This is a genomic window from Planctomonas sp. JC2975 (genome assembly GCF_012985205.1).
Classification (GTDB): domain Bacteria; phylum Actinomycetota; class Actinomycetes; order Actinomycetales; family Microbacteriaceae; genus Humibacter.
In genome coordinates, this window is record NZ_JABEKS010000001.1 from 2,802,590 (window position 1) to 2,860,260 (window position 57,671).

General features: G+C 67.4%; 46 protein-coding genes (2 of these 46 running past the window's edge). 25 read left to right on the plus strand and 21 right to left on the minus strand.

All coding sequences use genetic code 11. From position 1 onward, the window contains the following. Positions 1-887, plus strand: the 3' portion of a protein-coding gene (locus HII28_RS12795; protein ID WP_170025731.1) for an acetylxylan esterase. It extends 76 nt beyond the left edge of the window; 887 of the gene's 963 nt are visible here — the last part of the coding sequence; its start codon lies beyond the left edge, outside the window; the stop codon is at positions 885-887. 4 nt (positions 888-891) lie between these two features. Here HII28_RS12795 and HII28_RS12800 read toward each other — a convergent pair whose 3' ends face one another. Together HII28_RS12800 and HII28_RS12805 are read right to left on the minus strand one after the other, a co-directional pair. Then, a complete protein-coding gene (locus HII28_RS12800; RefSeq protein WP_170025732.1) occupies positions 892-1,647 on the minus strand; it encodes a zf-HC2 domain-containing protein in 756 nt (251 codons plus the stop codon). Then, positions 1,644-2,150, minus strand: coding sequence for a sigma-70 family RNA polymerase sigma factor (locus tag HII28_RS12805; RefSeq protein ID WP_170025733.1), 507 nt, complete (start codon positions 2,148-2,150; stop codon positions 1,644-1,646). Before HII28_RS12805 ends, HII28_RS12800 begins: the two co-directional genes overlap by 4 nt. A 275-nt stretch (positions 2,151-2,425) precedes the next feature. Between HII28_RS12805 and HII28_RS12810 the strand changes: the two genes are divergently transcribed. Beyond that, positions 2,426-3,430 (plus strand): transglutaminase-like domain-containing protein, encoded by a 1,005-nt coding sequence (locus HII28_RS12810; protein WP_170025734.1) that lies wholly within the window; start codon positions 2,426-2,428, stop codon positions 3,428-3,430. Positions 3,431-3,568: 138 nt separating this feature from the next. Here HII28_RS12810 and HII28_RS12815 read toward each other — a convergent pair whose 3' ends face one another. Continuing rightward, positions 3,569-4,939, minus strand: coding sequence for an alpha-hydroxy acid oxidase (locus HII28_RS12815; protein WP_170025735.1), 1,371 nt, complete (start codon positions 4,937-4,939; stop codon positions 3,569-3,571). 90 nt (positions 4,940-5,029) lie between these two features. Continuing rightward, positions 5,030-5,875 carry an FCD domain-containing protein gene (locus HII28_RS12820; protein WP_346769298.1) on the minus strand — a complete coding sequence of 282 codons (846 nt, stop codon included), beginning with the start codon at positions 5,873-5,875 and terminating at the stop codon, positions 5,030-5,032. 238 nt (positions 5,876-6,113) lie between these two features. On the opposite strand from HII28_RS12820, the gene HII28_RS12825 reads away from it, so the two are divergent. Further along, entirely contained in the window at positions 6,114-7,091 is a 978-nt protein-coding gene (locus HII28_RS12825) for an aldo/keto reductase (RefSeq protein WP_170025737.1), read from the plus strand. Positions 7,092-7,356: 265 nt separating this feature from the next. Here HII28_RS12825 and HII28_RS12830 read toward each other — a convergent pair whose 3' ends face one another. Then, a complete protein-coding gene (locus HII28_RS12830) occupies positions 7,357-9,777 on the minus strand; it encodes a glycosyl hydrolase family 28 protein (RefSeq protein WP_170025738.1) in 2,421 nt (806 codons plus the stop codon). 342 nt (positions 9,778-10,119) lie between these two features. After that, the gene (locus tag HII28_RS12835) at positions 10,120-11,049 is read right to left on the minus strand and encodes a 2-hydroxyacid dehydrogenase (RefSeq protein ID WP_346769299.1); all 930 of its coding nucleotides are present in this window, start codon (positions 11,047-11,049) and stop codon (positions 10,120-10,122) included. Positions 11,050-11,272: 223 nt separating this feature from the next. Between HII28_RS12835 and HII28_RS12840 the strand changes: the two genes are divergently transcribed. From HII28_RS12840 to HII28_RS12870, 7 genes are all read left to right on the plus strand, one after another. Further along, positions 11,273-12,004, plus strand: coding sequence for a DUF624 domain-containing protein (locus HII28_RS12840; RefSeq protein ID WP_170025739.1), 732 nt, complete (start codon positions 11,273-11,275; stop codon positions 12,002-12,004). Between the two features lie 55 nt (positions 12,005-12,059). After that, entirely contained in the window at positions 12,060-13,622 is a 1,563-nt protein-coding gene (locus tag HII28_RS12845; protein WP_346769300.1) for an extracellular solute-binding protein, read from the plus strand. A 62-nt stretch (positions 13,623-13,684) separates the two neighbouring features. Beyond that, positions 13,685-14,680 (plus strand): ABC transporter permease subunit, encoded by a 996-nt coding sequence (locus HII28_RS12850; protein ID WP_170025740.1) that lies wholly within the window; start codon positions 13,685-13,687, stop codon positions 14,678-14,680. After that, a complete protein-coding gene (locus tag HII28_RS12855; protein WP_170025741.1) occupies positions 14,680-15,660 on the plus strand; it encodes a carbohydrate ABC transporter permease in 981 nt (326 codons plus the stop codon). The genes HII28_RS12850 and HII28_RS12855 overlap by 1 nt, the downstream gene beginning before the upstream one ends. After that, the gene (locus HII28_RS12860; protein ID WP_170025742.1) at positions 15,657-16,334 is read left to right on the plus strand and encodes a rhamnogalacturonan acetylesterase; all 678 of its coding nucleotides are present in this window, start codon (positions 15,657-15,659) and stop codon (positions 16,332-16,334) included. Before HII28_RS12855 ends, HII28_RS12860 begins: the two co-directional genes overlap by 4 nt. After that, positions 16,331-17,029 carry a DUF1961 family protein gene (locus tag HII28_RS12865; protein ID WP_346769301.1) on the plus strand — a complete coding sequence of 233 codons (699 nt, stop codon included), beginning with the start codon at positions 16,331-16,333 and terminating at the stop codon, positions 17,027-17,029. Before HII28_RS12860 ends, HII28_RS12865 begins: the two co-directional genes overlap by 4 nt. Before the next feature lie 115 nt (positions 17,030-17,144). Beyond that, the gene (locus HII28_RS12870) at positions 17,145-19,940 is read left to right on the plus strand and encodes a Tat pathway signal sequence domain protein (protein ID WP_205864650.1); all 2,796 of its coding nucleotides are present in this window, start codon (positions 17,145-17,147) and stop codon (positions 19,938-19,940) included. A gap of 69 nt (positions 19,941-20,009) precedes the next feature. On the opposite strand, the gene HII28_RS12875 is transcribed toward HII28_RS12870, so the two are convergent. Beyond that, positions 20,010-21,014 carry a LacI family DNA-binding transcriptional regulator gene (locus HII28_RS12875; protein WP_170025743.1) on the minus strand — a complete coding sequence of 335 codons (1,005 nt, stop codon included), beginning with the start codon at positions 21,012-21,014 and terminating at the stop codon, positions 20,010-20,012. Between the two features lie 275 nt (positions 21,015-21,289). Here HII28_RS12875 and HII28_RS12880 point away from each other — a divergent pair, with 275 nt between their 5' ends. The 4 genes from HII28_RS12880 to HII28_RS12895 all read left to right on the plus strand — a co-directional run bounded on the left by HII28_RS12880 (position 21,290) and on the right by HII28_RS12895 (position 26,582). After that, on the plus strand, positions 21,290-22,231 hold the full coding sequence (locus tag HII28_RS12880) for a sugar ABC transporter permease (RefSeq protein ID WP_170025744.1): 942 nt from the start codon (positions 21,290-21,292) through the stop codon (positions 22,229-22,231). 31 nt (positions 22,232-22,262) lie between these two features. After that, positions 22,263-23,144, plus strand: coding sequence for a carbohydrate ABC transporter permease (locus HII28_RS12885; RefSeq protein WP_240977912.1), 882 nt, complete (start codon positions 22,263-22,265; stop codon positions 23,142-23,144). 101 nt (positions 23,145-23,245) lie between these two features. Then, positions 23,246-24,586, plus strand: coding sequence for a sugar ABC transporter substrate-binding protein (locus HII28_RS12890; RefSeq protein WP_170025746.1), 1,341 nt, complete (start codon positions 23,246-23,248; stop codon positions 24,584-24,586). A 142-nt stretch (positions 24,587-24,728) separates the two neighbouring features. Then, entirely contained in the window at positions 24,729-26,582 is a 1,854-nt protein-coding gene (locus HII28_RS12895) for a sugar-binding domain-containing protein (RefSeq protein ID WP_170025747.1), read from the plus strand. A gap of 237 nt (positions 26,583-26,819) precedes the next feature. Here the strand turns inward: HII28_RS12895 and HII28_RS12900 are convergent, their stop codons facing one another. The 5 genes from HII28_RS12900 to HII28_RS12920 form a co-directional block, all read right to left on the minus strand. Beyond that, positions 26,820-28,547: an FGGY-family carbohydrate kinase gene (locus HII28_RS12900; protein WP_240977353.1), complete on the minus strand. Its 1,728-nt coding sequence runs from the start codon at positions 28,545-28,547 to the stop codon at positions 26,820-26,822. Then, positions 28,544-30,580: a bifunctional aldolase/short-chain dehydrogenase gene (locus HII28_RS12905; protein WP_170025748.1), complete on the minus strand. Its 2,037-nt coding sequence runs from the start codon at positions 30,578-30,580 to the stop codon at positions 28,544-28,546. The genes HII28_RS12900 and HII28_RS12905 overlap by 4 nt, the downstream gene beginning before the upstream one ends. A 50-nt stretch (positions 30,581-30,630) precedes the next feature. Continuing rightward, entirely contained in the window at positions 30,631-31,554 is a 924-nt protein-coding gene (locus HII28_RS12910; protein WP_170025749.1) for an alpha/beta hydrolase fold domain-containing protein, read from the minus strand. After that, positions 31,551-32,714 carry an L-rhamnose isomerase gene (gene rhaI, locus HII28_RS12915; RefSeq protein WP_170025750.1) on the minus strand — a complete coding sequence of 388 codons (1,164 nt, stop codon included), beginning with the start codon at positions 32,712-32,714 and terminating at the stop codon, positions 31,551-31,553. Before rhaI ends, HII28_RS12910 begins: the two co-directional genes overlap by 4 nt. A 61-nt stretch (positions 32,715-32,775) precedes the next feature. Then, the gene (locus HII28_RS12920) at positions 32,776-33,150 is read right to left on the minus strand and encodes an L-rhamnose mutarotase (RefSeq protein WP_170025751.1); all 375 of its coding nucleotides are present in this window, start codon (positions 33,148-33,150) and stop codon (positions 32,776-32,778) included. 335 nt (positions 33,151-33,485) lie between these two features. Between HII28_RS12920 and HII28_RS12925 the strand changes: the two genes are divergently transcribed. Together HII28_RS12925 and HII28_RS12930 are read left to right on the plus strand one after the other, a co-directional pair. Beyond that, positions 33,486-34,490, plus strand: a complete 1,005-nt coding sequence (locus HII28_RS12925; protein ID WP_170025752.1) for a LacI family DNA-binding transcriptional regulator — start codon at positions 33,486-33,488, stop codon at positions 34,488-34,490. A 115-nt stretch (positions 34,491-34,605) separates the two neighbouring features. Beyond that, positions 34,606-35,211 (plus strand): nucleotidyltransferase domain-containing protein, encoded by a 606-nt coding sequence (locus tag HII28_RS12930; protein WP_170025753.1) that lies wholly within the window; start codon positions 34,606-34,608, stop codon positions 35,209-35,211. Positions 35,212-35,455: 244 nt separating this feature from the next. On the opposite strand, the gene HII28_RS12935 is transcribed toward HII28_RS12930, so the two are convergent. The 4 genes from HII28_RS12935 to HII28_RS12950 form a co-directional block, all read right to left on the minus strand. Next, complete coding sequence (locus HII28_RS12935) at positions 35,456-36,292, minus strand: carbohydrate ABC transporter permease (protein ID WP_170026143.1); 837 nt, start codon at positions 36,290-36,292, stop codon at positions 35,456-35,458. Positions 36,293-36,360: 68 nt separating this feature from the next. Next, on the minus strand, positions 36,361-37,296 hold the full coding sequence (locus tag HII28_RS12940) for a sugar ABC transporter permease (RefSeq protein ID WP_170025754.1): 936 nt from the start codon (positions 37,294-37,296) through the stop codon (positions 36,361-36,363). 74 nt (positions 37,297-37,370) lie between these two features. Next, a complete protein-coding gene (locus HII28_RS12945) occupies positions 37,371-38,702 on the minus strand; it encodes an ABC transporter substrate-binding protein (RefSeq protein WP_170025755.1) in 1,332 nt (443 codons plus the stop codon). 378 nt (positions 38,703-39,080) lie between these two features. Next, positions 39,081-41,327: an alpha-L-rhamnosidase gene (locus HII28_RS12950; protein WP_170025756.1), complete on the minus strand. Its 2,247-nt coding sequence runs from the start codon at positions 41,325-41,327 to the stop codon at positions 39,081-39,083. A 215-nt stretch (positions 41,328-41,542) separates the two neighbouring features. Between HII28_RS12950 and pyrE the strand changes: the two genes are divergently transcribed. Then, positions 41,543-42,076, plus strand: coding sequence for an orotate phosphoribosyltransferase (gene pyrE, locus HII28_RS12955; RefSeq protein WP_346769302.1), 534 nt, complete (start codon positions 41,543-41,545; stop codon positions 42,074-42,076). A gap of 99 nt (positions 42,077-42,175) precedes the next feature. Here pyrE and HII28_RS12960 read toward each other — a convergent pair whose 3' ends face one another. Next, on the minus strand, positions 42,176-43,219 hold the full coding sequence (locus tag HII28_RS12960) for a LacI family DNA-binding transcriptional regulator (RefSeq protein WP_170025757.1): 1,044 nt from the start codon (positions 43,217-43,219) through the stop codon (positions 42,176-42,178). Between the two features lie 171 nt (positions 43,220-43,390). Here HII28_RS12960 and HII28_RS12965 point away from each other — a divergent pair, with 171 nt between their 5' ends. The 4 genes from HII28_RS12965 (at position 43,391) to HII28_RS12980 (ending at position 47,820) form a co-directional block, all read left to right on the plus strand. Continuing rightward, positions 43,391-44,761 (plus strand): Gfo/Idh/MocA family oxidoreductase, encoded by a 1,371-nt coding sequence (locus tag HII28_RS12965; protein ID WP_346769303.1) that lies wholly within the window; start codon positions 43,391-43,393, stop codon positions 44,759-44,761. Further along, entirely contained in the window at positions 44,758-45,702 is a 945-nt protein-coding gene (locus tag HII28_RS12970) for an NAD(P)-dependent oxidoreductase (protein WP_170025759.1), read from the plus strand. Before HII28_RS12965 ends, HII28_RS12970 begins: the two co-directional genes overlap by 4 nt. Before the next feature lie 127 nt (positions 45,703-45,829). Then, complete coding sequence (locus tag HII28_RS12975) at positions 45,830-46,741, plus strand: 5-dehydro-4-deoxyglucarate dehydratase (RefSeq protein ID WP_170025760.1); 912 nt, start codon at positions 45,830-45,832, stop codon at positions 46,739-46,741. Then, positions 46,738-47,820, plus strand: a complete 1,083-nt coding sequence (locus HII28_RS12980; protein WP_170025761.1) for a mandelate racemase/muconate lactonizing enzyme family protein — start codon at positions 46,738-46,740, stop codon at positions 47,818-47,820. Before HII28_RS12975 ends, HII28_RS12980 begins: the two co-directional genes overlap by 4 nt. Positions 47,821-47,931: 111 nt before the next feature. On the opposite strand, the gene HII28_RS12985 is transcribed toward HII28_RS12980, so the two are convergent. Further along, entirely contained in the window at positions 47,932-49,011 is a 1,080-nt protein-coding gene (locus HII28_RS12985) for a M24 family metallopeptidase (protein ID WP_170025762.1), read from the minus strand. Beyond that, complete coding sequence (locus tag HII28_RS12990) at positions 49,008-51,026, minus strand: DUF6807 family protein (protein ID WP_170025763.1); 2,019 nt, start codon at positions 51,024-51,026, stop codon at positions 49,008-49,010. Before HII28_RS12990 ends, HII28_RS12985 begins: the two co-directional genes overlap by 4 nt. Before the next feature lie 238 nt (positions 51,027-51,264). Here HII28_RS12990 and HII28_RS12995 point away from each other — a divergent pair, with 238 nt between their 5' ends. Then, entirely contained in the window at positions 51,265-52,611 is a 1,347-nt protein-coding gene (locus tag HII28_RS12995) for an MFS transporter (RefSeq protein WP_170025764.1), read from the plus strand. A 507-nt stretch (positions 52,612-53,118) separates the two neighbouring features. Here HII28_RS12995 and HII28_RS13000 read toward each other — a convergent pair. Further along, positions 53,119-54,426, minus strand: coding sequence for an MFS transporter (locus HII28_RS13000; protein WP_205864651.1), 1,308 nt, complete (start codon positions 54,424-54,426; stop codon positions 53,119-53,121). 5 nt (positions 54,427-54,431) lie between these two features. Next, on the minus strand, positions 54,432-55,007 hold the full coding sequence (locus HII28_RS13005) for a MarR family transcriptional regulator (RefSeq protein WP_170025766.1): 576 nt from the start codon (positions 55,005-55,007) through the stop codon (positions 54,432-54,434). Positions 55,008-55,259: 252 nt separating this feature from the next. Between HII28_RS13005 and HII28_RS13010 the strand changes: the two genes are divergently transcribed. The 3 genes from HII28_RS13010 to HII28_RS13020 all read left to right on the plus strand — a co-directional run. Next, a complete protein-coding gene (locus HII28_RS13010; protein WP_170025767.1) occupies positions 55,260-55,883 on the plus strand; it encodes a dihydrofolate reductase family protein in 624 nt (207 codons plus the stop codon). 61 nt (positions 55,884-55,944) lie between these two features. Next, positions 55,945-56,790 carry an alpha/beta fold hydrolase gene (locus HII28_RS13015; protein ID WP_170025768.1) on the plus strand — a complete coding sequence of 282 codons (846 nt, stop codon included), beginning with the start codon at positions 55,945-55,947 and terminating at the stop codon, positions 56,788-56,790. 265 nt (positions 56,791-57,055) lie between these two features. Next, on the plus strand, positions 57,056-57,671 hold the 5' portion of the coding sequence (locus tag HII28_RS13020) for a biotin/lipoate A/B protein ligase family protein (protein WP_170025769.1). It continues 434 nt past the right edge of the window; the window shows 616 of its 1,050 coding nt (coding positions 1-616); its start codon is at positions 57,056-57,058; its stop codon lies beyond the right edge, outside the window.

The window sequence follows — 57,671 nt, forward strand, 5'->3', positions numbered from 1 at the left end:
TCTGGGCGCGGACGCTGGGCGAGGCCCGTTCCTTCCCGCTCGATGTCGAGCTCACCCCCATCGACACCGGCCTGACGAGCATCGACACGTTCGACGTCACGTTCAACGGGTTCGCGGGTCAGCCGATCAAGGCATGGCTGCGTGTGCCGGCCGAGGCGTCCGGCCCGTTGCCGACGATCGTGCAGTACCAGGGATACGGCGGCGGCCGCGGGCACGCTCTCGAGAACCTGCTGTGGGCATCCGCGGGCTTCGCGCACTTCTACATGGATACCCGTGGCCAGGGCTCGGGCTGGAGCGTCGGCGCCACGGCCGACCCCGACGGCAGCGGGCCGGCGTATCCCGGCGTCATGACCCGCGGCATCGAGAGTGCGGACACCTACTACTACCGACGTCTGTTCACGGATGCCGTACGCGCCGTCGAAGCTGCCCGCTCGATCGAGGTGGTCGACGCATCCAGGACGATCGTGGCCGGGGCAAGTCAGGGTGGCGGCATCACGCTCGCCGTCGCCGGCCTCGTTCCGGATCTCTTCGCCGCCTTCCCGCGCGTGCCGTTCCTCTGCGACTTCCGTCGCGCATCCGTAATTACGGACTCGCACCCCTACAAGGAGATCGGCCGCTACCTGGCCGTTCACCGCGACCGCATCGAGCAGGTGCACGGTGTGCTGGCCTATTTCGACGGCGTCAACTTCGCCAAGCGCGCCACGGCGCCCGCCTGGTTCACGACAGCCCTGATGGATGACGTGTGCCCGCCGTCGACGGTCTTCGGGGCGTTCAACGCGTACGCCGGTGCGTCGAAGGACATCGACATCTGGCCGTACAACGGACACGAGGGTGGACAGATCGAGGACGAGCAGCGGATGCTGCAGGTGCTTCGAGCGCTGATCTGACCGCTCAGCTCGACGCGTGCACCGGCGCGGCGAGCAGCACGGCGCCGGTGTCGAGCGCGCGAAGCTCGATGCGGGTGATGTGCCCGACAGGGATCGAGGTGGATCCCGTCGTGCGCACCACGTCGCCGGGTCCCGCCGTCCAGGTCGAGACGCGGTCAGCCGTGCCGTCGCTGGAGATCGCCCACAGCCCGTAGTCCCACCGCGTGGTGCCCTTCGAATCCGGCGACCAACTCGAGTCGGCCTTCCAGTCGCAGACCATCCCGACTGACGTGCCCCACGACTTCGACGTGAGCGTCACGCGCGCGGTGATGGGCGGGGCGCTGTATCCGGATGACGACGGCACGTCGGTCAGATTCGTCGCCACGGTGGCCGCCGGGGGTGCGGCCACCACGGCGGGGACGACCAGCGCGATACCCGCGGCGACCACAGCGGCGGCCGCGAGTGCGCCGGCGAAAGTCCACCGGCGTGCGCGGCGGCGGCGGCGCACCCGATGAAGGAGTGAAGGCATGAAGTCCGGGACCGGCGGACGCTCGTCGTCGAGGAGCACTGTCGCCTCGTCGCGCGGCAGAACGCTCAGCAGGCCCGGCATGCCCGCGAAGTCCCGCACGGCTGCCGAGCAGGTCGGGCAGGTGGGGAGGTGCTCCTCGAACGCGCGGCGGTCGGAGGGCGAGAGCGCCCCGAGCACGTAGGCGGCATCCCATTCGGCGAAGCGCTCGTGATCGGCGGTCGTGCCGTCGGCGCGCGTGTCGTGATCGTTCATCGGGTCACCCCCTTCTCCTGGAGCGCCAACCGCAGGGCACGCAGCCCGTAGTGCATGCGCGACTTGACCGTCCCCTCTGGAATGCCGAGTTCGCGGGCGATCTCCGCCGTCGACCGACCTCCGTAATACGCGTGCACGATCACGGACCGGTGTTCGATCGACAGCGTCGCGAGGGCGTCGGCGACCAGCCACGCGTCGAGTCGGGCGTCCGTGTCGTCGCCGATCGGTGCGTCCGGAAGCGTGTCCGTCGTCACCTCGTGGTGATGCCTTGCGCTGCGCGTGCCGTCGATCACGAGATTGCGCGCCACCGTGAACAGCCATGCACGAGCGGATGACTCGCTCTGGTCGAGCACGCTCGGCTTGCGCCAGGCGCGCAGCAGCGTCTCCTGCACGATGTCGTCCGCCTGTGCCGCGTCGCCGGTGAGTGAGACCACGTACCGCCAGAGCGCTGGAGCGTGCTCGTCGTGCAGCGCGCGCAGCAGTGCCGCGTCGTCCGCCGTCATGCCGCCTCCCGCTGTCGTCTCTCATCCAGTCTGCGCGTCGGTCCCGCCGGTGCGCCCGGCGATCCGTTCCACTGTCGTGTCGAGTCGCGTGTCGGGCTTCGTGGTCGGGACGTGCACTGGTGACACGAGCAGGAACGCTGAAACGTTCATCGGTGAGGGATGCGCCCGATGCCTTGACCCTCACACGGTGTGAGGTGCCACAACGGTAGGGGACGGACGCCACGGAGGCGATCCGTCGATCCGTGGCTCTCCGTCACCAACAGCGAAAGGCCGTCATGAACGAGAACAGCTCACTGTCCGTTGCCGCCGGCACTGTCATCCGTCCCGCCGTCGACTACGCGCGGCACACGGTGTTCAGCGATCCGGGGGACCAGCGCGACTGGCTCGCGGATGCTCCGCGCACCGTCGCGGGCATCCGTCGCCTCGCAGGCACGCTGATCTTCCACTACCGGGCGTCGGGGGATCCGACCGCGCTCGGGTTCGGGCCAGAGCGCCTCGACGAGATCGACCTCCGGTACGCGGATGCCATCCTCGGCCGGGCTCGCCGGCTGCAGCCCGGATCCATCACGGCCCCGCGCGGCGACCTCCAGTCCGTCCTCGGATGCTGCCGCGACTTCACCCTCGTCTTCGTCGCAATGGCGCGGGAGCTGGGCGTCCCGACGCGCATGCGCATCGGATTCGGCGGCTACCTCATTGCCGGCTGGTGGCTCGACCACGTGATCGCCGAAGTGTGGGATGCCGCCGCCGAGCGCTGGACGCTCGTCGAGCCGCAGATGCCCGACGGCTTCCCCGACCAGCAGATCGGTGCGCCGCTCGATCTGCTCGACGTTCCGCGCGACCGCTTCCTCGTGGGAGCGGATGCCTGGCGCGCCGCCCGCACCGGCGTCATCGACGCGGAGCGATTCGTCGTCGATCCATCGAATCTGATCGTGTTCCTGCGATCCTGGCCGTACCTCGCCCACAACCTGGTGATGGATCTCGCGGCCGTGAACGGCCGCGAACCGCTGCTCTGGGATGCCTGGGGCGAGCTCGAGCGCTTCACCGATTCGAGCGTCGAGACGGCCGAGCTGTCGGCGGCCGACTTCGCCGCTCTGGACGACATCGCCGCGGCGCTCGCCGAGGCGATGGAACCGCACGTCGATCCCCAGGCATCCGCGGTGCGGGCAGCCGACGTCTCGAACGCGAGCGGCCTCGGCATGCCCGACACCGTGCTCACGCTCTCGCCGTACGGGCGCCCGCCGCGCCGCACCGCGCTCCGCACGGCGTCGACCCCTGGTTGAGCTCGTCGACACGAGTGACCGAGCCACCGCCGATCGGGCCCGGCTCCCGTCGGCCGGCGCCGGCGGGTCCCAGCCAGCTGTGTCGATGCGCACCGGCTTCGGCGAGCTGCGCTCGCGCGGCCCGAGTGGGAGCCCGCCCTACTTCTTCGCGCCGGCAGCTGCCTTCGACCCAGCAGCCTTTGCACCCTCGGCAGCCTTGGCCGCGGATGTCGAGCGCGACCGTGACGCCGCGGCACGCGGTCGCGCGGGCGCGGCCTCCGCCGTCTCGACGGCCGCCCGGTGCACCGGCTGGAGCCTGGCGAGCTGGGTGACGTGCGACGGATTCAACTCATCGAGTGAGGAGACGCCGAGCAGGCGCATGGTTCGCACGAGCTGCGTCGAGAGGATCTCGATCGTCTTGTCCACTCCCTGACGTCCGCCGGCCATCAGGCCGTACAGGTAGGCGCGTCCGATGAGGGTGAACTTCGCGCCGAGGGCGACGGATGCCACGATGTCCGCACCGTTCATGATGCCGGTGTCGATCATGACCGTGGCGTCCTTGCCGACCTCGCGCACGACATCCGGAAGCAGCCAGAACGGCACGGGTGCCCGGTCGAGCTGACGGCCGCCGTGGTTGGACAGCACGATGCCGTCGACCCCGAGGTCGATGAGGCGCTTGGAGTCCTTGACGTTCTGCACGCCCTTGACCACGATCTTGCCCGGCCAGATCTCGCGGATGACGGCCAGGTCCTCGTAGCTGATCGTCGGGTCCATCGCCGCGTCGAGCAGGTCTCCGACCGTGCCGCCGGTCGAGGACAGCGAGGCGAACTCGAGCGGGGGAGTCGTCAGGAAGTCGATCCACCACCACGGCCGCGGAATCGCGTTGATGACCGTGCCGAGCGTGAGCTGAGGCGGGATCGAGAATCCGTTGCGCTTGTCACGCAGCCGCGCACCGGCGATGGGCGTGTCCACCGTGAACATGAGCGTGTCGAATCCCGCCTCGGCGGCGCGCTTGGCCAGGCCGTATGAGACCTCCCGTTCACGCATCACGTACAGCTGGAACCAGTTGCGTCCGTTCGGGTTCGCGGCCTTGACCCCCTCGATCGACGTGGTGCCCAGCGTGGAGAGCGTGAAGGGGATTCCGGCAGCACCGGCTGCACCGGCTCCGGCGACCTCGCCTTCCGTCTGCATCAAGCGGGTGAAGCCGGTCGGCGCGATGCCGAACGGGAGGGCTGAGGGTCCGCCCAGGATCTGTGTCGACGTGTCGACGGTGACTGCCGGTCGCAGGATGTCCGGATGGAACTCCACGTCCTGGAACGCCTGCCGCGCACGCGTGAGGCTGATCTCACCCTCCGCGGATCCGTCCGTGTAGTCGAAAGCCGCCTTCGGGGTGCGGCGCTTCGCGATCGTACGCAGGTCGTCGATCGTGTACGCGGCGTCCAGGCGGCGCTTCTTCGCGTCGAGCTGCGGCTTCTTGAACTGCATCAGCGCGGCGAGCTCCCGCGCGTTCGGGAACTGTCTCTGCACCATCTCGGGTCTCCTTCTTCGTGTGTCGTTGAGCTTCGTTGTGCGCCGCCGCCGGTGTGCGTGGCCTCACCGCACCCCGCCAACGTCGAAACGTCAAATATCGCGCTCCGTGCCGTCTGCCGAGCGCGGTTTTCGACGTTTCGGTGCCGGTTCCGAGTCGGTCATGCGCGACTCCGCGTAGTAGCCGGCGACGTGCGCGTGCACCAGCTGCGCGGCACCGTTCGCATCTCCGCGGTCGACAGCCAGCACGATCGCGCGATGCTCGGCGCGCAGCCGAGCGGATGTCGCCCACCACGACGGCAGGTTCGGAACGGCCTGGAGCACGTAGCTCTCGATCGAGTCGCGGAGCCCCGCCATGGTGGCGCTGAGCACCGTGTTGCCGGATGCCTCCGCCAGCGCCACGTGGAACCGCGCGTCGAGCGCGAGGAACTCGGCGGGCTCGAGTCCTGGCACGTCCATCGCGTCCAACAGAGCGGATGCCTGTGCCAGCTCAGCCCCCCGCTCCTCGTCCGGACGACCGGAGACGGTGTGAGCGAGGTGCGCCGCGATCGCCGGCTCCACCACGAGTCGCGCCTGCACGACATCGGCGACGGGGAATCCGTGAGCAGCCACCTGCAGCCGCATGACGGCGCTCATCCCGCCTTCCGGTGACGCCATGATGATCGCGCCGGCGTTCGGACCGCTGCCGGTCGCTGTGCGCACGAGTCCGAGCACCTCGAGCACTCGGATCGCCTCACGCACCGACGAGCGTCCCACGCCAAGGTCCGCGGCCAGCTGGCGCTCTGGCGGAAGATGGTCGCCCGGCTGGAGCTCGCCGCTGAGCAGCCGGGATTCGACGTGCTCGAGGGCGACGCGCCAGGCTCGGGAGGTGGGCAACGGCGCAGCATCCGGGGCGTCCGCCTGCGTCTCATCCTGTGGTCCGACCACAACATTACTCACGGTGTGCGAGCGTACCACCGATGCGCTACTGTGGTCCGACCACATCCGGATGGGGGCGCGGGCCGCTCGAGGGCGTGGTCCATCGTGACGAAGTGCGACGACCGCGGAATGCATGACGGCCGCGAATGTTGCACCGTAAAGATGCGTCACCGGCGACGATGCAGCGGCCGCCGGTTCTCACAACGGCCGCCGGCGCGGCGACCGTACAGCGGACGCCGCTCGAAACTAAGGAGCAAGCATGTCCGCAGTCCGCAGCCGCCTCGGTTCTCCCGAGCAGGACTCACCGATCCTCGATGTCTTCCCGTTGTCGCTCGGCGGCAACGTGTTCGGCTGGACCGCCGACGAAGACGCATCCTTCGCGGTCTTGGATGCCTATGCCCATGGCGGAGGCAACTTCATCGACACCGCCGACGGCTATTCGCACTGGGTGCCCGGCAACCACGGCGGGGAGTCCGAGCGGTTGATCGGTCGCTGGCTCTCGCACCGCACCGACCGCGACTCCTTCGTCGTCGCGACCAAGGTGAGTACGCATCCGCAGTTCAAAGGCCTCGGTCCCGCGAACATCAAGGCAGCAGCCGATGCGTCGCTCGGCCGCCTGCAGGTCGACCACATCGACCTCTACTACGCGCACTTCGACGACCCGACCATCCCGCTCGCGGACACCGTGGGCGCGCTCTCCGAACTCGTGGATGCCGGCAAGGTGCGCGCGATCGGCATCTCGAACTACACGCCGGAGCGCATCGACGAGTGGTTCGAAGCGACCGAGAAGAACGGGCTGCACCGCGCCATCGCATTGCAGCCGCACTACAACCTGGTCGAACGCGACTTCGAGGCAGGCTTGGCCGAGCGTGCGGAGCGCTACGGGCTCGGCGTGGTTCCGTACTTTTCGCTGGCCGCCGGATTCCTCACCGGCAAGTACCGCGACGGCGCCGTCGTCGAGAGCGCGCGAGCACAGGGTGCGTCGAAGTACCTCGACGAGCGTGGCCGCCGGGTGCTCGACACGCTGGATGAGATCGCGGAGTCGCACACGGCATCCGTCGCGTCCGTCGCACTCGCCTGGCTGCGCGAGCAGCCGACGGTGGTGGCACCGCTGGCGAGCGCCCGCACCGTGGACCAGCTGCCGGCTCTGCTCGAGTCGGTCTCGCTGCAGCTGACGAGCGACGAGGTCGCTGCGCTCGCGGATGCCTCCGCCCCGCAGGAGGACGTCGCCGCGTAGCGGTGTCATGCGAGCCGCCCCGGCCGGCGTGCCAACCGCTCCGTTCGCCGAGCCGCCCCGATCTTCACGCGAATCGAGGGGTGGCTCGGCCATGACGGGGTGGCCCGCCGGATGGAACTCGCTCCGGCGGGCGGAGCGGGGAGCGGGGTTCGGAACGGGATCCGCCGCGGCCCGCCGAACGTCGAGATGTGCTCGACGCGAATGGCGGTGCCACGACGGACCCGTTCATCGAGGGCGGACCCTCGAACAGCACTGAGGACGCGACTCAGTGTCGCGTAGTGGCCGCCACCTCGAAGCTGGAACTCGCCGTGCCGTTCGAGAACACGAAGTCGACGGTGTGCTTGCCGGGATTCAGTGTCGACAGGAAGCTCTGCCGCAACGTGAACACGGTGTGCACGTTCGTCTCGAACTCGGGGGCGATGCTCACCGTCCCGTCCGTGCCGGCCAACAGGCCGCCGTCGTCCACCTTCGGCTGGAACTGCGGGTAGTCGGCGGGGTCGAGCTCGACGCCGTCGACGCGGATGCTGCCCACCCGGGTGCGCACGTCGTCCGGCAGAACATCCTGGTAGAACCTGTCGAACGATCCTGTCGTCACGAAGGTCAGACCGCTCCGCTGCCCGTGGTACGAGCCAGAGGTCGAGGATGCCGTGAGCCGCGGCGCATCAGGTAGCTGCGCTCCGTTCGCCGTGACGCTGGATGCGTCGGCGACGTCGTTCCAGGCATCCTTGATCACCTTGCCCTGCGGATCGCGGAACGTCACATTGTCGAAGCTGCTGTCCGACAGGTAGTCGATCAGCGGGATGCCCGCATTGCGGAACGTGACGTCGCTGAAGTGCAGGTTGTTGGAGGGCAGGAACGGGATGCCGGCCTGCTGCAGCAGGCTGTCGTCGTGCAGTCCGTCGACGATGATGCCAGCGGTTTGCGTGCCGTCGACCGAGACGTGCGAGACGTCCCAGTTGTGGTAGACCGGCCATTTGGTGCTGGCATACGCGCCGGGATAGTGGGTGGTGAAGATGAAGGCCGCGCCATCCATCTGGTAGCCCACGACGAGCGGATCGATGTGGCCGCCGACCCGGTTGGTGAGGTCGTTCATCGCGAGGTCGCGAACGGTGACGAACCGCACGCCCCCACCGGATCCCGGCTTCGACTTCGCCCGAATGCCGTCGCTCGTGCCCACCATGACGTTGTCCTCGATCATGATGTTGTCGATCCAGGATGCTGTCCCGCTGCCGAAGGCCACGCCGCCGTGTCCGCGCGCCAGGTAATTGTCGAACACCCAGGCGCTGCCGGCGACGGATCCGACCGGATCCTTGTCGTACTCGCTCGCGCTGCCGGCGTTCATCACGATGTTGTCGTCGCCGGAGTTGATCACGTTGTTGAGCGCGGTGAACCCCTTGAAGCGCGACACGTTGATGCTGTCACCGTTGTTGCCGTTGAACGACTGGTACGTCACGCCGTTGACGACGTAGTTCGAGACGTAGCTGAAGCCGCTCACGGAGTTCGCCGGGTTCTCCAGCCGGAGACCGCCGCCGATGTACATGTTGTCGATCTGGGTGCCGCCGACCAGGTTGGGCCGCTTGCCGTAGCAGGAGTCATTGCCGGCCGGACCGCCCGCCGCGACGCAGGTGTCATAGATCTCCTTGGTGAGGAGGCCGTTCTGCGACACGGTCTCGTACGTGGCCTCCTTGGACTCGGCGAGTCCGAGCTGCCGGGCGTACTCGACGTCCGGTGCATCCGGCAGGTACTGCCAGCCCTGGCCGTCGACCGTGCCCGTGCCGACGATCCGCACGTTCTGCAGTCGGGTCTTCGACGACCCGTTCGCGTTGATGAACGTCGAGTACTTGGTGCCGTTCGCCGGCGTGAAGCCGCCGCCTGGGGTGATCAGCGTCAGATCCAGCGATTCGGTCAGAGTGCCGTCGACGCGCAACGTCACGTTGCTGGCCAGGTTGATCGCTCCGGAGATCAGGTGCGCGCCCTTCGGAACATCCACCTCCGTGCCGGAGCCTGAAGCGGATGCCGCTGCCGCCGCATCGTCGATCGCCTTCTGCAGGGCCGCCGTGTACTGCAGTGCGCCGCCGTCGGCGGTCGACGGGGTTCCCGCGATGGCGTCGTATCCGGAGTCGTCCACGACGAATCGCTTCGGCTGCGCGGATGACGTCGTCAGCGTGGTCCGGTACGAATCCGCGAGCTGCACGGCGGCGCCGGACCGGCTGATCCCACGGATCGTGAAGACGTAGTCACGACCACCGAGGAGGCCGCTCGCGATGAAGTTGTGGTTGGAGACCTTCACGGCTTCAGCGTTGGAGCGGTCGCCGTAGAACGCGTCGAATCCCTTATCGGCCGGAGACAGCGTGTTCTTGCTGGCCAGGCCGATCCGTTCCGGTTGCGAATACCCGCCGGAGCTGCCGGCCGGTCGGGACTGCGCATAGACGGCGTAGTCGGTCAGGCTCTGGTACGACGATGGCTTGCCCCAGACGAGCGTCGCCCGCCACGTACCATGGTCCAGCGGCCCGGAGTCCACGGATTGCGTCAGCACGGCCAGGCCGTCCGGCACGCGGTTCACGTTCGTGGGCGAGGTCGCCTGGGGCTCCCCGTTCTGCGCGGCTTGGGCGGGTGCGCTGCACACCAGGGCCGCGGCGATGACCGCGAGCGTCGTGGCGGCGGCGCCGATCCTCCAGCGTTTCATCGTGAGTTTCGCCTCCTTGCGAATGATCGAGATGCATGGTCGAAAACGCGCCCGACGCGAGCCGACGTCGCGCACCCGAGGTGCGCGACGCGGGATGCGGACTCTCGAAGATCCGACAGTCGACCGAAGACCCGACAGTCGACATCCGAGAAAACGTTTTCTGCCGCGATGCTATCGACCGGACGGGTCCACAGGGAAGAAGTTGACAGGCCGAAAATCACGAAAGTTCGGAGCGCGCGGTCCCACATCCGAATCGCCCCTGGCGCCCGGGTCGCCCTGTGCGGCACGATGCGGCGGTGCAGGCCGGTGCAGAGGCGGCGAGCCGAGACGACCCTCGGCGTGCTACGTGTGCAGGACCACGTTGAGCGGGGGCTCGCCGGCGAGCACCCGCTCGATCTGGCGCCGCAGCAGGCGCGCCATGCGAGGCATCATGGCGCTCGTCGCGCCACCGACGTGCGGCGAGATCAGCACATTGGGCAGGGCGAAGAGCGGATGCGCGGCCGGAAGCGGCTCGGGATCCGTCACGTCCAGCGCGAAGCGGAGTCGTCCCGATGCGGCGTGCTTCAGCACGGCATCCGTGTCGGCCACGGGACCGCGCGCGACGTTCACCACCAGGGCGCCGTCCGGGAGCGCGGTGAGGAAGGAGTCGTCGACGAGGCCGCGGGTTGCATCAGAGAGCGGCGTGCCGACGACGACGATGTCGGCGTCGGGCAGCAGTTGGGGCAGCTCGTCGATGCCGTGCACGTGCGCGCCGTCTTCATCGCGGGCACGGGATGCCACGCGCGTCACCTCGATCTCGAACCCCGCCAGCCGCGCCTCGACGGCCTTGCCGACTCCGCCGTAGCCCAGGATCAGAACGCGACGATCGGCGAGACTCGGATATCGGCCGGGAGCCCATTCGCCGCGCTCGGCGGCCCGCACGAAGTCGGGGATGCCGCGCTGGGCCGCGAGGATCAGCCCCACAGCGAGCTCAGCGGTCGACGTCTCGTGCACGGATGCCGCGTTCGCGAACACGTTGCCGGCCGGCAGCACGTCGGTGACGCCGTCGAACCCGATCGACTGGCTCTGCACGAGCCGGGTGCGCACGCCGTCCAACGCGCTGAGCAGGGGAGTCGCGCCCATGTACGGCGGGACCACGATGTCGAAGTCGTCGCGCGGCGGTGGAGTGCGGAAATCCCAGGTGACGAACTCGACCGCCGTGGGCGCCGGCCCTGGAAGGGCCTCGTAGGCCTGCAGCAGTGCGGATCCGGGAAGGCTGACGACGATGCTCACCCGTCGAGCCTATTTGCTCGACGCTATGAAGAGTGCCCTCAGCCGCCGGACGGACGCGGACGCCCACACGCACAGCCTCCGACCGACCTACAACAACTCCGTGACGGTCTACCCCCGAAGAGTTGACAAGCGCCGTCGGCCTCGTGGATACTTTCCCCGCGGAAAGCGTTTACCCACGAGAGCAAGCGTTTTCTAGCGTCGACGATGACAGAGGAGGTGACGGATGTCGCGGCTCACCACGACCGTTCCGCGTTCCTCCAGCACCCCCTCGCCGGCCAGGCAGGTGCCCCCACGTCGTTCGGGTGCCGCGGCACGCGCATCCGTCTCCAAGGGCGTCAACACGTGGGTCGTAGCCGTCGCCGAGTTCGTCACCTGGATCGCCAAGGTGAACCTCGCCTGGATCGTGCTCACGCTGATGGGTGGCATCGTGCTGGGATTCGCGCCCGCGGCGTTCGCCGCAGTGGCGATGTGTCGAGAGCGGCTGCGCAGCGGGCACGATCCGCGGCTCGGCGAGTTCTTCGCGACCTGGCGCCGCGACTTCTGGCGCGCCAACGCCGTGCTGCTGCCGGTGGCCGTCGTCGACGCGCTGATCGTGACCGCGTTCACGCTGGCGCTGCAGGCATCCGTTCTGCTGGCGATCGTGGTCGGAATCGTCGTTCTCGTCGCCGTTCTCGCGACGGTGCTGCTGCCCGTGTTGTACGCGAACTACGCGATCTCGCTCACGCGATACGTGCCGACGGCGACGCGCTTCGTGCTCTCGAATCCGGTGTCGATGCTGCTTCTCGCGCTCACCTGCGCGGCGGTGGTGGTCGCCTCGGTGCTCGTTCCAGCGCTCGTCGTGTTCGTCTCGATCGGCGCCTGGGTGCAGTTCAGTACCGCCCTTTGCCTGTCCTTCTTTCATTACAACGATGAACGTCTGGCGGCCCCAGCAGCGCCCGACGCTCGAAGTAACTGAATACCCGGGCATCCGCCCACACATCCCCCACAACCGAAATCACAAAGGAGTTTTCGTGTCTGTCACGTTGAAACGATTCATGGCGGGAGCCACGGTTCTGACCGTCACGGCCCTCGCCCTGGTCGGCTGCTCATCGTCTCCTTCGGCGTCGAGCACGTCGACCGCAGCGCCCAAGCTCGACAAGCTCACCGTCATGGCGCCGTACCTCTCGACGGACGCCCCGACCGCGGACAACGAGGTGGGCCAGACGCTGAACAAGATCCTCGGCACCGACCTCGAGGTCAATTGGGTGCCGAACTCGTCGTACGGCGACAAGACCAACATCACGCTCGCGGGCAACGACATCCCTGACGCCATGGTCATCCAGGGCAAGGACGCCGGGTTCGTGAAGAACGCCAACGCCGGCGCCTTCTGGGACCTGACCAACTACCTCAAGGACTACCCGAACCTGGTGTCGAGCACCCCTGCTGTGCAGCAGGCCTCCAGCGTGAACGGCAAGGTCTACGGCATCTACCGTCCGCGCGACACCATGCGCACGGCGGTGATCATCCGCAAGGACTGGCTGAAGAAGCTCGGCCTGTCCATGCCGAAGACCACTGACGACCTCTACAAGATCGCGAAGGCGTTCACCGAGGACGACCCCGACGGCGACGGCAAGAAGGACACGTACGGTCTGATCGTGCCGAAGTGGCCGGGATCCGTCGGCTCGAACAGCCCGTGGGACGCCATCGAGAGCTGGTACGGCGCCGGCAACGTCTGGACCCAGCAGAACGGCAAGCTCGTGCAGTCCTTCACCACTCCGCAGTGGAAGAAGGCTCTGGCCTACGAGAAGAAGATCGTCTCGAACGGCTACATCAACCCCGACTACGCGACGATGGACTCCGTCACCTGGAACACGCCGTTCCTGAACGGCCAGGGCGGCATCATCATCGACACGTACTCGCGGGTGCGCCAGATCACGAGTCTGATGGAGAAGACCGACCCGACCACGTACCAGAACATGATCGCGTGGACCGGCAACCTCGAGGGTCCCGACGGCAAGATGCACGCCCTTCCCACGTCGGGCTACTCCGGATTCATCGCCATCCCGAAGTCGTCGGTGAAGACCGAGGCGCAGCTGCGTCAGGTGCTGTCCGTTCTCAACAAGTTGAACAGCAAGCAGGCGCAGATCCTGATCAACAACGGCATCGAGGGCAAGAACTACAACCTCGTCGACGGCCGTGCACAGGCGATCAACCCGCCAACCCCGGAATCCACCCTGATGCAGAACACGGTGAACTCCTACGCGCAGCTCGGCATCTCCGTCGGCGGCAACAAGTTCTACCTGCCGGCCCAGCCGAACGCGTACGACCAGACGCAGTACGACGCCCAGCTGAAGACAGCGGCATCCGATCTGAAGTCGGCCGTCTACAACCCTGCCGCGGCGTACGTCTCGAACACCTACGTGCTCAACGGGGCGACGCTCGACAACATCATCTCCGACGCCCGCATCAAGTACGACGCGGGGCAGATCGACGATGCCGGTCTGGATGCCGCACTCAAGCAGTGGGCGACCAGCGGCGGAACCCAGGTGACCGCAGAGATCAACAAGCTCTACAAGGCGGACAAGAACAAGTAAGCGCTGCGGAGGGCGGCCGTGTGCGGCCGCCCTCCGCACTCGATTCGTAAGCAGGTGTAGTGATGTCGACGCCGACCGTCACACAAGACGCCCCCATCGCGGAGCTGGTCGCCGAGGCCGAGTTCGCGAAGATCGGGAAGCGCAAATCCCGTCACAACAGACTGTGGGCGCGCATGGTGCGCTACCGCTGGCTCTATCTGTTGCTCGTCCCCGGCGTGGTCTATTTCGCGCTGTTCAAGTACGCGCCCATGTACGGGGCGATCATCGCGTTCAAGGACTACGTTCCGTTCCTCGGCATCGGCGGAAGCCAGTGGGTGGGGCTCGCGCAGTTCGAGCAGTTCTTCAACAACCCGGACTTCTTCCGGCTCCTCGGCAACACGCTGATCCTCGCGCTGCTGAGCCTCGTGATCGCCTTCCCGGTCACGATCTTCATGGCCCTCATGCTGAACGAGATGCGGATGATGGTGCTCAAGCGCACCGTGCAGACGCTCATCTACATTCCGCACTTCCTCGCGTGGACGGTGGTGGCCTCCCTCACCTACCTTCTCTTCTCACAAGGCGCGGGACCGCTGTTCAGCTTCTTCAACGGCGTTTTCGGAACGCACGTCGACTTCCTCACCGACCCGGCCTGGTTCCGACCGCTGATCGTGCTGCAGGACATCTGGAAGAACACCGGATGGGGAACGATCATCTTCCTCGCGGCGCTCGCCGCCGTCGACCAGGAGCAGTACGAGGCCGCCGTGATCGACGGAGCGGGACGCTTCCAGCGGGTATGGCACGTGACGCTGCCCTCCATCCGCCCGACGATCGTCGTGATGCTGATCTTGCAGATGGGGCAGATCCTCAACACCGGGTTCGAACAGATCTACCTGATGACAAACTCGCTGAACCGGCAGGTGGCCGACGTGTTCGACACGTACGTGTACTTCGTCGGCATCACGCAGGGCGCCTACAGCTACTCGACCGCCGTTGGCCTGTTCAAGGCCGTCATCGGCGTGGTGCTGATCCTCGGCGCCAACTGGCTGGCCAAGCGCTTCAACCAGGACGGGATCTTCTGATGACGCAGCTTTTCGCACCGGGAACTCAGGACTCATCGTTCGACGACGACCGAACATCAGCGCTTCCTGCGGTCCGCGGTACCGGCCCGCGCAAGTCGCGCAGCCAGGCGCAGCGCTTCAACACGCGCGGCGGTAAGGCGTTCGACGTGGTCAACGTCGTGTTTCTCGCGGCGGTGGGCGTGCTCGCCCTCGCGCCGTTCCTCTTCGTGCTCGCCCGGTCGTTCGCGTCGGAGACCGAGCTGGAGACGCGTCCGTTCTTCTTCTGGCCGGATCACTTCGACCTCGGCGCGTACTCCGCCATCTTCACGACACCCTCCTTCACCCGAGCCGTCGTCACCACGGTGCTCGTCACGGCGGTAGGGACCGTCATCCAGCTGCTGATGACGGTGACGATGGCGTACCCGCTCGCGAAGAAGGACCTGCCGGGGCGCAACTTCATCTTGAGCGCGGTGCTCGTGACGCTCGTGTTCGGCGGCGGCATGATTCCGACGTTCCTCATCGTGAAGGAGCTCGGGCTGCTCAATACCTACTGGGCGCTCATTCTGCCGCTGGCGATCAATCCGTTCAGCCTGATCATCATCAAGAACTTCTTCCAGAACCTGCCGGCAGAGCTCGAGGAATCGGCGAAGGTCGACGGCGCGACGGAAGTGCAGGTGCTGATGCGCATCGTGCTGCCGCTGTCGAAGCCGATCCTCGCGACATTCGCTCTGTTCTATGCGGTGGGCATCTGGAACGACTTCATGTCACCGCTGCTCTACCTCAACGACAGCTCGATGTGGACGCTGCAGATGTTCCTGCAGCAGGTGACGGCGGCCACCGACCTGACCACCGCTCAGCAGAGCGATCCGTCGTACATCCCGCCGTCGCAGGGCATCAAGTACGCGGTGATCGTGGTGGCGACGATTCCGGTGCTGATCTTCTATCCGTTCCTGCAGAAGCACTTCGCCAAGGGCATGCTGATCGGGGCGGTGAAGGGATGACGATCCGACTCGCAGGCGACTCGACCGTCGCCCCGCCCAAGCCGCTCGAGCATCCGCTCAGCGGGTGGGGCGGATACCTGCACGAATACGTCGCGGACGACATCGTCAACTATGCGGTCGGCGGTGCAACCACCGCGTCCTTCATCGACGAGGGCCGCTGGCCGGCCCTGCTGAACGATCTGCAGCCCGGCGACACCGTGATCATCCAGTTCGGCCACAACGACCAGAAGGCCAGGCCGCTTTCGGAGGCCATGGACGCCTATCGCGACCGCCTCACATCGTTCCTGGACGACGTGCGGGCCAAGGGCGCGACGCCCGTGCTCGCGACCTCGCCGGAGCGCCGCCTCTTCACCGACGACGGACTGCGGATGTCGCATGGCGGGTATCCGCAGATCGTGCGCGACCTCGGCCGCGACGAGGACGTGCCAGTCATCGACCTCACGGCGTTCACCCGGTGGCTGTACACGTGGCTCGGGCGCGACGACGCCCGCTGCCTGTTCGTGCACTTCGGCCCAGGGGAGTCGCAGTACTGGCCGGACGGCGTACACGACGACACGCACTTCAACACCCACGGGGCACGGGCGCTCGCCGCATTCGTCGCGCACTCGCTCGATGCCGTGCGCCGTTCCGGCGAGCACATCGAGCCGGCAGGGCGCTGGGGCGTGCAGCCGTGAGCCTTCCGACCGGCACGGCAGAGGTGTCCGCCTCGACCGAATCCATCGTGCTCTACACCAACCCGTTGCGTACGCCGGGGGACATCGCGGACTGGATCCCGGAAGGTCCGATGCGCGCGGTCGCGGGGCAGGAGGGACTCGAACTGGAGAGCACGGGTGATGAGGCGGTGCTGGGCGACCGCGCGCACTTCACGGTGTGGTGTCCGGAGGCGCTGCCCGATGGCATCCGCATCTCGTGGTCGTTCCGTCCGCTCACCGACGAGGGCCTCGCGATGGTCTTCTTCGCCGCGGAGGGGATCGGTGCCGACCTTTTCTCGGCCGGCCTCGCAGCTCGGGACGGCTACTATCCGCAGTACCACTCGGGCGACATCCGCACGCTGCATGCGTCGTACTACCGACGTAAATGGTTGAGCGAGCGGCGCTTCACGACCGCGAATCTGCGCAAGTCCCCTGGTTTCCAGCTCGTCGCACAGGGCGCGGACCCGCTGCCGGCGGTCGCCGATGTTGACGGCTTCTACCGCGTCCACGTCGAGAAAGACGGAGCCTCGGTGCGGTTCGGCATCGACGATCTGACCCTGTTCGACTGGCGCGACGAGAGCGGTGACGTGCTCGGTGGCGGGCGGATCGGGTTCCGACACATGGCACCGCTGCGTGCCGCCTACCGAGACCTCGAGGTGACCTCTCTGCATACCTGAACGTGCGGACGCCGAGCCGACCGACCATACCGCACTGCGAACGACACGCACCGACCACGACACGAGACCAACGGACGACACGGAACTGACGGACTACGCACTGATGAACAGCGGAATGAACACGATGAACGAGACGACGATGCAGCAGACCTCGACGGCCGCGGCGACCGCATCCACCGACGCAAGCGGTGCCCCCTTCGACGGCGTGCGGGTGCACTGGCTGGGCGACAGGCCGCCGGGCGAGCTCGAGGCGGCGGTGACGTTCGGCGTCCCGTTGCCGCGGGAGACGGTGGCATCCGTCGACGGGCTCGAAGTCGTCGACGAGGCCGGTGCGCCGGTCGCGGCCCAGCTGTGGCCGCTGGCCACCTGGCCGGACGGCTCGCTCAAGTGGGCGGGCGTGGCGACGGCCGACGCACGCGACGGGTATCGGGTGGTGCAGGCATCCGGTGCGGGCTCGGTCGATGGCTCCGCCTTCGGCTCGGTCACGACTGCGGTCGGGACGGATGCGGCGGCGCAGTCCGTGCACGTGACCCGCGACGCCGACGGCGTTCGCGTCGACACGGGTGCTGTCTCGCTCCTCGTGCCGTCGTCGGGACCGGCGCTGCTGCGGGACGTGCGGATCGACGGCCGCGAGATCGCACGTGAGGCGCGACTCGTCAGCGTGCTGCAGACGACGCCGCCCGAAGAAGAGGAGCGGCGCGACCGGTCCGACTTCGAGAGCGACGTGACGTCGGTCGAGGTCGAGCAGAACGGTCCCGTTCGCGCCGTCGTGCGCGTGCAGGGCGTTCATCGGGCGCTCGACGGTGACCGCTCCTGGCTGCCGTTCACCGTGCGGCTGTACTTCACGGCGGGACGCGAGGGCGTGCGGATGCTGCACTCCTTCGTGTGGGACGGCGACGCCGACCGCGACTTCCTCGCAGGGCTCGGCCTTCGAGTGAGCGTTCCATTGCGTGCAGCGCTCCATGACCGGCACGTGCGGATCGCGGGCGCCGAAGGCGGCGTCTTCGCCGAGGCCGTTCGTGGCATCACGGGACTGCGTCGCGATCCCGGCGAGGCCGTTCGCGCCGCCCAGATCGCCGGAATCCCGACGCCGCCGCTTCAGGAGTGGGCGCCCACGGTGTCCGGACGCCTCGAGCTGATTCCCACGTGGAACGACGTCACGCTCTCGCAGCTCACGCCGGACGGCTTCACGCTGCGCAAGCGCACCGCGGCCGGGCACGCCTGGGTCGGGGTCACGGCGGGCACGCGCGCCGACGGATACGCGTACCTCGGCGACATCGGCGGCGGAGTCGGTCTCGGCGTGCGGGACTTCTGGCAGTCGTATCCGGTGCAGCTCGATGTGCGGGGCGCGGCCACGGACACGGGCTCGCTGACGGCGTGGCTGTACTCGCCCGAGGCCGAGCCCATGGACATGAGGTTCTACCACGACGGACTCGGACAAGACGACTTCGAGACGCAGCTCGAAGGCCTCGAGATCACGTACGAGGACTACGAGCCGGGATTCGGCGATGCCAACGGCATCGCGCGCACCCACGAGTTGTGGCTGCGGCCGTACGGCGCGACACCTGCGACGACGGTGTTCGCCGAGCACGCCCGGCTCGTGGCGGACCCGGCACAGCTCGCTGCGGCGCCGGAGAGCATCCGCTCGGCGGGTGTCTTCGGCGACTGGTCGTTGCCCGATCGGAGCGTGCCGGAGAAGGCCCACCTCGAAGACCAGCTCGACGCCTTGTTCGCGTTCTACCGCGACCAGATCGACCATCGACGCTGGTACGGGTTCTGGAACTTCGGCGACATCATGCACACCTACGACGGCGACCGGCACGTGTGGCGCTACGACGTCGGCGGCTACGCGTGGGACAACTCAGAGCTCTCGCCCGACCTCTGGCTCTGGTACTCGTTCGTGCGCACCGGCCGCAAGGACGTGTTCCGCATGGCGGAGGCCATGACGAGGCACACCGGCGAGGTGGACACCTACCATGCGGGCCGCTTCAAGGGCCTCGGGTCGCGTCACAACGTGCAGCACTGGGGATGCAGCGCCAAGCAGCTGCGCATCAGCAGCCCGGCATACAGACGGTTCTTCTACTTCCTCACGGCCGACGAGCGCACGGGCGACCTGCTCCACGAGCTGCGCGACAGCGACCGCACGTTCCTGGCGCTCGATCCGACCCGCAAGGTGCGTCCGGATGCCGCGACCTACCGCCCTGACCAGCACGCGCTGGCCGTCGGCTTGGGAACCGACTGGGGCGCGCTCGCCGCGACCTGGCTGACGGAGTGGGAGCGCTCGGGCGACGAGTGGTCGCGCGACCGGCTGCTCGGAACCATGGAGGACATCGGATCACTGCCGCACGGATTCCTCACCGGCGAGGCCTTGTACGACCTCAGCACGGGACGCTTCGAGACCACTCGAGACCGCATCTCGGTCTCGCACCTGAGCGCTGTATTCGGGCTCGTCGAGATGTGCAGCGAGCTGATCGCACTGGTCGACGTCCCGGGATTCCGGGACGCCTGGCTGCAGTACTGCCGCCTGTTCCTGGCGACGGATGAGGAGCAGCTCGCAGCCGTCGGCCAGGTGCTCCATGGCACCAACCTCACCCAGGCGCACAGCCGTCTGCTTGCGTACGTCGCGAACGCGACAGGGGACGAGGAACTGGCGCGGCGGGTCTGGCGTGCGTTCGATGCGACGGGAGAATTCCTGGCCAGGGGAGACTTCCACGACGCGGATGCGGCACTTCACGTTCGTACCGTGCTGCCGCCGGAGGTCATCGCGCCCGTGCAGGAGGCCGACCGGGTGTCGACGAACGCCGCGGCCCAGTTCGGCCTTGCGGCCATCCAGAACCTCGCGCTCGTCGGTGAGGCGATCGCCGAGCGCGGCACGTCGGGCAGGGCAGCAGCCTCGACCGCGGAGGCATAAGGGCTCTCGTCGGGGTGTGCGAGTCGGCGCGCGCACCCCGACGAGATCAGTACGCGCTGGTCGGTGACCTCAGTGCCGTGCCGCAGACGACTCGCGCACGACGAGTTCGAAGCCGGCCTTCTCGCGCCTGCCCGGTCCGGTGCGGCCCGCAATGCGCTCCGTGAGCATTTCGACGGCGCGGCGGGCGATGGTCGCCTTGTCGGGCGCGATCGTCGTCAGCGATGGCATGGAGTACCGGCCGTCCTCGATGTCGTCGAAGCCGACGAACGCGATCTGCCGCGGAATTTCCAGGCCCCGTTCCCACGCCGCGCGCATCGCGCCGAGCGCGAGGAGGTCGTTGAAGCAGAAGACCCCATCCGGCGGAGCATCCCCATCCAACATCGCGCGCATGGCCGCTGCGCCGCTCTCCCGCGTGTATTCCACGCGCGACATATATCGGAACGGATCCAGTCCGGCCTCGGTCATCGCGGCGACGAATCCGGCCTCCCGCTGGGCCGTCGTGCCGGCTTCACGGCTCTGCCGGCCGAGCGCCGCGATGCGGGTGCGACCCGTGTCGATGAGATGACGTGTTGCCACGTAGGCAGCCTCGACGCCGTCAACGGCGATCTGGTCGACGCCGGGGCCGTAATCCTCCTCGCCGAGCAGCACGATGGGCTGCGTCGCCGCGGCCGCCTCGATGTCGGCCGCCGTCAGGTTGAGGGCGTTCAGGAGCACGCCATCGAAAGTGCCCGAGACCGAACCACCCTGCAGCATGGCGCGCTCGCGGTCAGGATCGCCGTTGGTCTGGTCGACGACCAGAGTCAGGGAGCGCTGATCGAGCTCAGGGATCAACGATCGTGCGAGATCGGAGAAGTACGGGATGTCGAGCTCTGGAACGACGAACGCGATGACCCCGGTCCGGCTCGTTCGCAGGCCGCGCGCATGCGGGTTCGGGCGGTAGCCCAGCTCATCGATCACGGCCTGCACGCGCTTGCGGGTCTCCGCGCCGACACGGTCGGGAATGTTGACCACGTTCGACACGGTGCGCTGAGAGACACCGGCGACCTTCGCCACATCGTGGGCCGTCACCGCCATGGAGACCTCCTGCTGCATCCCACGAGCCGTTGGATCCCGCGGGCGACCGGCGCCGCTGGATCCTGATATGCGCTCAGAGTACTGCCGACCGGATCGCCGGCGGCATCGCGGCAAACGTTTGCCATTTTCTTGTGCTACGTAGCACAGCGGAACTACGGTGGCATCCGTTCTACGTAGCACAAGCGGGCACCGGCGCCACCGGATCGCCCGGAACTGCCGTCGAAGGAGATGTGCACCATGCCCCCCATCACCACCCCGCTCGTTCGGAGCGCCGCATGAGCGCCCTGAACGAACTGCGAGCGCTGAAGGTTCCGAAGGGAACCAAGCGCGTCAAGGACAAGTCGGAGACCAAGGACAACAAGGCGGCGGCGGTCTTCCTGCTGCCGTGGCTGATCGGCTTCTTCGCCATCACGCTCGGCCCCATGGTCGCGTCGATTTACCTGTCGTTCACGGACTACAACCTGCTGCAGAATCCGAACTTCACCGGACTGACGAACATCGAGCGGATGCTCCAGGACGCCGACCTGGGAAGCTCGCTGATCGTCACTGTCGTCTACACGGTGATCTCGGTTCCGCTGCAGCTCGCCGTCGCACTGGCCATCGCCGTGCTCCTCGACAGAGGAATGCGCGGCCTCTCGTTCTACCGATCGGTGCTGTACCTGCCGTCCCTGCTCGGCGGAAGCGTGGCCATCGCCGTGCTGTGGCGGCTCGTGTTCGGAGGCGAGGGCCTGGTCAACGCGTTCCTCGCGCTGTTCGGCATCCACGGTCCGTCGTGGATCGCCTCCCCGAGCACGGCGCTCGGCACGCTGATCATCCTGCACGTCTGGACGTTCGGCGCTCCGATGGTGATCTTCCTTGCCGGGCTCAGGCAGATTCCCCGGGAACTGTACGAGGCGGCATCCACCGACGGCGCAGGCAAGTGGCGTCAGTTCCGCTCGATCACGCTGCCGATGCTGAGCCCGATCGTCTTCTTCAACCTCGTGCTCGGCATCATCGGTGCGTTCCAGTCGTTCACGCAGGCCTACGTCATCTCGAATGGCTCCGGCGGGCCGACGAACTCGACGCTCTTCATCACTCTGTACCTCTACCAGAAGGCCTTCGGCAGCCTGCAGATGGGATACGCCTCCGCGATCGCGTGGCTGCTCCTGGTGATCGTCGGCGCCGCGACAGCCGTGAACTTCTGGGCCTCCAAGTATTGGGTTTTCTACGATGACTGATCAGCAGACCATCCAGCGTTCACCGCTCTCGATGCCGGCCGCCGGCATCCGAACGGATCGTGCTCCTCGGGATGCCGCCGCTCGCCGCCGCCGGATGTGGGGCGTGCTCAGGCACGTGGTGCTCATCGTGCTCTGCATCGTCATGCTCTACCCGGTGCTGTGGATGGTGGCGAGCTCGCTCCGGCCCAACGGGTACATCTTCAATAACCCGAGCCTCGTGCTCAACACGTTCGAGGTGCAGAACTACACACGGGGATGGGATGCCCTGCAGGCACCGTTCAGCACGTACCTGCTGAACTCGGCGATCATCGTGGTCGGCGCGATCCTCGGCAATCTGCTGACCTGCTCGCTGGCGGCCTACGCGTTCGCTCGGCTGCGCTTCCGCTTCAAGCGGCTGGCGTTCGGGGCGATGCTCGTCACGATGATGCTGCCCATCCAGGTGCTGATCATTCCGCAGTACGTCCTCTACGCCCAGCTCGGCTGGATCAACACCTTCCTGCCGCTGATCCTGCCGAAGTTCCTGGCGACCGATGCGTTCTTCATCTTCCTGATGGTGCAATTCATCCGGGGCATCCCGAGGGAGCTGGACGAGGCGGCGCGGATCGACGGCGCGGGCCATGCGCGCATCTTCCTGCAGATCATCCTGCCCCTGATGAAGCCGGCGCTCGCCACGGCTGCGATCTTCACGTTCATCTGGACCTGGAACGACTTCTTCTCGCAGCTGATCTTCGTCACGGCACCGGACAAGTACACGGCCTCCGTCGCGCTGCGTCAGTTCGTCGACCCGACATCGCAGTCCGATTTCGGTGCGCTCTTCGCCATGAGCGTGGTCACTCTCATCCCGGTGTTCCTGGCGTTCCTGTTCGGTCAGCGATTCCTGCTCAGGGGCATCGCGACCACCGGCGGCAAGTGAGCGGATGCCCGTCGGCGCGTTTCCGGGACCGCCCCGGCCTCAGAGACGCGCCACCCGATCGACCCCTCTGATCACCACGTCAATCCATTCGAAGGAGAATCATGAAACGTCATACCCGCATACGTCGGCACGCCATCGCTGCCGTCGCCGCGATCTCCGCACTCATGCTCAGCGGCTGTGCCGTCGGCGGCGGAACCAGCGCCGGAAGCGCCGACGGAGGCGCCAAGCTCAGCGACAAGCCGGTGACCATCTCGCTGTACTGGTGGGGATCCGCATCGCGAGTCACCTCGACCGAGGCGGCGGTGAAGCTGTTCGAGAAGGCGCACCCGAACATCACCGTCAAGATGCAGTCCACGGACTGGGGCAGCTATTGGGACAAGCTCGCGACGAGCGTCGCGGGCGGTCAGGCCCCTGACGTCATGCAGTTCGACCAGGTCTACGTCGCGTCGTATGCCCAGCGCGGCGCGCTGGCCGACCTCGGCGAGTACAGCAAATACCTCGACACGTCGTACCTGTCCAAGAACGTTCGGGACACCGGCGAATACAACAGCAAGCTCTATGCGTTGCCGATCGGACTGAACTCGATCGGAGTCGCGATCAACAAGAGCGTGTTCGACAAGTACGGCGTGAAGGTCCCCGACACCACTTCGTGGACGTGGGACGACCTGACCGCCGTCGCGAAGAAGATCACCAAGGCGTCTGACGGAAAGGTGCTCGGGCTCGATCCGCTGGGCGGCGACTCGGTGTCGCTCACGCTATGGGCGAGACAGCATGGGAATGCGCTCTTCAACCAGAAGGGCGACGTGGTCCTCAAGCCCTCGGTTCTCACCGACTACTGGGAGTACTCGCTCGACCAGATCAAGTCCGGCATCACTCCGAGCCCGTCGCAACTGGCCGAAGGCTCAGGGGCCACGATCGATCAAACGGACTTGGCGGCCGGCAAGGTGGCGATGGCGTTCATCCCCTCGAACCTGACGGCGTACCAGGTGGCGGCGCCGGACGAGAAGCTCGACATGCTGCCCTTCCCTTCCGATTCGAATGCGAAGAAGGGATGGCAGTACCTCAAGTCGTCGATGTACTGGACGCTCTCGAGCAAGTCGGCGCACCCGGCTGAGGCCGCCGAGCTGATCGACTACCTGTCCACGAACTCCAAGGTCGGAAGCCTCTTCGGCGCCGAGCGCGGAACTCCTGCCAACCCGTCGTTCCAGAAGGAGATCACGCCGGACCTTGCGGGGTCGGACAAGATCGTCATGAACTACATCAAGCAGGCGACGGCAGAGTCGGGCACGCCGGCACCCATCACGCCGGTCGGCGGTCAGGACGCCGACAGCCTGCTCAGCCAGTACTGGCAGAACGTGCAGTTCGGCAAGGCGACACCGCAGCAAGCCGCACAGCAGTACATCGCGCAACTGAAGAAGGAAATCGCAGCAGCCAAGAGCTGACGGCGAGAGTCACGCGGTGGGGCGTCGTACCTCGGCGCCCCGCCGCTGCTCTGTTCTCCACCGGGCCGGTCCACGTGGCCGGCCCGACACGGGCCGGACTTCGGCCACGGTCGACAACCACAACGCTTGGGATCCAGACACCATGACACACCCCCTTTCCTTTCCGGCAGCGCTTCCGAACGGACGCGGTGACGAGCATCCGCAGCCCAGGCCCGAGTATCCGCGGCCGCAGCTGGTGCGCGACGGCTGGCTGAACCTCAATGGCACGTGGGAGTTCGAGATCGATGCCGGCGACAGCGGACTGGAGCGCGGGCTGCTGCAGCGAAGGCTCTCCGACACGATCACGGTGCCGTTCGCCCCTGAGTCGGCGGCATCCGGAATCGAGAACACCGACTTCATGGAGGCGGTCTGGTACCGCACACGTTTCACGGTTCCTGAGGGGTGGGAGGGCAAGCAGGGCGTCCTGCACTTCGGCGCAGTCGACCACGACACGACTGTGTGGGTCGACGGGGTCGAGGCCGTACGCCACCGAGGCGGCTTCACGCCGTTCCGGGCGCAGCTCGGCGAACTGACGCCGGGCGCCGAGGTCACGGTGGTCGTCCGTGCCCGCGACCTGCGCCGCGAGCCGAAAGCCGGCGGCAAGCAGTCAACCTGGTACGAGAACACGGACTGCTACTACACGCGCACCACCGGCATCTGGCAGACGGTGTGGGTGGAGGCGGTTGATCCGCTGCACCTGCGCCGGGTTCGGATCACGCCGGACGTCGATGCGAGAGCCTTCCAGTGCGAGCTGGTGCCCAGTCGGAACGCCTCCGGTGCGACGGCGGCCCTGCGTCTCTACGCGAACGGATCCCTCGTCGCGACGGCGACGACGGGCATCAGCACCGGCCTTTCGGGCACTGCCCGGCTCGAACTCGACGACGCTGATGTGCGCTTGTGGTCTCCGGCCGACCCCTTCCTCTACACGCTCGAGATCGACGTGGCGGATGCCTCCGGCAGGGTCACCGATCGCGTGTCGAGCTACGCGGGACTGCGCGGGGTCGCGATCGACGGAACGGCCGTGCTCCTCAACGGCGAGCACGTCTTCCAGCGGTTGGTGCTCGACCAGGGGTACTGGCCGGAGTCCCTCATGACCGCGCCGAGCGACGACGCCCTGGTGCGCGACATCCGCCTCGGCATGGAAGCCGGATTCAACGGTGCCCGGCTGCACCAGAAGGTCTTCGAGGAGCGCTACCTCTATCACGCCGACCGGCTGGGATACCTGGTCTGGGGCGAGTTCGGGGACTGGGGAGTTTCGGGGGCCGGAACCATCGGGCACAACCAGGGACCGACGGCATCCTTCACGACTCAGTGGCTCGAGGCGTTGGAGCGCGACATCAACCACCCGGCGATCATCGGATGGTGCCCCCTGAACGAGACGCACCAGACGCTGCACGATCGCATCACCGTGCTCGACGATGTCACGCGGGGCATGTTCCTGGCGACGAAGCTGGCGGATCCGACGCGTCCCGTGATCGATGCGTCGGGGTACTCGCACCGTGTGCGCGAGGTGGACGTCTGGGATGCCCACTCGTACGAGCAGGATCCGGTCGCGTTCGCGCATCAGCAGTCCGGTGCTGTCGACGGACATCCCTACTTCAACACGGAAGACGACCGTCCCATCTCCGTTCCATACGGCGGACAGCCGTTCTTCGTCTCCGAGTTCGGCGGCATCTGGTGGAACGAAGAGCTCGCGCGCAACGACGACGGCACGTACTCCTGGGGGTACGGACAGCGGGTGCGCACCATCGAGGACTTCCACGAGCGCTTCGCGGGCCTCGTCGGCGTGCTCCGTGAGGATCGGAGCATGTTCGGCTACTGCTACACGCAGCTGACCGACACCTTCCAGGAGCAGAACGGGCTGTACGGGTTCGATCGACGTCCGAAGTTCGACATCGATGTCATCCGCGCAGTGCAGACAGCACCCGCCGCTTACGAGTCGCGTCGGCGGGACTGACTCGCACGAGACGTCGGGAACTGGCATCCGGATCGTCCGGGCATCGCTTTTCCCGACGTCTCGCGGCCGCCCTGCATTCGTGAATCGCTTCAGAGTGCAGAAAGTGCTGCTCGTTTGGTCACGAACAGCACTTCCTGCACTTCAAACGCGATCTCGAAGGGTGGCGGCGGCGGAGGCAGCGAACGCGATCTCGAAGGGCCGATGGTCGCGATCGTGATGCTGACGGTCGTACGCGACTCAGCGCGGGTCGTACCGCGTGGTCGCCTGGGTTGCGATCACGAGCCGGCGCAGGTCTGCGAGCCCTCCGGACACGGCCCTGGCAGCGCGCGCCTGAACGAGCACGTTTCCGAGTGCCGTCGCCTCGACGGGTCCCGCGATCACGGGCACTCCAGCGCGATCCGCCGTCGCCTGGCAGAGCAGTGCGTTCAGTGAGCCGCCCCCGACCAGGTTGATGGCCGAAAGGGGAGTGCCCGCGAGAGCGGATGCCCGCGCAGCGGCGCGCGCGAACGCATCCGCGAGCGACTCCACGATGCTCCGCACATACTGGGCCCGGCTGTCCGGTGCTCGACCCGCTGCCTCGACGCAGAGCTGGGCGACCCGCGATGGCATGTCGCCCTGGGGCATCAGCCGCGGATCGTCGATGTCGAACAGGATGTACGGCACGTCGGGCGCTGAAGCCTCGAGCAACACACTCTCGATATCGGTGACCACTGGGTACCGACCGCCGGGACGGCGGTCGGCGCTGGCGTCGCGGCGGAGGCCAGAAATGGCCCCCGCTTTCAGCTCCAGGGCGCGCACGCACTCGTTCAGCACCCACAGGCCCATCACGTTGTGCAGGAGACGGGTCGTGCCGTCGACGCCGCGCTCATTGGTGAACCCGGCGTCGCGAGCCTCGGCGGTCAGCACCGGTGTAGCGGTCTCGACCCCGACGAGTCCCCACGTGCCGCACGAGATGAACGCCGAACCCTCGCCGTCGGAGGTCGCGAACGGGGTCGCGACGACGGCGGATGCCGTGTCGTGCGATCCGACGGCGACGACAGGAGTCGATTCCGGCAGCCCGGTCCGTGCTGCGATCTCGGCGGTCAGCGTGCCGATGATCGTTCCGGGACGGACGATCGCCGGCAGGATATCCACCTGCACCCCGATCCGCTCCGCGAGCTCCGCGTCCCAGTGCGGATCCGCATCCGCGGCCAGCACGAGCCCGGTGGTCGAGGCGTTCGTCTCCTCCGCGACGCGGACGCCGGTGAGCCAGTATGCGAACAGATCCGGGATCAGCGCGATGCCGTCGTCATCGCCGTTCGTGCTGGTCAGCCCGTCGGTTGAGCTTGTCCTGCCGTCGGTTGAGCTGGTCAGGCCGGCGGTCGAGTTGGTCACACCGTCGGGTGAGCTTGTCGAGACCGAGCCGGCAGTGTCGGGTTTCGGCAGGCTCAATCCGCGGTGGCGATCGTCGCTGTCCTTGCGCAAGCCGCTGTCGGCAGCGAACTGGTAGAGAGTGTTGAAAGGCAGGAACTGCAGTCCGTTGCGGTCGTAGAGCTCGTCGAACGGGACGAGGCGATGCACGGCATCCACTCCTGCGTCGTTGCGCGAATCCCGGTAGTGGAACGGCTCGGCCACGAGCTCACCGCCGCGCACAATGCCGTAGTCCACCGCCCAGGAGTCGATGCCGATCGACGCGATGTGCTCGCCGCGACGGGCGGCGGATGCCGCGGCATCCGCGAGCCCGCTGAGCACGGCGTCGCGGAGCGCGACGATGTCCCAGTGAAGGCCGTCCGCGCGCTGCACGGGTTCGTTCGGGAAGCGCGCGACCTCCTCCAGTTCCAGCAGTGGGCCGAGTCCGTCGGGTGACGGATCGCGGTCCGGCCCGGTCGCACCGCTCGGATCCACGCCGGATCGGACGCGTCCGAGCATGACGCGTCCGCTTGTCGCGCCGAGGTCGACTGCAGCGACGACGACCGAATCGTTCATCGCAGGAACGCGGCCGCGACGCCGGAGTCCACGGGGATGTGGAGTCCCGTGGTGCGGCTGAGCTCGGGTCCCGTGAGCACGTACACGGCGTCGGCGACGTTCTCGGGCACGACCTCGCGCTTGAGGATGGTGCGGTTCGCGTAGTACTGGCCGAGGTCCTCTTCCTTCACGCCGTAGGTCGCGGCGCGGTTCGCGCCCCAGCCGGATGCGAAGATGCCCGAGCCCCGCACGACGCCGTCGGGGTTGATGCCGTTGACGCGCACGCCGTGCTCGCCGAGCTCGACGGCCAGCAGGCGCACCTGGTGCGCCTGATCCGCCTTCGTCGCGGAGTACGCGATGTTGTTCGGGCCGGCGAAGACGCTGTTCTTCGACGAGATGTAGACGATGTCGCCGCCCATACCCTGGGCGATGAGAGCGGATGCCGCGGCCTTCGACACCAGGAACGATCCCTTGGCCATCACGTCGTGCTGCAGATCCCAGTCCTTCTCGGTGGTCTCCAGCAGCGGCTTCGAGAGCGAGAGCCCGGCGTTGTTGACCACGAGGTCGATGCCGCCGAACGCGAGCACCGTCGCGTCGATGGCGGCTTGCACGCCCTCGGCGTCGGCCACGTTCGCGGCGACCCCGATCGCGACATCACTGTTGCCGAGCTCGGCGGCCACGGCCTGCGCCTTCTCGAGGTCGAGGTCCGCGACCACGACGCACGCCCCCTCCTTGGCCAGGCGCGTCGCGATGGCCTTGCCGATGCCGGATGCCGCGCCCGTGACGAATGCGATGCGCCCCTGATGGGTCCTCGGCTTCGGCAGGCGCTGAAGCTTGGCCTCCTCGAGTGCCCAGTATTCGATGCGGAACTTCTCGGCGTCCGAGATGGGGGAGTACGTCGAGAGCGACTCAGCGCCGCGCATCACGTTGATCGCGTTCACGTAGAACTCGCCGGCCACGCGCGCCGTCTGCTTGTTGGCTCCGTAGCTGAACATGCCGACGCCGGGAACGAGCACGATGAGCGGGTCCGCGCCGCGAATCGCAGGACTGTCGGCAGTCGCGTACGTGTCGTAGTACGACTGGTAGTCGGCGCGGTACTGCTCGTGCAGCTCCTTCAGGCGGGCGATCTGCTCCTCGAGAGATGCCGTGGCCGGCAGGTCGAGCAGCAGCGGCTTCACCTTGGTGCGCAGGAAGTGGTCTGGGCAGCTGGTGCCGAGCGCGGCCAGGGCCGGAGCCTTCTCCGCCGCCAGGAAGTCGAGCACGACATCCGAGTCGGTGTAGTGCCCGACCATCGGCTTGTCGTGCGAGGCGAGCCCGCGCACCGTCGGAGCGAGCGCTGCGGCACGGGCGGCGCGCTCGGCATCCGGAAGCGCCTCGAATCCGGAACGGATCCCGCCGAAGGGCGCCGGATGCCCGTGCTCGGCGATGTACGCAGCCGCCGTCTCGATGATCCACAGCGAGTTCGCCTCGGCTTCGTCGGACGTGTCGCCCCACGCGGTGATGCCGTGGCCGCCGAGCACGGCGCCGATCACGCCAGGGTCGGCTGCCTTGATGGCGGCGATGTCCAGCCCGAGCTGGAAGCCCGGACGGCGCCACGGGACCCACGCCACCTTGCCGCCGAAGATCGTGGCGGTCAGAGCCTCGCCCTCTGCGGCGGTGGCGATGGCGATCCCGGAGTCGGGATGAAGGTGGTCGACATGCGGGGCATCCACCAGCCCGTGCATGGCGGTGTCGATCGACGGTGCCGCGCCGCCCTTGCCGTGCAGGCAGTAGTCGAATGCGGCGACCATCTCGTCTTCGCGCTCGACTCCCGGATACACGTTCACCAGCGAGCGAAGCCGGTCGAGGCGCAACACGGCCAGACCGGACTCCTTCAGCGTGCCCAGGTCGCCGCCTGACCCCTTGACCCAGAGCAGCTCGACGTCCTCACCCGTGACGGGATCGGTCTCCGTCCCCTTCGCCGACGTGTTGCCGCCTGCGTAGTTCGTGTTGCGCGGATCGGCGCCCAGGCGATTGCTGCGCGCGATGAGCTCGCTCGCGGTCTGGTTGGTCATGGCTGGTGGTTCCTTCTCAGGTGGATGCGGCTCGAGTGGATGCTGGGCGCTCAGGCGGGTGCGGGGAGCGAGTGGATGCGCGCGGCATACCGGTCGATCGAGACCGTCGCGGCCGGCTCGTCTGGACGGTTGAGGTACCCGTGTCCGGTGCCGGCCTCGGTGAGGACCTGGATGTCGCGCCCGGCGGCCCGCAAAGTCGCCGCGAACACCTCGCCGGAGACACGAAGCTCGTCGACCTCGCCGTTGATCATGATGGTCGGCGGGAACTCCGCCAGGTCGGATGTCGTCGCGAGCCCGGGAGCGGCCATGAGGTCGGCGCTTTCCGCCGGTGCGTCGAGGTAGTTCTCGTACATGGCGCGAACCGGATCGGGTCCGAAGCGGTCGGAATCCGGGTCGGCGTCGAGGGCAGCCCGGAGGCCGGAGTCCGGTGCCGGCTGGATGGCCAGCAGCGTTGGATACGCGAGCAGGTCCAGCGCAGGAACGGGACCGCCCTCCGCCATGAGTCGCAGCGTCGCTCCGGCGGCGAGGTTGCCGCCGGCGCTCGCGCCACCGAGTGCCCACGCGCCGTTCGCCAGACCGGATGCCACGGCCCAGCCGAACGCGAACGCCACCTCCTGCGAGGCGACCGGATAGTGCACGCCGTCGTGACCGGATCCGTCGTCTGCGGCCTGAGGTGCCAGCCGGTAGTCGACGGAGACGACGACGATCCCGCGGGCCGCGAACGACCGGGCGACCCAGTCGCCCTCCGGCATGTCGAGGTCGCCTGCCCAGAATCCGCCACCGTGCAACCACACGAGGCCTTGACCTGTTGCCTCCCCGCTCGGACGGTAGATCCGCAGCGGAACCGCGCCGTGCGGACCGGCGATGGTGCGGTTCTCGACGGCGATGCCGGCAATCGTCTCGGCTGTGACGGTCGGTGCCGCGGACTCCGATGCAGCCGTCGACTCCTGCGTTGCGGGGGATGAGGTGGTCATGCGCCCCATCCTGCCTGGGTGCCGCCGACGCGCTCCGCCTCGATCTTCTCCTGGTATCCGGATGCCGCGTACGCAGCCATCGGGTCGCGAGGAAGGCCGCGGGACTCGCGCCAGTCTGCGAGGTCGGCACGGACATCCGTGTAGAAGGCGTCCATCACGATGCCGTTGGCGGCCAGCACGTCACCGGCGGCCTGGGCGGCCGACAGTGCGTCGCGATCGACGAGCAGAGCGCGAGCCGTCATCTCCTGCACGTTGAGCACGGAGCGGATCTGGCCTGGCACCTTCTTCTCGATGTTGTGGCACTGGTCGAGCATGAAGGCGACGTCGGGGTTGGCGTACCCGCCACCGCGCACGACCTCGACGATGATGCGGAACAGCTGGAACGGATCCGCGGCTCCCACGATGAGGTCGTCATCGGCGTAGAAGCGCGAGTTGAAGTCGAACGAGCCGAGCTTTCCGAGGCGCAGCAGCTGCATCACGATGAACTCGATGTTCGTGCCTGGCGCGTGGTGTCCGGTGTCGAGGCACACGACGGCACGGTCGCCGAGGGCGGAGGTCTGTGCGTAGGACGTGCCCCAGTCGGGAACGTCGGTGTGGTAGAACGCCGGCTCGAAGAACTTGTACTCGAGCACGAGACGCTGACCTTCGCCGATCCGCTCGTAGATCTTCGACAGCGAGTCGTGCAGGCGGTCCTGGCGGGCGCGCATGTCGTCCTGACCCGGGTAGTTTGTGCCGTCGGCCAGCCAGATCTTGAGGTCTCGGCTGCCGGTCTCGTTCATGATGTCGATGCACTCGAAGTGGTGGTCGATCGCCTTCTGGCGGATCACCGGGTCGGAGTGGGTGACAGAGCCGAGCTTGTAGTCGTCGTCCTGGAACGTGTTCGAGTTGATCGTGCCGAGCGCGACGCCGTTGTCGTCGGCGTGCTTCTTCAGCTCCGAGTAGGACGGCACCTTGTCCCAGGGGATGTGCAGTGCGACTGTCGGCGCGAGTCCGGTGTTCTTGTGCACCTGCGCGGCGTCGGAGATCTTCTCGAACGGATCGCGCGGCGTGCCCGCCGAGCCGAAGACCTTGAACCGGGTGCCTGAGTTGCCGAACGCCCAACTCGGCAGCTCGATCGCCTGCCGTGCGAGCAGGTCGAGTGTGGCGGACGGGATCGTCATGGTGTTGCCTTTCTTGCCGGCCCCGCATCCTCACGGGGAGAGCTCATGATGAGGTCGATGATTACGCGGATGCGCCGTCTGCGCTCGAGTCTTCAGCTGCTGCGAGGAGATCGGCGAGGTTGAACACCTCGGGGAGCTGCTCGGATGCCTGATCTGCCCGCCCGTCGAGCGCGACGAAGAAGCGGCCCATGTCCGCTTCCCACCTGGCCGCGACCTCGGACTCGGCGAGGTAGCGGTCGCTGGCGGCCGCGTCATCCGTCTCGAAGTATCCGATCAGCTCGCCGTCGTCGGCGAGGAAGAGGGAGTAGTTGCGGCGCCCGGATGCCGCGATCTCGCGCAGCATCTCCGGCCACACTGCCGCGTGTCGTCGGCGGTATTCGCCGAGGAGTTCCGGGCGCACCCTGAGCCGGAAGCACACGCGCTGCGGTGACGTCATCGTCGGTTCTCTCCATTCGCGCTCGTAACGACGTGCACGCCAGTCGCTCGACTGGGCAAGTCGCTATTGAATCGTTTCATAGATCGCTGTCGTCTGCAAGCAGGATCCCGTGCGCGGCATTGGCCCGAACCACGCTTGTGAATCGATTCAGCGGTTGCTACCGTGACCGTTGTCGGTGGACGGAGCCCGCAGACGATGCGGAAGCCGTCAGCGTACGTGTATGGTCCGCGGTCGACGACAGCGCCGTGAGATGATTCGCTTCACGCGTGTTCGAACACCGCGGCGCAATCCTCCCTAGGAGGCGGGAGCGCAGCGGACGTGTTCAGGAGGTGCTCATGGTCAGCGTGCGCGACGTGGCGATCGCAGCAGGAGTGTCGGTCGGAACCGTCTCGAACGTGCTGAACCGGCCCGATCGAGTCGCCCCGGCCACCGTTGAGCGCGTCAACGCGGCGATCGCCGAGCTTGGTTTCGTGCGCAACGACGCCGCACGTCAACTACGTGCCGGACGGAGCCGAAGCATCGGACTCATCGTGCTCGACGTCGGAAACCCCTTCTTCACCGAAGTGGCGCGCGGCGCGGAGAAGCGGGCCGCGGAAGACGGCTTCTCCGTGCTCGTCGGCAACAGTGATGAGTCCACCCCTCGCGAGAGCGGCTACCTCGATCTCTTCGAGGAGCAACGCGTGCATGGAGTACTGATCAGTCCCGTTGCCGACGACCTGCCGCGGCTGCGCAAGACGCGGGAGCGCGGCATCCCCGTCGTTCTCGTCGACCGTGAGGCGCCAGACCACAGCTTTTCCTCCGTTGCCGTCGACGACGTCGCGGGGGGAAAGACCGCCGTTGAACATCTGATCGATATCGGGCGCAAGCGCATCGCGTTCGTCGGCGGTCCCGATTCGATCAGACAGGTGGCGGATCGCCTGGCTGGGGCTCGGATCGCGGCATCCGAACGAGCGGGCGTGGCACTCGAGTACATCCCGACAAGCTCGCTGACGGTGCGAGCAGGCGTGCAAGCCGCGAAGACGTTCCTCGAGCGAGACGCTTCGCAGCGCCCGGACGCCGTGTTCGCCGCCAACGACCTCATCTCGATCGGTGTGCTTCAGGCCGCCATGCTTGCTGGTGTGCGTCCGCCTCACGACCTCGCCATCGTCGGATACGACGACATCGACTTCGCGGCCACGGCCACGGTTCCGCTGACGTCGATGCGGCAGCCGGCCGCCCTGATCGGCCACACCGCCGTCGATCTTCTCCTCGCGCAAGCGGAGCAGGGAGAAGGCTTCGAACCGAAGCAGGTGGTGTACCAGCCGGAACTCGTGGTGCGGCAGTCGACCGCGCTGGACTGACTGTCCGAAGCGCACGACGGGTCGGGAACGCCGCGCCGGCCCGAATCCGAGAGAGAAGATCGCGGAGTCTTCAAGCCGCGCGAGCCGAGGGCCGACGAGGATCACCGGAGGATCGATGCAGCACCACGAGCTGGCACTCGCCGCGTACATCGACGACGTTCGGAACGATCCGGAAGTGCTCGGGATCATCCTGGTCGGATCGCTTGCCAGGGGAGCGGAGCGGGAGAGTTCCGACGTCGATGTCTATCTCGTTGTGACGGACGCTGCATACGAGCGCAGCGCGGATGCCGGCAAGTTCGCCTGGACCGCCCGTCATGGCCTGGATTACCCCGGGTCGTACATCGACGTGAAGCTGGTGAGCCCCGGATATCTCACGTCGGCTGCCGAGCACGGAGACGACCCGACCCGCGCTTCGTTCGCCGGGGCTCGGATCGCGTTCTCACGCGATGAGTCGTTGGATGCCGTGGTCGCCGCGATCTCCACGCTTCCCGAGGCGGCGTGGGGAGAACGCATCCGATCGCATGTCGCACAAGCACTGCTCTACGGCGGGTACTTCCTCGCGCAGGGAGACGACCGGGGAGACGCGTTCCTCGTGCGTCACGCGGCCGTGCATCTGACGCTCGCGGCGGCGCGTGCCGCGCTCGCTTCTGCGCATGTGCGTGGCAGCGTGCCGTTGACGATCCGGGCATCGAGACCGGATCCGACCTGCTGGTCAGGCTGACCGAGTGGCTCGGCGCCGGAGTCACGTCGGACGAAGCGCTGTCCACGTTCATCCGCGACAACGAGCTCACCTGGCTGCGCGGTGGCGTTCCCGCCGAGTACTTCTAGACGGATCGCCGGACGAAGCCTAATCCGCATCCCGATGTCGTTCTGTCGCGGCCTGCAATCGGGGTTCGGAGCATCCCGCTGGCGCTCGAGGGGTCGAAGCAGCGCGGGTGAGCGCCGATTGCGGCCCGGCCGCACGGTCAACCCTTCACGGCGCCACTCGTCATGCCGGCCACGATCTGCCGGTTGAAGAAGATGTACATGATCAGCGGTGGAATCGTGATGAGCAGGATGCTCATGAACAGCAGGTTGTACTGGCTCACCGACTGGCTCTGGTAGTTGTAGAGCGTCAGCTGGACCGTCGGATTGTCACTGCTCGGCAGGAAGTACAGCGGTCCCGTGAAGTCGTTGAACACCGCTACCGCCTGCACGACGACCACCGTGATGACCACGGGTCGCAGCAGCGGCAGGATGACGCGGAAGAAGAGTCGCATCGGTCCGGCGCCGTCGATGACCGCGGCCTCGTCCAGCTCACGCGGGATGGTGGCCACGAAGGCCCGGAACAACAGGATCGAGAACGAGAGCCCGAGAGTGGCCTCGATGAGGATCATGCCGGGGAGCGTGTCGAAGATCCCGAGGCCTTGAAGCACCCAGATGGTCGGCACGACGGCCGGAGGCACGATCAGTCCGGCGAGCACGAAGAAGTTCGCGACGTGGTTCAGCTTCGAACGCTTGCGCTGCAGCAGATAGCCGACCATCGCCGAGAACACCACCATGATGACGACGCTCACGATGGTCAGGATGAAGCTGTTGATGAATGCGGCGAGCAACTGGTAGTTGTTCGTCTGGATCACCTCGAAGAAGTTCTGGCCGACCTGCCAGGTGCTCGGCAGGGTGAAGCCCATCAGCCCTGCTTCCTTCGGGTCCTTCGCTGCCTGCAGCACGACGAAGATGAACGGCACGAGGAAGACGACGACCGACACGAGGATCGCGATAATGCCGACGAGATACTTCCTGGCGAAGCGGCGGAAGGTCATCGGTCGTCGTGCGGGCTTGTAGCGACGGCGGTCGTTCGTGCCTGCCGTGGTGATTGCCCTGGTGACTGTCACAGCTCCGCCTCCCTTCGGTTGAGCAACCATTGGACGGGCACCATGATGGCCGTCACCACGATGAAGAGGATGACGTTGCCTGCGGTGGAGAGCCCGAAGAATCCGGCCTGGTACTGCTTGTAGATGACTGACGCGATGACGTCGCTGGAGAACCCGGGTCCTCCGTTCGTCATGGCCCAGATGAGGTCGAACGACCGCAGTCCGCCGATGAGCGAGAGGATGATCACCGTCGCCATCGCCGGCCGCACGAGCGGCAGGGTGACGTTGCGGAACACGTTCCAGGATCCGGCTCCGTCGACGCGCGCCGCCTCGAAGTACTCGGACGGGATCGCCACGATGCCCGCCATGAAGATGAGGGTCGCGATGCCGACGCCTTTCCAGATGTCGACGCCCGCCACGGTCAGCAGCGCGAGGTGCGGGTCCGTGTACCAGCCGGGCTGCGGCAGGTGGAAGAAGCCGAGCACCGAGTTGACGACGCCATGGAACGGATCCAGCAGCGACTTGAACGTGAGGCCGACGCCGACTGTCGAGACGAGCACGGGGAAGAAGACGACGGCGCGCAGGTAGCCGCGACCGAAGATCGGACTGGTGAGGAGCAGCGCCAGCGCGAGGCCGAGCACGACCTTCGCGGCCGAGGTCAGGAAGCCGTAGATGAGGGTGTTGATGAAGCCTTGCGTCAGCGCAGGTGTCTGGAAGAACTGGACGAAATTTCCGAGCCCGATGAACTGCTGACTGAAGAGCGTCCACCTCGTCAGGGCGAAGTAGAACGACGAGAACGTCGGGAGCGCGAAGAAGACGAGGTACAGCACCCCGGCGGGGATGTAGAACCAGGAAGGGTAGGGGCTGCGCACGCCTCGGCGTTTGTCCCCCCGCGATCTGCCCGGCGCCTTGGTCGGGTTCGCGGGGTCGATGCGCACGGCGGTCGTCGTCATTGACACTCCTTCATGGGAGGTGGGGGTCGATGAACGACCCCCACCTCCACTAGATGATCATGGGCCGGTCAGGATCACCAGCCCTTGATTCCCAACTGCTGGGCCTGCGCCTTCACGTCCTGGTCGTACTGCTGGGCACCGACCTGAGCCGTCGTGGTTCCCGAGCCGACACCGACGAGGATCGTCTCGAGGTTCGGTCCCTTGATGGGCGACTTGAACTCGAGGGCGGGGCTCGCCTGGTCGTCGTCGATGTACTTCTGCACGTCCTTGATGAAGTCAGGAGCGTCGCTCGGAAGCTTGCAGACGCTCGTGGCGTACGGCCCGGCCGCGGCTCCGGTCTGGTTCTGAATGGTGCAGCCATCCGAGGAATTCGCGAAAGCAACGAAGTTCTTCGCGGCCTGGAGCTTGTCCCCCTTCGTAGTGCTCGGAATGTACAGTGCGTTGGGCTCCCACAGCGTCAGCGACGTGTACTTCGCGTCGGGTGACGGGATGGCGAAGACGCCGACGTCGTTCATGTCGTTCGGCTCGTTCTGCTGCACGGTCGCCATGGAGCTGGTGAGCATCGGATACTGCGCTGCCTTGCCAGTGGCAAGGGCGTCCATCGCCTGGGCGTTGGTCATCGAGGCGTAGTCCTTGTTGACGAGCCCGTCTGCAACGATCTCAGAGGTGTGCTGGAAGCCCTCGAACGCCGGCGCGTTCACGTACTTCGCATCGCCCTTGTTGTTCGTGTAGTTGTCGGCCCAGTTCGGATCCTGCTTGTTGATGTTCGCGAAATCCCCTAGCACGAGCAGCTGGCTAGTCCACGTGTCGCCGAAGGACTGGAGTACAGGGGTCACGCTCGGATCGGCCGACTGGATCTTCTTGCCGTTGGCGATGAACTCGTCCCAGGTCGTGGGAACCGAGAGACCGAGCTGCTGATAGATCTTCTTGTTGTAGAGGATCCCGCCGGCCGACGATGTGCCGAGGGGTGCTCCGTACACCTTTCCGCCTGCCGTCACGACCTCTTTGAAGTTCTTGTCGAGGTCGTTCACCCAGCTCTGGTCGCTCAAGTCGGTCATCGTCGTCTTCGGGTTCAACGCTTGGAACAGTGAACCGGAGTTGTAGTGGAAGACGTCGTTCATCGTCTTGGTCGACAGCTTGGTCTTCATCAGGTTGTCGCCCTGGGTGCCGGCCGGTTGGGTGTTCAGCTTGACTGTGACATCCGGGTACTTCTTCTCGAAGCCCGTGATCAACGCTTTGGCCTGTGCTGTGTCGGCAGCGTCGTTCTGCGTGAGGAAGGTGATGGTCACCTTGCTTCCCGTATTCGAGCCGGTGCTGCCGAATCCGCTGCACCCGGTCAGTGCCAGCGCAACGGCCGCGACGGACGCGGTGCCCACCAGGGCGCGCCGCAGGGGAGAGAACTTCATCCGGTTACCTCCTTGTATTACGAGTCGGTGCATTCCGCTCGCCACCGGGAATTTCTCGAATGGCAATTGAAACCATTCAATGTCACGAACCATACGTCCCTGAAGGGAGGGGGTCAAGGATTTCATGGCCGGAATCCGTCACAATCGGATAAAGCGGAATTGGTAAGCGCTTTCTCGTTCGGTTTCGACCCTGAATCGATTCATGGTGCGCATTCGCGGTCGAGTCAAGGGCAATGCGTCGACGGAAGTCGTGCTGCGATCACCTGTCTCCGAAGCCCCACGGCTGCGGATTGCGAGCCATCGCATACCGAGATGGCCATGAGGCGGCAGGCAATGCAGTACGGCTCGCCGTCGGTGTCTTATTCCGCCGCCGGTGCGTCACGCCATCCGCAGTTCGGTGCTGGCGACGACGGTGCCGGGGGAGAGCCGGCGATCGTCGGCTCCCGGCAGCCGTAGAACGCCGTCAACGCCCTCCGGCAACTCGGCCTCGACCGTCAGCGTTCCGTCGACGAGCTTCCAGTGCACGCTCACGCGACCGTGGGGGGTCTCCAGTGCAGTGTCGGCTTCGGTGAGTCCGCCGCCGGGCTGCGGGGCGATGAGGACCGAGGCATAGCCGGGGGTCAGCGGCGCAATTCCGCCGACGACGCGATGCATCCAGTCGGCGACAGCGCCGAGCGCGTAATGATTGAAGCTCGTCATCTCCCCGGGGTTGATGGTGCCGTCGGGCAGCATCGAATCCCATCGCTCCCACACGGTCGTCGCCCCCATCGTCACGGGGTACAACCACGAGGGGCATTCACGCTCCAGCAGCAACCGGTAGGCAGCGTCGACGTGCCCGGTCTTCGTCAGGGCGTCGGTGATGAACGGGGTGCCGGCGAACCCGGTCGAGATGCGGTAACCGGCCTGCTCGGCGAGTTCCGCGAGGCGCCGTCCCGCGAAGGCCTCTTGCTCCGCGTTCAGGAGTCCGAACACGATCGCCAGCGAGTACACCGTCGTGCAGTCGCTCTTCACCACGCCTTCGGCGCTGACGTATTCGTCATTGAACGACCGGTGCAGCGCGGCCGCGATCGCGTCGAACTCGGCGTGTTCGTCTTCGCGGCCGAGAATGGCCGCGACATCGGCGACGATCCGAGCCGACCGGTAGGCGGCCGCCGTGGCCACGACGCCCTTGTCGGCCTTGGCGCGTGCCGGGTCCTCAGGCGGAGCATCCGGGTCGAGCCAGTCACCGAACTGGAAGTTGCCGTCCCACACGCCCGAGTCGGAGAGCAGGGACTTCACGCGGCGCACGTGGGACGCCATGGAGCCGAACTGCCGTTCCAGCACCTCCCTGTCGCCGTATGCCTGGTACAGCGTCCACGGCACCCAGACCGCGGCATCGCTCCAGATGGCGGTCGAGCTGACCGGACCGAATTCGGTGGGTCGTTCGCGATCGGTGTACTTCAGAATGTCGGGGATCACGAACCCGACGACCCCGTCGTGGTGGCTCTGCTCGAGGTCCAGATCGACGAGCCAGTCCGACAGGAACGAGTCGACGTCGAAGAGGAAGGCGGCCGTCGGGGCGAAGGCCGCGATGTCGCCGGTCCACCCGAGTCGCTCGTCGCGCTGGGGGCAGTCGGTCGGCACGTCGACGAAGTTGCCTCGCATGCCCCAGACGACGTTCTCATGGAACTTGTCGAGCAGGGGATCCGACGTGGTCATCGTGCCGATGCGCTTCAGCGCCGAACCGACAGCGACCGCCGTGACGGCCGATGAATCGAACTCTCCCGGCCATCCGCTGATCTCGGCGTACCGGAAGCCGTGGAAGGTGAAGGTCGGCTCGAACTCGTCTTCTCCGCCGCTCAGGATGAACCTGTCGGTCGCCTGCGCGGTGCGAAGGGGGCGGGTCCCGAGCTCGCCGTGCTCCAGCACCTCGGCGTGCCGCACCGTGATCTCGGTGCCGGCTGGACCGCTTACGCGCACCCGCAGCCAGCCGACGAGGTTCTGTCCGAAGTCGAGAACGGTCTTGCCCGAGGGAGTGCTGATGATGTCGGCGACCGGCAGCGTGTTCCATCTGATGACGTGCGGTCCGATGTAGGGGGCGAGCGTTGACGAGTCGAACTCGACCGTGTGCACGCCGACCCAGCCGTCGCCCGCGAAGCCGGGGAGCTTCCAGTCGTCGTCGGACAAGCGGGCATCGATCGTCTCACCGTCGTAAAGATCGTTGGCCAGCACGGCGCTCGGGCCGCTCGTCCACTTGTCGTTCGTCGTGACGAGCTGATGATGTCCGTCGGCGAACTCGATCTCGAGTTGCGCCAGAGCGGCGACTTCGGAGCCGTAGAACCAGCCGCGCCCTGTCCACCCGAGTCGTCCGCCGAACCAGCCTTTGCCGAGAGCAAGACCGAGCGTGGTGGTGGACTCCAGCAGCTCGGTCACATCGTACGTGGCGTATCGCAGCCGCCATTCGTAGCTGCTCCACCCGGGTGTCAGAACATCCTGAGACACGGGATGCCCGTTGATCCAGGCCTCTACAAGGCCTCGAGCCGTGAGACGGAGGCTCGCACGGGAAACGCTTCCATGACCTTCGTCGAGGTCGAATTCGGAGCGGAACAACGGCGCACCGTCGAATGCTGAATCTGCGGCGATCATTTCGGCAAGCCACGTCATTGTGATTATCGCTCTCTTTTGAAACGGTTCAAAGGAAATACTCTCCGACGCTAAGAGCATTCCGCACGAGATGTCAAGCAATCACTGTCACGATTCAACGGGCGTCGAAAAGCGCGTGTCGCTCATCGCGACCGCGGCGGCTCGGGCGCACTGACCTCCTCCGATGATCGCTGCCCGGTGAATGCCAAGATCAACGTGTGGACGCTCAGCTCAGTGAACTCGCCAGAGACATCGATTCGGTGTGCCGCCTGTCAGGCGAGTTCACCCTCAGAAGCGGACTGATCGCGTCCGAGTACTTCGACAAGTACCGGTTCGAGACCGACCCTGACCTGCTGCGCCGGGTGGCGGAGGCGATGGTCCCGCTGCTGCCGTCCGACACTGAGATGCTCGGCGGTCTCGAGCTCGGCGGGGTGCCGATCGCCACCATGGTGAGCTCTCTGACGGGCCTGCCCGCCCTGTTCGTACGTAAGGAGCCGAAGGTGTACGGCACGCGAAAGCTCGCCGAGGGCCACGAAGTCGACGGCCTCGACGTTACGTTGATCGAAGACGTGATCACCACCGGCGGCGCCGTGCGGAACGCTGCGCTCGCCCTCCGTGAGCTCGGCGCCGACGTTCGCACCGTCGTCTGCGCGATCGACCGGTCGGAGCCCGGGCAGAACCTGCTCGACTCGATCGGGGTGACGACGAGATCCGTCTTGACCAAGCGGATGCTGGACGCCTCCCGCGCGTGACGCCGCCGGGCACTCTCGGACAGCTCGGCCGGCGTATTCGGGATGGGTAGGTTTCCCTGCCCTGGCGCCCGGGTGCAGGTGCGACGAGGCCCAGCGGCCTCAGCGGGTGCCGGGTGCCTCTGGGACCGGCACCGGCACCGGGCCGGTGCTGCGCCTGGCGACGACGAGCGGTCCGAACGAGAGGTTGTACGCGGGTGACCGGCCGTTGAGCAGCGCCCAGAGTCGATCCCAGGCCTGCACGCCGAGCTCCTCGATCGGCACCGAGGCGGTGGTCAGCGGCGGTGTCGTGTAGGCGGCGAAGGGGATGTCGTCGAATCCGGTCACCGAGATGTCCTCCGGCACACGGACCCCGCGCTCTGACAGCGCGCCGAGGAGTCCCATGCCGACGAGGTCGTTGAAGGCCAGGGCGGCGGTTGCGCCGGAATCCAGCACGGCGTCGGCGGCGCCGTATCCGCTGTCGAATCCGACCCCGCCCGGCAGCTCGTCGATCGTCGTGTCGGGATGCGCCGCCACGAACTCGTGGATCGCCGTGACGCGGGTGATGTTGGACTGCGCAGCGGTCACGCCCGAGATGTAGGCGAGGTGCCGGTGCCCGAAGCCGTACAGATGCGACAGCAGCTGCATCATGCCCGACTTGTAGTCGGCGACGACGGAGGGCGCGAGGGCGTCGGACGAGTCGCGATTGATCAGAACGGCCGGTGCGAGCTGCGGGAGCAGCTCGTCAAGGGCTTCGACGGACATGCGCGGCGCGCAGAGCACGATGCCGTCGCACCGCCTTCTGGCCTCGACCGCGAGCACCCGCTCCTCACCGACGTTCTCGAACGAGTCGGCGACGAGCACGTGATAGCCCTGATGCGACGCGGCCGTGGTCAACCCCCGTAGTGCGGACTGGAACACGGGGTTCGCCAGGTCGGGAACCACAACGGCGATGGTCTGGGTCTTGCCGAGCACGAGGCTGCGGGCCAGCGGGCTGGCCGTGTAGTTGAGAGCCAGGGCCGCCTCGCGCACCCGTTCGGCCAGCCCTGCGTCGACAGTCGTGCTGCCGTTCATCACCCGGGAGACGGTGGACAGGGAGACGCCGGCGCGAGCCGCGACATCCGAGATCGTCGGGGAGCTGGACGCGGTCGATGATCGTCGTGCCATGCGAGCGAACCTGCCTTTCGTGCGCGGGCTTCAGGTGCACAATCACGGTGCGCGCAGGCGGCGGGCGCTGCGGATCACACTATCGTGTAGGCTAGCAGAAAGCGTTTTCTCGCAGACTTCGAAACACCGTTTCTCCCACGCATCGACGCGGGGACAGAGAGAGGAATGACCGTGCCGCAACGCACGCGTTACGCCATCGTGGGCACGGGCTCGCGAGCGGAGATGTACATCGACGCGATCACAGGAGCCCACGCGGACGTCGCGGAGCTCGTCGCGATCCTCGACCTCAACCCTGGCCGCATGGAGCACTACGCGGCGCGTATCGCAGAGCGCGCTCCGGGTGCCGGTGCGCCGGTGCAGCGGCATCCGGACGACCTCGAGGCCGTCATCCGTGACGAACGCATCGACCGCGTGATCGTGACGTCGCCCGACTTCACGCACGCCGGATACGTGTCCCGCTCGCTGCGCGCCGGCGCGAACGTCGTCGTCGAGAAGCCGCTGACCGTCAACGAGGAGGGCAGCAGGCAGATCGTCGAGGCCGTCGAAGAGACCGGCGGCGAGGTCGTGATGACCTTCAACTACCGCTACGCGCCGCGCAACACGGAGTTCAAGCGCGTGATCGCATCCGGTGCGATCGGCAAGCCGCTGTCCGTGCACTTCGAGTGGGTGCTCGACACGTCGCACGGCGCCGACTATTTCCGCCGCTGGCACCGCCAGAAGACCAATTCGGGCGGACTGCTCATCCACAAGGCCTCCCACCACTTCGACCTCGTGAACTGGTGGATCTCGGACGTGCCGTCGCGCGTGTTCGCATCGGGTGGGCTGCGGTTCTACGGGCGGGAGAACTGGGAGGCTCGCGGGGGCGGATCCCGTCCCGAGCGGGGTACCGGAGCACCCGTCGACGATCCGTTCGCGCTGGACCTGCGCCGCGACGAGCGTCTCAGCGAGCTGTACCTGGGCAACGAAGGTTACGACGGATATCGCCGTGATCAGGATGTCTTCGACCAGGGCATCACGATCGAGGACAACCTGTCGCTCGTCGTCGACTACGCAAGCGGGGCGAGCATGAGCTATTCCCTCAACGCGCACAGCCCGTGGGAGGGGTACCGCATCGCCGTGAACGGCACAGAGGGGCGGGTCGAGCTCGACGTCGTGGAGCGCGGCGACGTGAGCCTCGATGCGGAGGGCCGCATCGTGGATCCGTCAGCAGTCGTGGACGAGTCGCGGGCGAACACCGTGCGTCCGCGAAGCGAGCGGATCCTGCTGCAGCGGCACTGGGAGACTCCCCGTGAGGTCGAGATCCCGGTCGGCGAAGGCGGGCACGGCGGCGGGGACACCATCCTGCTGCGGGACGTGTTCGTGGGCCGCGGCGAGGACGATCTGGGCCGGGCGGCGGACTACCTGGATGGCATCCGTGCCATCGCCGTCGGCATCTCGGGCAACAAGTCGCTCGCGACGGGTCTGCCCGTCACGGTGGACGACCTCGACCTGGGCGTGAAGCTCGGCGCAACCGTCGGGGCCGCATCGGAGTCCGCTCGATGAGTCGCATCCTCGTCACCGGCAGCTCCGGACGCCTCGGCCGCAGTGTGGTCGACGTGCTCGGGGTGCTCGGGCATGAGGTGATCGAGGTCGACCTCACGATGCCCGCGGATTCGGAGCTGAGCGCTGCGCAGCAGATCCGCGCCGAGCGGTTCGCGGCCGACCTGACCGACCCCGCTGCGGCATCCGCAGTGATCGGGAACGCGCGAGCGGATGCCGTGATCCACCTCGCGGCCATCGCCGTGCCGTTCAGTGCGCCGGAGCAGCACATTCTGCGCACGAACGCCGCCCTCGCGTACAACGTGATGCAGGCCGCGGTCGACGCCGGAGTGCGCAAGATCGTCACGGCGTCCAGCCCGACCGTGTTCGGCTACGGATCGCCAGCCGGCTGGGTGCCGGAGCGGCTCCCGCTCGACGAGGACGTCGAGCCCAGGCCATGGAACGCATACGCGCTCTCCAAACTGCTCGCCGAGCGGACGATGCAGATGTTCGCGGCGCAGAAGGGCGACGATGTGCGGCTCGCCGCGTTCCGTCCCTGCTACGTGATCGCGCCGGAGGAATGGGCCGGTGCGCCGACGCAGCAGGGGCACACGGTGCTGGAGCGGCTCGACGATGCCGCGCTGTCCGCGCCCGCGCTCTTCAACTATGTGGACGCCCGCGACGTCGCGTACTTCCTCGACACGCTGCTCGAGCGCATCGACGAGATTCCGAACGCCCAGACGTTCATCGTCGGCGCGGCCGACGCGCTCGCACGCCGTCCGCTCGCGGAACTGATGCCTCAGTACTGGCCGGCGGCCGCCGAGGCCTCCGGCGGGCTGACCGGCACGGCTCCCGCGTTCTCGATCGAGAAGGCGCGCCGCCTGCTCGGCTGGGAACCTCGACACGATTGGCGCACCGAGCTCGAGCTCAGCATGTCGCCTGCCGAGCGCCGTTCCGCCGGGTGAGCACCTCTCGCTGGTCGAGCTCGTCGAACCCAGCCCCGCGAGGCCGACGTCGACACGCTCAACCAGCAGCGGCTGACCGAACGAGCGCTCGTCCGACCGACCAGCGGAAGACCGACTAAGGAGTGAAATGCAATTCGACGGTGTTCTGTTCTTCCCCGTGACCGCCTACGCGGCCGACGGCTCGGTGGATGCCGCGCTGACGGCAGAGCACGTGGCATCCCGTCTGCCGCACGCGCCAGGCGGCGTGTTCCCGGCGTGCGGTACCGGTGAGTTCCACGCGCTGAGCGCTTCCGAGGTCGGCGAGGTCGTGAAGGCCACTGTCGACGTGGTGAACGGCGCAGTCCCGGTCGTCGCAGGTGCCGGCGGTCCGCTCGGGCACACCATCGAGTGCGCGAAACGGGCAGCGGATGCCGGTGCAGACGCCCTGCTCGTCCTGCCTCCGTACCTCGTCGCAGGCCCCATGTCGGGGACCGTCGCGTATGTGGAGGCGCTGCTGGCGGCATCCGATCTGCCCGTCATCGTCTACCACCGCGGATCGGCGCACCTCAATGAGGATGCGGCGACCCGCCTCGCGCAGAACCCGCGCGTCATCGGATTCAAGGACGGCGTCGGCGACCTGGGCGTCGCCCAGCAGCTCGTGCGAGCGGTCGCCGCAACCGGACGCGACGACATGGCCTTCTTCAACGGGCTGCCGACGGCTGAGCTCACACAGCAGGCGTACCGGGCGATCGGCGTGCCGCTGTACTCGTCGGCGGCATTCGCGATGGCACCGCTGGTCGCCAAGGCGTTCTACGAGGCGTACGTCTCGGGCGACGACGCGCGGCGCATCGAGATCCTCGACGCCTTCTACCTGCCGCTTGTGCGCCTGCGCGACGAGACGCCGGGCTTCGCCGTGTCGCTCGTCAAGGCCGGGGTGCGACTGGACGGTCTTGCCGTCGGTGGCGTTCGGCCGCCGCTCGTGGATCCGTCCGAGCGTCAGATCGACGAGCTGAAGCGCATCCTCGCCGTCGGCGCGGACCTGGTCGGCGCGACGGTATGAGCTCGGAGGCCGGCGTGCTGGGGGTGATCACTGGGCTGCGCACGCGTGCGATCGACGTTCCGCTGATCCGCCCGTGGGGCACCGACGTCACCGAGCATCACCTGATCGAGGTGCTGGTAGACACGGAATCCGGCGTCACCGGCCACGGCTTCAGCTGGACGCCGACCATCGGCGCGCACTCCGTGCTGGCCATGCTCGACCACGACATCCGTGACTTCGCCGTCGGACGGGATGCCGACCCGGCAACGCTCTGGACGCCGCTCTGGGAGCGTCTTCACGAGGCCGGATCCGGCGGCGTCACCACGATCGCCATGGCCGGACTCGACCTCGCGCTGTGGGACGCCGTCGGCCGCGCCGCGCAGAAGCCCGTCGCCGATCTGATCGGCGAACGCCGCGCATCCCTCCGCGTCTACGGCAGCGGCGTGAACCGCCACTACTCGCTCGACCAGCTCGTCGAGCAGGCGCGGCGCTGGGCGGACGCCGGCTATTCGCTCGTGAAACTGAAGGTCGGCGGACATCCGCTCGCGGAGGATGTGGATCGTGTCGCAGCCGTGCGCGAGACGATCGGACCGGATGTCGACCTCGCCATCGACGCCAACCAGCTCTGGACGCTGGATGAGGCCGAGCGCGCGGTCGGAGAACTGAGCCGCTTCCGCCTGCACTGGATCGAGGAGCCGCTGCGCGCCGACGACCTGCTGGGGCATGCGGCCCTGCGTTCGCGCATCGAGGTGCCGGTCGCACTCGGCGAGAACCTGCACACGGTGTACCGGTTCCGCGAGGCGATCGAGCTCGGCGCGGCGGACATCGTGCAGCCGAACGTGATCCGGGTGGGCGGCATCACTCCGTTCCTGGCGATCGCCGAACTCGCGGAGGCCGCCGGCATCCCGGTGTACCCGCACCTGTTGCCAGACCTCTCAGGTCAGCTCTCGCTGACGCTGGCGACCGAGACGCCGATCGAAGACGTCGAGGATGCCTCGTTCGAGCGGCTGGGACTGCTCGCCGAGCCCGGTCCCATCGTCATCGACGGCACAGTCGCGACGCCGACCGGGCGCCCGGGACTCGGGATTGTGCTGAGCTGACACCGGATCCGCTCAGCGTGTGTGCGCTCGGGCGGCAACGGTGGGGGGATGCACGGCGCGTCGGCCCTATGACTCGGCGCGTCGCGGCGGAATGCCGCGGGAGCGCACGGCTCAGCGCTCCAAGGTCACCGGCCGGGCTCGCCCAGCGACCGTCTCGACCGGCCACCTGTCGTCGACAGTGATCGGCTCGATCACCGGGTCGTCCGCCGTCCCCGCGACCAGCACCGTGTCCTCGACCTTGGCGCCCGGCACCCACGGGTTCCACGTGAAGGCCTGGCCGAAGTGCACGGCATCCGTCGTGGCGGGGGTCGCACGAGGGTCGCGGCCGTTGTATCCGGCGGCACCGCCCTGGTGGTGTCTCGTCCACTGGTCATCGGCGAATCCGTTCGCACGGTAGGCGTCGGCGATGACAGAGAGCACGCGATCGAGCGTCGCCCCGGGGCGGGTCGCGTCGAAGGCCGCCGACTCCACCTCGAGAATGCGGTACTGGGCATCCTTCTCCTCGGCCGTCGCCGGCCCGAACGACACCCACCGGCTCAGGTTCGTGATCAGGCCGTCGCGTCGCGCGCAGACGACGATCAGCGCCCGACGACCGAGCGGGGCATCCGTCGGCAAGGGGTGCGGGAGCGCGGTCCGGGCCTCGCCCGAGACGAGGAGGACGAGCGGATCCGCGCCCGCCGCGACCAAGCGTCCGGCCAGCTCGGAGGCCACCCGGCGCTCGGACCACGTCGGCTCCGCGAGCGTCAGCACGTCCGTGACGACTCGTGCCGCATCCGCGCTCACCGCACGGAATCGCTCGCGTTCGCCGGGCAGAAGCACCGCTCGGGCGGCGCGCAGCCCGTCATCGAGTTGTGCTTCGCGCAACGAGGTCGGCTTGCCGCCGACCTCGAGCGCTTCGAACCACGGACGATCGCGCACGACCACGCCGGCCGGCAGCTCCTCTGCGAGCAGCCGCGTCACCTCGTTGGAGGTCGCGAACACCTCGTCGGCGTCGTGGCTGACCCGAACGCCCACGATCGGGTCAGCGGCGAGACTGACGCCGAACCGTCCGCCGTCCAGGTACCAGGACACGGCGGCGGCGCTCGTCAGCAGAACGGATTTCGCCTCCGCCGCATCGATCAGCTCGAGCACCCTCGCGCGTTTGACGGCTCGATCCGAGACCCGCTGCGCTGCGGCGGATGAATCGTTCATCGGTTCGACTCCTGGCTGCCGCGCAGCAGGTCGCCGACGGTTGCGGCCTCGATCGGCGAGAGCGCGCCGTCCACGATCGCGGCGCGATAGGTGCGACGCAGGCCGTCGGCCGGCACAGGAGTGCGGGAATCCCACGCGATGGCGGATCCGATGCCCGGGTAGTCGGCGAGACGCACGAACCACGGATCCGCGGCGGTCGTCTCGTCCCCGCCGGACAGCACGATGGATGCCGCACCATTGTGATCCGGTCCCGCCGCGAACCGCGCCGACCAGGCCAGCCACGGGGAGACCGCACCGTTCACGGCCTGCTCGCCCGTGGCATCCGCCGTGAAGACACTGACGTCGGCGCAGTCGGGCAGACGCCAGAAGAAGCCTCCGTAGCCCGCGTTCTCGCGGCCTTTGCTGCCAGGGCTGCCGAGTTCGACGGTGTCGCCACCGGCCGGCGTCAGTCCCACGTCGACGGTGAGTGCCCAAGCGCTGCGGTCGCCGAATGGGAGCGGATGCCAGTGCAGTTCACGCGACTCGTTCAGGAGCACTTCGCCGTTCCGCCCTCGCCAGGCGAGCGTGTGCCGCACGCCGTGCGGCAACGGGGTCGTGTCGACCACCTGGATGTGGCCGCGGTCGTCGAGGTCTTCGTATCCGCGGTCGCGCACGTACGTGCGGCCACCCCAGAAGTTGACGCCGTCGGCGTCCTGCACGGCGAAGGACACGCCGACGTGCCAGTCGTGGTCGGCTGGATGCGCCACCGTGACCGTCACGCCGCCGAGGGTGCGCACGGGGTGCGCGTATGGATGAGGGCTGGAGAACGGGATGGTGCCTGCGCCGTCGAGCTCCTCCGCCACCGTGATGCCGTCCACGACCGCTGTCGCGATGACACCGTCGGGTCCGGGGGCGGCCCACGGCACGCCGAGCTCGGCGAACGTGGATCCGCTGGCCGATGCTCGCTTCACGATGGAGACGATGTCGTCGATGACGGGATACGCGTCGGATCCCTCGCCCTGCCAGGCCACGTTCTCCGGTGCGATCTTGACCGGCTCGGGAGCGAGCCGGATCGCCTCGACGACCCGCATGAACGCGCCGGTCGACTCAAGCGGAACGATGAGCGGAACGCCGGTCGCCCGGTGGTCGATCAGGTTCTCGAGCAGGTCTGCACGTTCGAAGCGGGTGTCGGATCCGTCGATCGTCACCACGTCGGTCGTGTAGGAGAAGTCGGCGGATGCCCGCTCGCCGTGGACGGACACCACGGCTCCGCGGTCCTCGGTTGACGGCGTTGGCGCGCAGAGCGTCAGGGCGCAGGTCACCGTCGGACGGCCATGGCCGCTGATCCGCACGACGGACGTGTCGTCGGCCTGGATGTCGTTCACCCGGTAGAGATCCGTCTCGACGCGCTCGACGGAGTCCGCTGTGTCGTATCCGGCGATCCGCAGCGCCGTCGCAACGGCGTGCGCGAACGGATTCGTGGCCACCCCGTCGACGACGGAGTGCCCGTCGAGTGTGCGACGGCCGGCCCAGCGTGCACGGGCCCAATAGGCCTTGGGTCGTGTCCACAGCCCGGCTGCGCCGATGGATGCGGTGGGTCCGAGCCCGAGCGTGTCATCGGTGAGAGCGGCGATGCCTGCGGAGCCGAGGCTCTGGAATCCGATCTGCACAGCCCTGCCCGTCTCGCGCGTTACGGCGATCAGGCGTTCGAACTCCGCGAGCGTCGGCGTCGGCGGCTTCTCGAGCAGCACATCCGCTCCGGCGCGCATCGCGGCCTCGGCGAGGTCGGCGTGCGTGTCGAGAGGGGTCGCGACGATGACGATGTCGGCGGAGTGGTGCGACAACGCGGTGTCGAGATCGGCGTACACCGGCAGGTCGCCGTCGTGGTCGCGCTGCGCAGCGACGGCCGGGTCGACGAGCGCGACGATGCGCAGCCGCCCCGCTTCGTGCAGGCGCCTGGCGTTCGTCAGGTGCACGCGGCCGAAGCCGCCGACGCCCGTGATGACGACGTCGGGGATCGGATCGGACAGGGCCATGGACCATCACCTCGCTGGGATCGGATGCCGGCCAGAGACGTGCCGCGCACCGCACTCCATCATGCCAGAAAGCGCTTTCCGATGTGGAGGGTTCCGCGCGCGAACGGGCGCGCGCTTCGGAGTGTAACCGGATCCGCGTCTCGGGCTCGCGGACGCCCGATGTCGGAATCGGCTGCGGGCATTCGACGTCACCACGTCACCGGTCCCGAGTGGAGCGGATCGAAGCCGAGGAGGAGCCATGTACGACACCAAGCACCGTGCGGCGTCGACTGCGGGCGGAAGGCTGCGCGCCGCGCGCGTCAGCGTGTTCGCGCTGTATGCGACGGCCGGGTTCCTGGTGGGCACCTGGTCGGGCATCATCCCGATCGTCGCCCGCAACACGGGGATCACGCCCGGCGTCCTCGGCCTGGTCATCGTGATCAGCTCGGTCGGCATCATCGCCGGCGCCCAGGTGGGCGGACGCGTTCAGCAGCGGTCGGGCAGCATCGGGCTGTGCCTGTGGGGCCTCGGCCTTGCGGCCTTCGGTGCGGTCGCCGTTGGATTCGCCGGAGATGCCGGGGTGCTGTGCTGCGCCTTCACCATCTTCGCGTTCGGCATGGGCCTCAACGATGTCGGTATGAACATGCAGGCCGTGCTCGTCGAGCGGGCGTACGGCAGGCCGATCATGGCCGCGTTCCATGCGTTCTTCTCGCTGGGCGGTGCCATCGGGGCACTGACCATCCTCGTCACAGCGTGGGCGGGGTGGAGCGGACGGGCGCAGCTCGGGCTCGGGGCAGCCATCGCCGTCGTGGCGGTGAGCGTGTCGGCGGGGTGGCTGCTGCGGAAGACCGAGGAGCCGCCGGCGGAGCAGGATGCGCAGGCACCGGCATCCGCGTCGGTACCGGCTGTGCGCCGCTCGGCCTCCGACGCGTTGCTGGACGACGGCGTGACGGTCGGACCCGCTGGATGGCCGGACCTTCGCGAGGGGCCGGAGGCGCCAGTGCGCATTCGGCGTCCACGCGTGCGGATGACCCGAGTCGCCTGGCTGCTGGGCATCACGGCGCTGCTCCTGATGTGCACGGAGGGCGTCGCCGTTGACTGGAGTGCGCTGCAGCTCACCCAGGCGTTCCACGCTGCGGCTGGGGTGTCCGCGTTCGGATACGGCGCCTTCGCCGTGTCCATGACCGTCGGCCGGCTCGTGGTGGACCGCGTCGCCGCCGTGGTGGGCCCCGTTGCCGTGGTGCGGGCGGGATCCGTCCTCGGCGCACTCGGTCTCGTCGTGGTGGTGTTCTCGCCGTCGATCTGGCTGACCCTCGTCGGATGGGCCGCCCTGGGATTCGGCCTGTGCGGCGGCGTCCCGCAGGTGTTCACGGCTGCGGGCAACCAGCCGGAATCGGCGATCGTGCTGTCGCGCGTGCTCACGCTCGGATACGTCGGCATCTTCGGCGGCCCGGCGCTCGTCGGGCTCCTCGCGCAGGCGACCTCCGTGACATTCGCCATGCTGGCTCCGATCGCGCTGCTCATCGTGGCGGTGCTGCTCGCCGGGGCGGTGCGGCGCTCGCGGCCGGTGCCGTTCCGTGCGGCCGCGCTCGACGCCGCCGCCTGACGCCCGCCCGGAGCCCTCCGCCCGGCCCTTCCCCGAGGGTGCCCGTTCGTCCCTTCCCCGAGGGTGCCCGTTCGTCCCCTCGACAGTGCGCGTTTCTCCTCCCGAGGGTGCGTAGTCCTCTCCCCGCGAGGGTGTGCGTTTCACCGCGCGAGAGTGCGCAGTTCTCCGCTCGAAGGTGCACGTTTCTCCGGGCGAGAGTGCGCATCGTATCGCTCGAGGGTGCCTGTCTGTTCGAGGGGAGAACGCGGACCTTCGGGAAGAGAAACGTGCACCTTCGGGAAGCGAAAGGCGCACCTTCGGGAAGCGAAAGGCGCACCTTCGGGAAGAGAAGGGCGCACCTTCGAGTGGAGAGACGCGCACCTTAGGGAAGCGAAAGGCGCACTCTCGAGCGGAGAAGCGCGCACCTTCAGGAAGAGGACTGCGCACCTTCGAGCGGAGAGAGGGGCACCCTCGGGAGGAGAAAGGGGAACCCTCGGGAGGCGCGGCGTCGTCCCCGAGCGGGACGCGCTAGGCCGACGCCTTGTCGGCTGCGACCTCGTCGCCCTGCATCTCGACGACCGCCAGTGGACGCGTCGGGCTCGCGAACGTGAACCGCAGCCGGCGTTCGGTGACGGCCAGTCGCATCCCGCGGTACTTCACCATGTAGAAGATGCCGACAGCGGCGGCGAGGATCCCGGATGCCGCGCCCACCACGAGCGCCCACCTCGGCCCGAACGCGTCGGCGACCCAGCCGACGATGGGGGCGCCGATCGGTGTGCCGCCCATGAAGATCGCCATGTAGATGGCCATGACGCGACCGCGAACGGCCGGATCCGTCGACAGCTGCACGACACCGTTGGCCGTGGTGTTGAACGTCTGGGATGCGACCCCCACCACCGCGAGCATCGCGCCGAAGAACCAGTAGCCGGGTGCAGCCGCTGCGGCGAGGCATCCGATTCCGAAGATGATCGCGGCCACAGCGAGCAGCGACCCGCGCGGCTTCTCTCGTCGCGCCGCCAGCAAGGCGCCGACGACGGACCCGACGGCCATGATCGACGACAGGATGCCGTACTCGCCGGCCCCCTTGTGGAACACCGTGCTCGCCATGCTCGCCACGAAGATGGGGAAGTTCAGCCCGAACGTTCCGATGAGGAACACCATGAGGAAGATCGTCAGCAGGTCGGGACGCCCGCGCACGTAGCGGAATCCCTCCACGAGATTGCCGCGCGCCCGTCCTGCTCGCTTCGACGCGTGCAGCTGATCGCGACGCATGAGGCTCAGCGACGCGAGCACCGCGGCGAAGCTCGCTGCGTTGATCAGGAACACCCATCCGGCGCCGACCGCGGCTGTCAGCAGGCCGGCGACCGCCGGTCCGATGAGGCGCGCCGCGTTGAAGGACGCCGAGTTCAGCGCCACCGCGTTGCCGAGCAGCTTGCCGCCGACGAGGTCTCCGACGAAGGTCTGCCGAGCCGGGGCATCGAACGCCGCGACGACACCGAGCAGCAGGGCGAAGAGGTAGACCTCCCAGAGGGTGACGGCGCCCGTGACGGTGAGGATGCCGAGCCCGAGTCCCAGCAGCCCCATCGCGCCCTGGGTGGCCATCATCAGCTTGCGTCTGTCGAAGCGGTCGGCGACCCATCCGGTCACGGGCAGCAGCAGCAGCTGCGGGCCGAACTGCAGCGCCATCACGACACCAACGGCGAGGGCGTCGTTGTGGGTGAGCTGGGTCAGCACGATCCAGTCCTGCGCGGTGCGCTGCATCCAGGTTCCAACGTTGGAGACGAGCGCCCCCGCGAACCAGATGCGGTAGTTCAGCGAGGAGAGCGATCGGAACATCGCCCTCACGAGTCGGCCAGCTCTCGGATGACAGCGGCGGCCTCCGCCAGCAGCGCCCTGGACTCCGGCGGCAGCTTCGCCAGTCGCCGGTCGAGCCAGGCGTCGCGTCGACGGCGGGTCTCGTTCACGAGTTCGCGGCCGGAGTCCGTCGGCACGAAGAGCACCTTGCGCTTGTCGTCCGGCGCGGCCCGACGCACGACGTATCCGGCGGCCTCGAGATGGTTCACCGTGCGGTTCATCGACGGCGGCGTCACGCGTTCGTGCCGGCTCAGCTCGCTCAGAGTCTTCGGCCCCTCGCGGTGCACCAGCGCCAGCACGCTGTACTGGCCGTCGCTGAGGTCGCCGCCGGTCTTCTCCGTGCGGATGCGACGGGTCAGCCTCGCGACGGCGATGCGCAGGTTGGTCGAGAGCTCGTAGTTGGTGAGGCGCTTCGGGGATCCCTGGGCGACCTTGGCGGCACCCGAGACCGGGGCGGGCCGCGCGGCCGAGAAGACGGCGGCCTTAGCATCCCGCTTCGCAGGAACCGACTGCGCGTCATCCGTGCGAGCCGAAGTCGCAGAGGAAGGAGTCGAGGATGCCATGACCTTTAGCATAACAAATTAGCCTTGCTAAGTAATAGTCCCGTTCGGTCGAATTGCTGACGCCCGGACGCACTCGAACGCAGCGTCGCCCGTCCGCTGGATGCTGCGAGCCCTGCCACGTCCTCGCGCCCGATGCTGAACCGGGGTGCCGGTCGCGCGCGCATGGTGCGACGCTGGGTTCGTGGCCGGCTGGGGACGGCATCCGCTTGCCAACCCTCACTTATGCGTCGGCCCGTGACGGAGGGTCTCACCATGACCGATGAACGCGGACGCATCACCATCGACCTGTTCAGCACTCTGGACGGCGTGCAGCAGGCACCGGGCGGACCGGATGAAGACACCTCGGACGGCTTCCGTTTCGGCGGCTGGCAGGCACCGGTCACCGACGACGTCGCCGGCGCCGAGATCCTCAAGGGCATGGACGGCATGGACGCCCTGCTGCTGGGCCGCCGGACCTACGACATCTTCGCCGGATACTGGCCGCTGAACACCGGCAATCCGATCGGCGATCTGTTCGACCGCATTCCGAAGTACGTCGTCTCGCGCGGTACGCCGAACCTCGCGTGGGCGGACTCCACGCACCTCGGCCCAGACACGCTCGCCGAGGTCGACCGGCTTCGGGACGTGCACCGCAACGTGCATGTGATCGGCAGCATCGACTTCGCGCGCACCCTGTTCGACACGCAGCTCTTCGATCAGCTGACGCTCTGGGTGTACCCGGTCGTGCTCGGCCGAGGAAAACGGCTGTTCGACGAGAACACGGTCCCGGCGAGCCTGAGGTTGCTCGCTGCGCCGGTGACCTCCGGTACCGGTGCGGTGCTGCTGCGATATGGGCCGAACGGCGCCCCGACCGTCGGCACGATGGAGCCGGAGTAGAGGCGACCGGCTCGCCCGACGACACGTCGCCCGGCGGACGTACTGGTGACAGAATCGGCTCGTGCCGAGCTTCGACGACGAACAGGGCGTGACCGTCACCTACTACGTGTGGAAGGTGGAGCATCCGCGTGCCGTGATCGAGCTCGTGCACGGGATCGGCGAATATGCCAGGCGCTACGAGCCGCTGATCAGCGTGCTCAACGAGTCCGGATACTCCGTCTACGCCGCGGATCAGCGTGGTCACGGCCAGACCGGTCTCGACCAGTGGAACGGCGACGCCTCCAAGCTGGGGCGGCTGGGGGCGGGCGGCCTGCGCGCGGCCGTCGCAGACATCCGCGTGCTTGGACGCATGATCCGCGACGAGAATCCGGGCGTTCCGCTCGTGCTGCTCGGCCACAGCATGGGGTCGCTCACGTCGCAGATGCTGGTGAACAAGCATGCTGACGAGTTCGACGCGCTCGTGCTGACCGGCACCGCCTACCGCACCCCGCTGCACATGGAGGCCGGCGACCTCAACAAGCACCACAAGCACCTCGGCACGACGGGATACGAGTGGCTCAGCCGGGATCCGCAGGTGGCGGCCGATTTCGCGGCGGATCCGCTGACGTTCGACGCGAAGGTGCTCAAGCTCTTCGGCGTGCTCGACGGGCTGCGGCTGTACGGTCGGCCGGCGGTCGGTATCCGCGACCTGCCGCTGCTCGTCATGATCGGCGAGGAGGACTCGCTGGGCGGTCCGAAGAGTGTGCGGATGCTCGTCCAGGCCTTTCAGCGCCGATCGGGTTTCACAGACACCACGCTCGAGATCTATCCGGGGGCGCGACACGAGGTTTTCAACGAGACCAACCGCGACGAGGTCATGCGCGACCTCGTGCGCTGGCTCGACGCGAGGTTCCCGGCGCGGGTGTGACGCTGTCGCCCGAATGAGGGACACCATCCGTCTTGACACACTCGTCTTCGCCGCCGAAACTACTGAGAGCGCTCTCTTGATCATCGATCGCGAGAACGCCATCCACTCCGATCGGCTGTGAAGCCATCCGGGTACGGCGGATGCCGAGGGCATGGCTCGGCATCCGCCGCTTTCGTCTCTGCGTGCCGGAATCCTCTCGTCTCTCCCCACACGAAGGGTTCGCACGTGGGGCACGTCGACGTGACCGCCTGAATAGGCTTGGGCCATGCACGGTGAGTACAAGGTCCCCGGCGGCAAGCTCGTGGTCGTCGACTTCGATGTGGTGGACGGCGTGATCGCCGACTTCCACCTCTCCGGAGACTTCTTCCTCGAGCCGGACTCCGCACTCGAAGAGATCGATGCGGCGGTGACGGGCCTCTCGTCCGAGGCGGACTTGGCGACGATCGCCGACGCCATCCGCCGCGCCATGCCGTCGGATGCCGCCCTTCTCGGCTTCTCCCCGGAGGCTGTCGCGGTCGCCATCCGCCGCTCGCTCTCGAACGCGACGACCTGGCGGGACTACGACTGGACGATCGTCCACTCCAAGGCCGTGACGCCGCGGATGCACCTCGCCCTCGACGAAGCGATGAGCAACTCGCTCGCGGCGGGCCACCGCGGTCCCACTCTGCGCATCTGGGAGTGGGATGAATCGGCCGTCGTCATCGGAAGCTTCCAGTCCGTCAAGAACGAGGTCGACCCGGAAGGTGCGGAGCGCTATGGATTCGACGTCGTGCGCCGCATCACCGGCGGCGGCGCCATGATGATGGAGAAGGGCAACGTCGTCACGTACTCGCTGTACGTGCCGGCGGAACTCGTCTCCGGTATGAGCTTCGCCGACAGCT

Coding starts and splice junctions, on each gene's coding strand:
- HII28_RS12850 (WP_170025740.1), top strand. CDS start 13,685: ATGTCGACGCCGACCGTCACACAAGACGCCCCCATCGCGGAGCTGGTC.
- HII28_RS12825 (WP_170025737.1), top strand. CDS start 6,114: ATGTCCGCAGTCCGCAGCCGCCTCGGTTCTCCCGAGCAGGACTCACCG.
- HII28_RS12905 (WP_170025748.1), bottom strand. CDS start 30,580: ATGACCAACCAGACCGCGAGCGAGCTCATCGCGCGCAGCAATCGCCTG.
- HII28_RS12950 (WP_170025756.1), bottom strand. CDS start 41,327: ATGATCGCCGCAGATTCAGCATTCGACGGTGCGCCGTTGTTCCGCTCC.
- HII28_RS12960 (WP_170025757.1), bottom strand. CDS start 43,219: ATGGCACGACGATCATCGACCGCGTCCAGCTCCCCGACGATCTCGGAT.
- HII28_RS12810 (WP_170025734.1), top strand. CDS start 2,426: ATGAACGAGAACAGCTCACTGTCCGTTGCCGCCGGCACTGTCATCCGT.
- HII28_RS12935 (WP_170026143.1), bottom strand. CDS start 36,292: ATGACCTTCCGCCGCTTCGCCAGGAAGTATCTCGTCGGCATTATCGCG.
- HII28_RS13000 (WP_205864651.1), bottom strand. CDS start 54,426: ATGTTCCGATCGCTCTCCTCGCTGAACTACCGCATCTGGTTCGCGGGG.
- HII28_RS12975 (WP_170025760.1), top strand. CDS start 45,830: ATGCAATTCGACGGTGTTCTGTTCTTCCCCGTGACCGCCTACGCGGCC.
- HII28_RS12900 (WP_240977353.1), bottom strand. CDS start 28,547: ATGAACGATTCGGTCGTCGTCGCTGCAGTCGACCTCGGCGCGACAAGC.
- HII28_RS13010 (WP_170025767.1), top strand. CDS start 55,260: ATGACCGATGAACGCGGACGCATCACCATCGACCTGTTCAGCACTCTG.
- HII28_RS12990 (WP_170025763.1), bottom strand. CDS start 51,026: ATGGCCCTGTCCGATCCGATCCCCGACGTCGTCATCACGGGCGTCGGC.
- HII28_RS12910 (WP_170025749.1), bottom strand. CDS start 31,554: ATGACCACCTCATCCCCCGCAACGCAGGAGTCGACGGCTGCATCGGAG.
- HII28_RS12830 (WP_170025738.1), bottom strand. CDS start 9,777: ATGAAACGCTGGAGGATCGGCGCCGCCGCCACGACGCTCGCGGTCATC.
- HII28_RS12875 (WP_170025743.1), bottom strand. CDS start 21,014: ATGGCGGTGACGGCCCACGATGTGGCGAAGGTCGCCGGTGTCTCTCAG.
- HII28_RS12925 (WP_170025752.1), top strand. CDS start 33,486: ATGGTCAGCGTGCGCGACGTGGCGATCGCAGCAGGAGTGTCGGTCGGA.
- HII28_RS12885 (WP_240977912.1), top strand. CDS start 22,263: ATGCCGGCCGCCGGCATCCGAACGGATCGTGCTCCTCGGGATGCCGCC.
- HII28_RS13005 (WP_170025766.1), bottom strand. CDS start 55,007: ATGGCATCCTCGACTCCTTCCTCTGCGACTTCGGCTCGCACGGATGAC.
- HII28_RS12860 (WP_170025742.1), top strand. CDS start 15,657: ATGACGATCCGACTCGCAGGCGACTCGACCGTCGCCCCGCCCAAGCCG.
- HII28_RS12805 (WP_170025733.1), bottom strand. CDS start 2,150: ATGACGGCGGACGACGCGGCACTGCTGCGCGCGCTGCACGACGAGCAC.
- HII28_RS12970 (WP_170025759.1), top strand. CDS start 44,758: ATGAGTCGCATCCTCGTCACCGGCAGCTCCGGACGCCTCGGCCGCAGT.
- HII28_RS12930 (WP_170025753.1), top strand. CDS start 34,606: ATGCAGCACCACGAGCTGGCACTCGCCGCGTACATCGACGACGTTCGG.
- HII28_RS12940 (WP_170025754.1), bottom strand. CDS start 37,296: ATGACGACGACCGCCGTGCGCATCGACCCCGCGAACCCGACCAAGGCG.
- HII28_RS12895 (WP_170025747.1), top strand. CDS start 24,729: ATGACACACCCCCTTTCCTTTCCGGCAGCGCTTCCGAACGGACGCGGT.
- HII28_RS12995 (WP_170025764.1), top strand. CDS start 51,265: ATGTACGACACCAAGCACCGTGCGGCGTCGACTGCGGGCGGAAGGCTG.
- HII28_RS12870 (WP_205864650.1), top strand. CDS start 17,145: ATGAACACGATGAACGAGACGACGATGCAGCAGACCTCGACGGCCGCG.
- HII28_RS12920 (WP_170025751.1), bottom strand. CDS start 33,150: ATGACGTCACCGCAGCGCGTGTGCTTCCGGCTCAGGGTGCGCCCGGAA.
- HII28_RS12800 (WP_170025732.1), bottom strand. CDS start 1,647: ATGAACGATCACGACACGCGCGCCGACGGCACGACCGCCGATCACGAG.
- HII28_RS12945 (WP_170025755.1), bottom strand. CDS start 38,702: ATGAAGTTCTCTCCCCTGCGGCGCGCCCTGGTGGGCACCGCGTCCGTC.
- HII28_RS12985 (WP_170025762.1), bottom strand. CDS start 49,011: ATGAACGATTCATCCGCCGCAGCGCAGCGGGTCTCGGATCGAGCCGTC.
- rhaI (WP_170025750.1), bottom strand. CDS start 32,714: ATGACGATCCCGTCCGCCACACTCGACCTGCTCGCACGGCAGGCGATC.
- HII28_RS12880 (WP_170025744.1), top strand. CDS start 21,290: ATGAGCGCCCTGAACGAACTGCGAGCGCTGAAGGTTCCGAAGGGAACC.
- HII28_RS12980 (WP_170025761.1), top strand. CDS start 46,738: ATGAGCTCGGAGGCCGGCGTGCTGGGGGTGATCACTGGGCTGCGCACG.
- HII28_RS12855 (WP_170025741.1), top strand. CDS start 14,680: ATGACGCAGCTTTTCGCACCGGGAACTCAGGACTCATCGTTCGACGAC.
- HII28_RS12840 (WP_170025739.1), top strand. CDS start 11,273: ATGTCGCGGCTCACCACGACCGTTCCGCGTTCCTCCAGCACCCCCTCG.
- HII28_RS12890 (WP_170025746.1), top strand. CDS start 23,246: ATGAAACGTCATACCCGCATACGTCGGCACGCCATCGCTGCCGTCGCC.
- HII28_RS12815 (WP_170025735.1), bottom strand. CDS start 4,939: ATGGTGCAGAGACAGTTCCCGAACGCGCGGGAGCTCGCCGCGCTGATG.